Genomic DNA, 54,832 nt, shown 5'->3' with positions numbered 1-54,832 from the left:
TCGCCTCAAGTCACGATCGTACGACACCAAGGAGGGCGAGAAGCGCACCGTCATGGAGCTGGAGGTGGACGAGATCGGTCCATCCCTGCGCTACGCCTCGGCGAAGGTCACCCGTACCCAGCGCTCAGGCGGTGGCAACGGTGGCAACAGCGGTGGCTTCGGCGGAAACTCCAACTCGGGCGGCGGGTTCGGTGGAAACTCCGGCTCGCAGTCCGGATGGAACGGTGGCCAGCAGTCCCAGCAGCCGGCGGACGATCCCTGGGGTGCACCCTCGGGCGGTAACTCGCAGGGCTGGGGCAACGGCGGCGACTCCGAACCTCCCTTCTAGGCGCTGCGGTCCCGTTCCCGGGATCCACGCCGCAGTCATGCAGATGACTGGCAGTACCCATCCCGCAGAATCGTTCTGCGGGCTCCGACGAGAAAAGGAGCACCACGATGGCTAAGGCTGAACTCCGGAAGCCCAAACCAAAGTCCAACCCCCTGAAGGCCGCTGACGTCACCGTCATCGACTACAAGGACGTAGCCCTGCTGCGCAAGTTCATCTCCGATCGCGGAAAGATCCGTGCGCGTCGCGTCACCGGCGTGACCGTGCAGGAGCAGCGCAAGATCGCCCAGGCCATCAAGAACGCCCGCGAGGTCGCTCTGCTGCCGTACTCCGGCGCCGGTCGCGGCTAGGAAAGGGACCCATAATGTCGAAGCTCATTCTGACCCAGGAAGTCACCGGCCTCGGTGCCGCGGGCGACGTCGTCGAGGTGAAGAACGGTTACGCACGTAACTACCTTCTGCCCCGCGGTTTCGCCCTGATGTGGAGCAAGGGTGGCGAGAAGCAGGTGGAGTCCATCAAGGCCGCCCGTTCCGCCCGCGAGCACGCATCGCTCGAGGACGCCCAGCGTCAGGCCGCCGCACTGTCGGCCAAGCCCGTCACCCTGACCGTGAAGGCCGGTGGCTCCGGCCGCCTGTTCGGAACCGTCAAGGCCGACGACATCGCGAAGGCCGTCGAGGCCGCCGGGCTCGGGAAGATCGACAAGCGCAAGGTTGAACTGCCTGCTGCCATCAAGTCGATCGGTTCCTACCAGGCGAACGTCCGTCTCCACGAGGACGTAGCAGCCGTGATCGATCTGGATGTCGTCGCCAGCTAGCAACGAGGGGCCCCGGACCCGCGAAGCGGGTTCGGGGTAGTTGCGAAGCGCTAGCAACGATGGGCCCCGGACCCGCGAAGTGGGTTCGGGGTAGTTGCGAAGCGGTGATGTCCGCATCCAGCAGTTCGGATCCTCAGGAAGCCCCCGCGGAAGCGGGGGCTTCCTGCAGTTGGTCACGGTGCAGCCGACATGTGGTGGATCACCCCCCGAATTCTCACCGCGACGCATACTGCTGCGCGTATCCGTGCCCCCCCACGATCTCCGCGACCCGTACCCGGCAGGGCATATGGGGGTGACGTCCGCGCCAGGGCGCCGATCGTCCGGCCGTCCCGCCCGGGCGGTTCGATTCTGTGGATATCCCGAGGGCCGACGGCGGCGACCGCACTGTCCCCACCGTCCTGTCAACAGTGCGCCTGTGGAAGAACGGACGCCCGAAAATAACCTGAGTGCACAGGGCGGGGATAAAGTTATCGCAGGTCAGGGCGTGTATTGAGCTCCACCCACAGAGTTGTCCACAGCTTTCTCCCCATCCTGTGCACAAGATACGGTGAGTAATCCACAGCTTATTCACACTTACCCACACCCCCTGTTGGTCCAGCGCTTTGCGGAAGAGCCGGCGGGGGTTACGGTTGCCGGAAGCTCCCGACAGTGAGGTTCCGGGTACCGGAGCTGATCCGGGACATCCACGCGGGCGTCCGCCGTGCATCCCGGTGTGCAGCGCTTCCAGAAGCAGGAAAGAGGCCCTCACATGTCCCTGGCACATGCAGATTCATCATCGGACACCCGTAACCCGGAGTTCTCCCGTACACCCCCGCAGGACCTCGTCGCGGAGCAGTCCGTCCTCGGGGGCATGATGCTCTCCAAGGATGCGATCGCCGACTGCGTGGAGGTCCTCCGCGGGATCGACTTCTATCGGCCGGCCCACGAGAGCATCTACGAGGCCATCATCGACCTCTACGGGCGCGGCGAGCCGGCCGACGCCGTCACCGTGTCCGACGAGCTCACCAAGCGCGGTGAGATCTCCCGCATCGGGGGCCCGGCGTACCTGCACACACTCATCCAGTCGGTACCCACGGCGGCCAATGCCGGTTTCTACGCGGAGATCGTGCGCGAGCGCGCGGTGCTGAGGCGTCTCGTGGACGCCGGCACCAAGATCGTCCAGCTCGGGTACAGCAACGACGGCGAGGTGGACGACCTCGTCAATGCCGCCCAGGCGGAGGTCTACGCGGTGGCCGAGCGCCGTACCGCGGAGGACTACGTGGCCCTGAAGGACATCATCGAGGGCACGGTGGACGAGATCGAGTCCGCCGGGCACCGCGGGGAGGGGATGACCGGTGTACCCACCGGTTTCTACGAGCTCGACGAACTGACGCAGGGACTCCACGGTGGGCAGATGATCGTGGTCGCGGCCCGTCCCGCGATGGGTAAGTCCACCTTCGCGCTGGACTGGGCGCGGTCCGCGGCGATCAAGCACAACATGGCCACGGTGTTCTTCTCGCTCGAGATGGGCCGCAACGAGATCGCGATGCGCCTGCTGTCCGCCGAGGCCACCATCGGTCTGCAGGATCTGCGCAAGGGCACGATCAAGGACGAGCAGTGGGGGAAGATCGCCACCACGATGGGCCGGATGAACGACGCCCCGCTGTTCATCGACGACAGCCCCAACATGTCCCTGATGGAGATCCGGGCCAAGTGCCGGCGGCTCAAGCAGCGCCATGATCTGAAGCTGGTGGTCCTCGACTATCTGCAGCTGATGTCCTCGGGCAAGCGCGTCGAGTCACGGCAGCAGGAGGTGTCCGAGTTCTCGAGGGCCCTGAAGCTCCTGGCCAAGGAGCTGAACGTGCCGGTGGTCGCGCTCTCGCAGCTCAATCGTGGATCCGAGCAGCGTACGGACAAGCGGCCGCAGGTGTCCGACCTGCGTGAATCGGGGTCGATCGAGCAGGACGCCGACATGGTGATCCTGCTGCACCGTGACGACGTCTACGACAAGGAGTCGGCGCGTGCGGGGGAGGCCGACGTGATCGTCGCCAAGCACCGCAACGGCCCTACCAAGACCCTCGTGGTGGGCTTCCAGGGCCACTACTCACGCTTCAACAACATGGCGGCGGACGGCGGGGGCTACTAGTCCTTCTTGGGGCCCAGCTCGTTGATGACCGTCTTCAGGCGGTCCCGCAGGTCCTCGGACGCCAGGCCCTCCTCGGCCATCAGCTCGTTCTCGATGTTCTTGGCCCGCTCGAGCGCCTTCTGCCCGGCCGAGGTGATGGTGATCCGCTGGCTCCGTCGGTCCGCCGTGTTGCGCAGCCGGGTCACCAGACCACGCTTCTCGAGGCGGTCCAGCGTGCGTCCGACGGTCTGGGCCTGCACATGGACCAGCTGCGCCAACCGGACGCCGGTCAGGGTCCCCTCGCGTTCGAGCACACCGAGGGTGGTGAGACCTGCATGGGTGATGCCGATGCCCAGGAGTTTCTCGTTCCATGAGTGCTCCACGATCCGTGCGGCCGTGGTCAGCAGGCGGCTGGTCGACCAATCGTTCAACTCCGGCACGATGGCGTTTCCTTCCCCTTGGTGATGCATTGTGCTGCGTGGTGGATGTTCCTCTGCTGACCACTCTAGACACCTTCGGCCGGAATAGACAGCTTGCTTAGCATCTTTCCTGCACGGTGGGCAAGAAGTTGACTTCGAGGAGTAGCAGGTCGCGGACGGAGGGGTGAGGTGCCTCCTGCCGGGCTGCCAGGAGTTCCGTCCACGAACGACGACGGCGGGCCCGGAAGTAGCTTCCGGGCCCGCCGTCGGTGATGCTCTAGGAGTTCGTGCCTCGGCGCGTGTCGTCCACGCCCTCGACCTCGATCTCTTCCTTGCGCACATCCGCGCTGACCGTCTCCTGGTCGGTGACCGTCTCCTTGTCGAGGCGGACGCGCTCGACCGCGACGGCTTCCTTCTCGACCACGGGGCGCTCCTCGGTGAGGGTCACCTCGTGCTCCTCCTCGCTGATCGCGGGGCCGTCGTAGGCGTCGCCGCGGTTGGCGTCGGTGATGGGCTCGCGCTCCACCCGGACCTCCTCGTGGCTGACGGGAACCGTCTTGGTGACGTTCTCGGTGGTCACGTACTTGCGCATGCGCGCACGGCCCGCCTCGCGCTTCTCGGTGCCGACGCGGAGCTGCTCCTCGGAGCGGGTCATGGCATCGTCCGTGGTGGGACCGGAGGTGTCGTGGCCCACGGTGTGGCGGCTGGTGTCCGTGGAGGAGTCCACCCCGGCAGTGGTGCGACCCGCGGCTGCGGCGTCGAGGTCGACGTCGCGCTCACCCTGGCCGACGGTCCCGGTGGTGGTCCCCGTCGTCGTGGTGGTGTCGTAACCGGCGGTCCCGGTGGTGCCCGTGGTGGTCTCGGTGTAGCCGCTGGTGCCGCCACCGATCTCGTAGTGGCTGTACAGGCGGTCCTCCTCCTCGGGGCTGAGGTTGCCGTCGGACTCGATGCGCGGTGCGTCCTTCACGTGCTGCTTGGTGTAGGGGACGCGTACGTCGTCGCCCTCGACGTCCGCACCCTGCAGGGGTACGAAGGACTCCGAGGTACCGAACAGGCCGGTCTTGGCGGTGACCCAGCTCGGCTCGCCGGTCTGGTCGTCGAGGTAGACCTGGCCGATCGAACCGATCTTCTCGCCGTCGGTGCCGAGGACGTTGCCGCCGTTGCCGAGCAGGGTGTCGATGTTCTCCTGGGTGATCATTTCCTTCTCCTTCTGAGTACTCTCACGTCGAGGGTATGGAATTCTCGGTTGTTGGTCCCATCCGGATACCGGACGAACCACCGACCCCTAGAGTAAGCACACTTAGTACCAGATGGGAAGCAGGCTTACCGTCTCAGTGCGGATTGTCCCCCGGCGGCCGGCGTGAGAGCGTCGAAGCAGGGTGTGCGGATCCGCGGTCCCGCGGCGATCCCAGGCCACCGAGCCGCCCTCCCGACTGGAAAACTCGGCCGGCACCGTCCGATCGGAGTCCCATGTCACAGTCCCAGGCCCACGCCACCTTCGAGGGTGCGGAGGGGAGGACGGCGCTGCTGGTCATCGACATGCAGAACGCCTTCTTCGAGGACCAGATGCTCGCAGCGGCCCGGCAGGAGCTCGTGGTGGCCTGCAACGCGCTGGTCCGTGCTGCCCGGGCCGGTGGCGCTCCCGTCCTGGTGATCGGTACGGAGCACATGCCGGATCGCTCCACCTGGACCGTCTCCATGCGGGACGACGACCAGGGCTTCATCTTCGGCGGAACCGACCAGGCCCGGATCGTCGACGGCCTGGAGGTGGAGGGGGAGGAGCGCGTGCTCAAGACGCGTGACAGTGCGTTCTTCGGCACCGGACTCGCCGAACGGCTCCGGGACCTCGGTGTGGACCGGGTGGTCCTCGCCGGCGTCTCCACCCACAACTGTGTGGCCCACACGGGCGCGGACGCTTTCGCGTCGGATCTCCGGGCGGCCTATGCCCGCAGTGCGATCGGGAGCACGAACACGAAGTACGCAGCGGCGATGCTAGAGATGCTCTCGGCGGAGTACCGCCAGCCGATCCTCTCCCAGGTAGAGGCCGAGGCCGCACTGGGCCGATCGGCAGGAACACCGGGCTGACGGGCGGTCGACCCGGCCGTTAGTGCCGCCGGACCCGTGCCATCCCGTGCAGCGCCTCCGTGCCGGGTGGGGCCGGACACGGCGACAGGCCGCCGGACTGCTCCGGCGGCCTGTCGTGCCGAACGGGTCAGCTGTGCTGGACGTTCGACTTCGCGTCCTGCGCGCTGCCCTTCACGTCACTGGCGGCCTGCTGTCCCTCGTCCTTGACGGTGTTCACCGAGTCGGTCGCGCTCTCCTTGACCGCCTGCACCGCCTGCTGCGCCGGTTCGCGGACTTCCTCGACCACGTTCTTCGCGGCGTCGGTCACGGCCTCCGTCAACGGCGCGGCCTGCTCCTTGAGCTGGGCCGTGGCCTGCTGCTCCTTCTGGCTGGCCGGGATCAGGGATGCAACGAGGAGGCCGGCGCCGAAGGCGATCAGACCGGCGGCGAGGGGGTTGCCCGCCGTCCTGCTCGAGACCTTGCCCGGGGCGTCGTGCACCGCGTGCTGCGCCTGGTTCACCCGGTCACGAGCTGCCCCGGTGGCGGACTGCGCCGAGTCCATGCCGCTCCCGGCCCTGGAATGGAGGGAGTCCTTCACGTCGTCCGTCTTCCCCAGTACTGAGTCCTTGACGTCCTCGGCCTTGCCCATGACGGTCTCCTTCACGTTGCTGAAGCTGTGCTTGACCTTCTCGGTCTGGCGGTGTGCGATGTTCGCCGGGTTGACCTTGTCGGCGACGGCGTCGACATCGGAGCTGAGTTCACGGCGTGTGCGCTCGATATCTGCACGAATTTCTTCTGGTGTCTGGCTCATCGTGTGTGCTCACCTGGTTTCAGTGTCGGCGGAATCTCTTTGACGGTCTCCGCGGTGTTCGGGAGCCCCTTGACCTGCTGCATCTCCTTCTTGCCGAGGAGTGCCAGTACTGCGGCGATGATGCCCCAGACGACGGCCACGATTACCGCGGCCCATCCGGTGGGCATGACCGCCGCCAGGCCCCACATGAGGCCGAGGGAGAGGAACAGGAGCACGAAGTGCCCGCCGACCGCGGCGCCGGCGAACATGCCTGCACCCTTCCCGGCCTGCTTCGCCGACTCGGTGGCCTCGGCCTTCGCCAGCGCCACCTCCTGCCGCATCAGCTTGGAGAAGTTGGCGGTGAGGTCCCCCATGAGCTCCCCGATACTCTGGGAATCGGCTCGTTCATGTGCTTCGGAGGGAGGCGGGACCGACGCCTGGTGCGCGCCCCCGGTGTAGGGCTGGCTCATCGGCGCAGTCCTCCGTCATCCGGGCGGGTGCCTACCGGAGGCGTGCCCGGCGGGATCGTGGGGTAGTCGTCCGCGGGATCGATCAGGGCGGGGTTGGACCCGGTCTGGGTGTCGGTCGTGCCACCCAGGTCGACCGTGGCGGGCGTGCCGCTGTAGGCGTCGGCGTCCACCTCCGTGTACCCGGTGGGGGTGGAGGTCGGGTTTCCCGCAGGGAGTGCGTCGTGTCGGGCCGATGCATCGGAGGAGCTGTGGCTGTCCGAGCTGCGGTTGGCGGCGGCACTGCGGGTGAGGCGGCCGACCACGAGACCGGCACCTGCCGCGAGGGCCAGGAACGTGCCCGGCTTGCGACGGGCGAACGCCTTGACGTCCTCGAGCACCTCGGAGGCATCCCGACCGTCCAACCAGCTCGCGGCACTGTGCCCGCGCTCGGAGGCCTGCTGGACGAGGCTCGAGACCATGCCGTTGTCGGACTTCTCCGCCATCGACCTCAGTTCGTCGGAGATGCCGCGGAGGCCCTCCGTGACCTTATGCTGCTGGGACCCGGCCTGCGTCCTGACCTCGGAGCTGACCGTGCTGAAGAGGTCCTTGGCCTGCGAGCTCGCTTCCGCTGCCACGCTCTTGGCCTCACTCGCCGCTGTACCCGCGACGTTCTTCGCGGCCTCCTTGCCGTCCTCGCCCACCTGCTTCGCGGAGTCCTTGGCGGCCGAGGCCTTGGCATCGGAGGTGGACCTGGTGGAGTCGGAGGTGCCGAGTTCGGTGGTCCCGAGGTCCGAGGTCGAGGCCTCGTTCCCGGTGGTGGACGGCACCAGGGGGTCTTGCGGCCAGTTCTGCGTAGTCATCAGTGTTCCTCACGTTGATTCTGCCGTTCCATGGATGCGCCATCGTGTACTCACCGCTTCGGTCCGATGGTGCGATCCATGTCCCGTACTGGACATGTCGTGCAAGCTAAGCATGCTTAGCATCACTCCTGCAAGGTTTTCCGACGAATTCGCAAGTCGAGGATAAGTACCCTTAGTACCTTCCGGAATCATCGTCGCGGCGTTAGCGTCGTGTCGACGAGGATCTCCCGTGACCACTTCCATAAGAAGTGGATCCATGCGTGGGAGAACCGGATGCGGGAGGAGATACACGTGTTTTTCCACAAGCAGGAACTCCAGTACAAGGCCACTCCGGCCAAGCCGGACGCCGTCTACGCGCGCAAGCTGCAGGAGGTGCTCGGTGGTCAGTACGGCGAGATCACCGTCGCGCTGCAGTACAACTTCCAGGCGTGGAACACGCACATCCCGGGCAAGTACCGGGACCTGCTCTTCGGGATCGCCGCCGAGGAGATGGGCCACGTCGAGATGCTGGCCACCATGATCGCCCAGCTGCTCGAGAAGGCACCGCTCGGGATCACCGACGACGCCGTGCAGTCGGACCCCGCGATCGCGGCCGTGGTGGGCGGGACGGACATGCAGCAGGCGATCGTGGCCGGCGCCGGTGCGCGCGCCGTGGACAGCATGGGCAACCCCTGGCAGGGCAGCTACATCACGGCGAGCGGGAACCTGCTCGCCGACTTCACCGCGAATGCCAACGCGGAGATGCAAGGGCGGCTGCAGGTGGCCCGGCTCTACCACATGACCGACGACCACGGCGTCCGGGACATGCTCTCCTTCCTCCTGGCACGAGACACGATGCACCAGAACCAGTGGATCGCCGCCGCCAGGGAACTACAGGAGTCGAAGATGGAGCTGCTGCCCGTACCCAGCAACTTCCCCCAGAAGAAGGAGGCCACCGAGGTCTCCTACCAGTACCTGAACTTCTCGGACGGCAAGGCGGCGTCCGAGGGCAGCTGGGCCTCCGGCCCCACCCCGGACGGCAATGGCGAGTTCTCGTACCACGAGGGCCCCACCACGAGTGCGCCGATGCCCCCGCCCACCCACGTGGACTCCCGTTTCTACGGCACCACCGAACTGCCCAACACCCTGGAGAAGATCGCGGGAACGGTGCAGGATAAGCTCAACCGCGAATAACCGGTCTCAGACGAAGAAAAAGGAAGAACAAATGACGAACGCGAACAACCGCACCGTTGACAGCGGCAGGACGACCCTGCAGCGCACCGCCCAGGCAGTGGGCGTGGTGTTCCTGCTGGTGGGGATCCTCGGCTTCATCCCGGGCATCACCTCGGACTACGACACCATGATGTTCGCCGGGCACCAGTCCGAGGCCCTGCTGCTCGGGATCTTCCAGGTCTCGATCCTCCACAACATCGTGCACCTACTCTTCGGCGTCGCCGGTCTGGCGATGGCACGCACCATCTCCGGTGCCCGTACCTACCTCATCGGTGGTGGGGTCATCTACGCGGTGCTCTGGATCTACGGCCTGGTCATCGGGCAGGACTCCGCCGCGAACTTCGTGCCGCTGAACAACGCCGACAACTGGCTGCACTTCGTCCTGGCCGTGGGCATGATCGGCCTCGGCGTGATCCTCGGCCGCAGTGCCAGGAGCACGGCGAGCCGGGTCTGACACGGCCGGGGGTTCCGCGACCCGTGCGGGAACGGACTGCACGGACCGGCGCGCACAGCGCCTGAGGAGGAGGACGACGTCGGATCGGCGGCACCTGGGGTGGCCGTCGGTCCGGCGTCGTCCTGCGTCCGGCACCACCCCGCCGTCCGAGTGTCACCGACCACAAGTAGGCTTACCATCGACAGCCCCGCTACGGCGGAACCGCGGACAGAAGAGGTTCTCGATGAAACAGCCGACCCCCCGCGGGGAGATCAGCGCCCTCGTGCTGGCGACGATCGCCGCACCCGCGCCCACCCAGGAGGAGTCGCTCGTGCAGCTCGGCACGCTCGTCGCGGAGCGGGTCTCCGGGACGCCGGACATCCTGCGGGACGACGACCTGCAGCTCGCGCTCTTCTGCCTGTACGAACTGCACTACAGCGGGATCGACGACGCCGGTGACGACTGGGAGTGGCACCCGGGGCTCCTCGGGATCCGCCGCCTGATCGAGGGGGCGTTCGAGCAGGCCGTACGGAGCCGCGTCGTCCTCGGCGACCTGCCGGACTCCTCCAGCGAGGCGGTCTGCGCGGAGCTGTTCCGGATGACCGGCGAGGATGCGGGCCCCAGCATGTCCCGGTTCGTGGCGCGGTCCGCCACGGAGGACCAGTTGCGGGAGTTCCTGGTGCACAAGTCGATCTACCAGCTCAAGGAGGCCGATCCCCACACATGGGCGATCCCCCGGCTGACGGGACGGGCGAAGGCCGCCCTGGTGGAGATCCAGGCGGACGAGTACGGCAACGGGCTCCCGACACGCATGCACTCCGCCCTCTTCGCACGCACCATGCGGGATCTCGGCATGGACGACACCTACGGTGCGTACCTGGACGCGGTTCCCGCCATCACGCTGGCCTCCAACAACCTGATGTCCCTCTTCGGCCTGAACCGCCGTCTCCGGGGTGCGATCGTGGGTCACCTGGCGGCATACGAGATGACGTCGTCACAGCCGAACCGCCTGCACTCGCGAGGCTTCAAGCGCCATGGCCACGGCGAGGAGGCGAGGGAGTACTTCGACGAGCACGTCGAGGCCGATGCCGTGCACGAGCAGATCGCGGGCCGGGACATGGCCGGCGGGCTGGTGGAGCAGGACCCCCGGCTACTGCCCGACGTCCTGTTCGGGGCCGCGGCGGGCATCGCTCTCGACGTCCTGATGACGCAGCACATCCTGGAGGCGTGGGAGGCGGGCCGTTCGTCGCTGCACCACGTGGGAGCAGTGGCCGCATGAGCGCCGAGCACGCGTCCGGCGCCGACCATACCCAGGGCGGTGAACGGGATGGCGCGGACGTCCCGCAGCGGAGCCTCAACTCCGGATCGGCCACGCCCGTCTCCGTGGTGGCCTGCGCGAACGGCCCGCTCCTCGTCCGCGGGGACTTCGAGCTGGTGGGCACGGACGGCCAGGAGCTGCCGCGCACCCGCCGTACCGTGGCGCTGGGCCGGTGCGGAGCCTCGGTCCTGAAGCCCTACTGCGACGGTTCGCACAAACTGATCGGCTTCACCACCGATCCCTGACGCGGAGGCCCGGCGCTCGCCCATGACGGCCGGCCGGCTGGCGGCCGCCCGCGGGTGCCCGGGAGGCCGGGGGCGGCTCCCCCGCCGCGACGTCGTCCGGGGCCGGCGTGCCCGGCGGGACCGGCTCGGCCGCCGGCGCGGGCGAGGTCCCGGGCGGGGGGGGCTCGGGCAGCCGCTCGCGGCCGTACTGGAACGCCACCATCCCCACGGCGATGATCGGGGGGGCCAGGAACGCCCCGATGAGCCCGAAGATCGTCCCGCCGGCGGGGACGGCGGGCAGCGCCACGGCGGGATGGTGCTTGAGCGACTTCCCCCCGAGGCTCGGCTGCAGCACGTTGCTCTCCAGCTGCTGGACCAGCAGCACGAGGCCCAGCGCGATCAGGGCGGTCACCCACCCGTTGGCCAGCAGGGCCACGAGGGTCGCGAGGATCCCGGTGCCCACGGCTCCGATGATCGGCAGGAAGCCGGCGAAGAAGATCAGGACCGCGAGGGGCAGGGCCAGGGGGACGCCGAGGATCCACAGGCCGAGACCGATGAAGACGGCGTCCACCATCGCGACGGCCGCCTGCGCCAGGATGTAGGCGGAGAGGGTCCTCCAGGACCGTGCAGCCACCTCACCGGTGTGCACGAACACGGTGCCCGTGGTCCAGCGCAGCAGCCAGCCCGAGAACCGGTCCCCGTCCTTGAGGCAGAAGAAGGTGAGGACGAGCGCCAGGAGGGCGGTGATGGAGACGGATCCCAGGGTGCCGATGCCCGAGGTGACCCCCGCCAGGATCTGCCCGGAATGATCCTGCAACCAGGTGAGTGCGCTGGTCAGGATCTGGTCCACGTCGGGGAGTTCGAACGGCACGTCCAGGGACGCCGCGAACTCGCCGATGCTCTGGATGTTCTCGACGGCGCTCTCGGAGAGGTCGCGCACTCCCTCGACGGACACCGAGATGGTGAACCACCCCACGGCACCGATGGTCCCGAGCAGGCCGAGGACGGAGAGCGCGGCCGCCAGCGCTTTCGGCATGATCTTCCTGAGCAGTCCGTTGAGCGGCCACAGGACGGAGGCCAGGAGGAGGGCCAGGAGCAGCGGGAGGACGATCACCCAGAGGGTGGACAGCAGGTAGAGCAGTCCGAGCACGGCGACCGCGAGGACCAGCAGCCTTCCCACCACGGCGGTGGTGGGCTGCAGGGCGGAGATCATGGCGCCGCGGCGGACGCGCAGCCGGGTCTCCTCGGGGGGTGAGGTGTCCTGCTCCTCCTCGGGAGGCGGAGCCGCGGAGGCCCCGGAATGCTCGCTCATGTGTCCACTCCTCGTGGTGTGTGTGGGATCGCCCTGGGATGCGGGTGGATCCCGCCGACCATGCGGCGTCGGACCTCGTCCGTCGGCGACGCCGGATGACACCGGACGTGCGCGTACTCGCCGGGACGAGCCGCGACGGTATATTTTTCAGCCTACGTCATGCGTGCTGCCGTGGATCGGCGCCGCCCACCGGTGACCGTCCGAGATCGTTGAACATCCGGGGTGTTCCATGACGCTCGACCGGGAACCTGAGAGAGAGGTCACAGATGACGATCGACCTGAACAGCGACGTGGGCGAGTCCTTCGGGAACTGGACCTTCGGCGACGACGCCCGGATCATCGGATCGGTCTCCAGCGTGAATGTGGCCTGCGGCTTCCACGCCGGGGACCCGGTGGGCATCAGGGCCACCTGCGCCGCGGCGGCCGCCGCCGGCGTGACCGTGGGCGCCCACCCCGGGTACCGGGACCTCGCCGGGTTCGGCCGGCGGTTCCTCGATGTGGAGCCGAACGAGCTCACGGATGACGTCGTGTACCAGATCGGGGCGCTCCAGGCCCTCGCGGCCGTGGCGGGGACGCGCGTGCGCTACGTGAAACCCCACGGTGCCCTGTACAACACGATCGCCGTGCACGAGCAGCAGGCGAGGGCTGTGGTCCGGGCCGTCGGGGAGGTCGACGCCTCACTGCCCCTGCTGGTGCTGCCGGGCACGGTCGTGGAGGCCGAGGCGCGTGCGGCGGGGCTCCGGACGGTGACCGAGGTCTTCGCGGACCGCGCCTACACACCCGATGGTGCGCTCGTGGCCCGGCGGGAGCCCGGCGCCGTCCTGCACCGCGAGTCCGACGTCGTGGCGCACGTGCTGCGCATGGCGGGCGACGGCGAGGTGGTGGCGATCGACGGGTCGCGTCTCCGCGTGGAGGCCGAGAGCATCTGCCTGCACGGCGACACCCCGGGCGCCGTGACCATGGCGGCCGCGGTACGGCGGGCGCTCGAGGCCGCCGGTATCCCGGTACGCGCTTTTGCCTGAGGGAGGGGCGCCGGAGCCCCGGCTGCGGCCCGTGGGTGATCGCGGCCTGCTGCTGGAACTCCCCGGACTCCCCGAGGTGCTCAGCGTGCAGGCGCAGCTGCAGGCGGACCCCGTGGCCGGGCAGGTGGACGTGGTCGCGGCGGCCTGCACGGTGCTCGTCACCGTCGAGGACGCCGCACAGGTGCGGCCGCTCGCGGAGCGCCTGCGCACCATCGACCCGTCGCTCCCCGCCGAGCAGGAGGACGCCCTCGTCACCGTCGAGGTGCAGTACGACGGCGCCGACCTCGCCGAGGTGGCACGGTTCACGGGTCTCGGGCAGGACGCCGTGATCGCCGCCCACACGGCGGAACCGTGGGTCGCGGCCTTCGGGGGCTTCGCCCCGGGGTTCGCCTACCTCACCGGTGGCGACCCGCGGCTGGAGGTCCCGCGCCGGGAGTCCCCGCGCACGGCCGTTCCCGCCGGGTCCGTGGCGCTCGCGGGTACGTTCTCCGCGGTGTACCCGAGGGAGTCACCCGGGGGGTGGCAGCTGATCGGGCACACCGCCGTCGCCCTCTGGGACACGCGACGTGCCGAGCCCGCCCTGATCCGGCCGGGCCACCGCGTGCAGTTCACCGCGGTGCGGGAGGTGGCCGACCTGCCGCCCCGTGCGGCGTCGGACGTGGTCTCCCGCGTGGACGCGGGTCTCGAGGTGGTGCACCCCGGGCTGTACAGCACGCTGCAGGATCTCGGGAGGCCGGGACGGATGGCCCTGGGGGTCGCGGGGGCCGGAGCGCTGGATCGGGCATCGGTGCGCCGGGTGAACCGACTGGTGGGCAACGCGGCCACGGACGCGGTGATCGAGAGCCTCAACGGCGGCCTGGTGCTCCGTGCCGTCCAGGACCAGGTGCTCGCCGTCACCGGCGCCGCCGTCGGCCTGCGGGCCGTCCTGCCCGACGGCGGTGAACGGGAGGTGCCGCTGTGCACCCCGTTCCTGCTGCGGGAGGGGGAGGTGGTGCACCAGTCCGCGCCGGAGTCAGGTCTGCGCGCCTACACGGCGGTGCGGGGCGGGTTCGACGTCGAGGAGGTCCTCGGGAGCCGCTCCACGGACTCGATGTCCGGGGTGGGCCCACCGGCGCTGGTCTCGGGTACGCCCCTGCCGGTGGGCCGGCCGGAACCGGGATCCGTGGTCGGGGACCCTGAGCCCGTCCCGACGTGGGCTCCTGCTCCGACGCTGCGGATCGTCCCGGGCCCGCGGGACGACTGGTTCGAGGAGGGCGAACTCGCCCGGCTCTGCGCCGCGCAGTGGACGGTCCCCGCGCAGTCCAACCGGATCGGGCTCCGCCTGGACGGCCCGGCGTTGACGCGGAGCCGCCGGGGTGAGCTCCCGAGCGAGGGGACGGTCCGCGGAGCACTGCAGATCCCGCCCTCCGGCCTGCCTGTGCTGTTCCTGGCCGACCACCCCGTCACCGGCGGCTACCCCGTGATCGGCGTGGTGGTCTCCGCGGACCTCGATCGTGCGGCGCAGCTACCACCGGGCAGTGTGATCCGCTTCACCGTCTGAGTGTTGCGCAGGCGCGGGCGGCGTACCGGGGCGTCCGCTCGGGGCCCAGCCGATCTCGAGAAAGCCGTGCGTCATCCCCGTTCCCCGCCTCCTCCGTGCCACTACCGTCCCGGCCCTCGTGCTGCTCCTCACCCTGACGGGCTGCACCGGCACCCTGCCGAGCCCGGACCCCACGGACACGTCGGGTCAGGACGTGTCCGCCGTCGTGCTGGCCTCCCCCGATGCGACGCAGCGGCAGGTGGTGACCGGCACCCCCGTCCAGGCCTCCGTGCACATGAGCGCCGCCCTGTTCGAGGCCAGTCCCGTGGCGGTGGGGCTGGCCCCCCCCCCCGGGGCCCCGGCCGGCGGGCCGGACCCGGCCCGGGGGCCGGCCGCGGCCGCCGCCGCCGGGCTGGGCGTGCCCCGGGTGCTGGTGGGCCCGGACGGCGAGGGGTCGGCGGACGCCACGGCGGAACTCGACCGGCTGGGCGCGGGAACCGTGATCGCGGACGGGGACCCGGCAGCCGACTGGGAGGCGCTCGCCGGGTCCCGGGAACTGCCGGCCGGGCCCACGGAGGCGGCCGCGTTCCAGGACGCCCTCGGCTTCCCGGCGGAGGAGACCACGGGCGCGGCGGCGGGGTTCGTGGACGCGCTCGGGCGATCGGAGCGGGAGGCGCCGCAGGTGGTCCGGATCGAGGGCGACGCCGCCACGGTACCGGGCGGCACGCCGGAGGCGTCGGGTGAGCCGTCGGAGGGAACCGCGCTGGCGGACCGGGCCACCACCACCGACCTCCCGGACTTCCGGGCCGCCACTGATCCTTCGGACGCGCTGGTGCTCGCCACCGGGTCCTCCGCACCGGCGTCCGTGGCCACCGCACGCGCGGCGGGGGCCGACGTCGAACTCCTGCCGGAGGGTGATCCCCGGACGGGCTCCGCCGCCGTGCAGGCGGTGCACGAGCACACGGACACGGCCGTCCTCGCGCTCGGGGACGAGTTCGGCACCCAGGAGGAGTTCGCGGTGCGGGCCGCCGCGGCGGCCACCGGCGTGGAGCTGCCCGCCGGAGGGCAGACCGTGTTCCCCGGGAGGCGCATGGGGGCCCTCTACGGCCATCCGAGCGGCCCCTACCTCGGAGCGCTCGGCGAACAGGGGATCGACGAGACGATGGTCCGGGTGCAGGCGCTGGCGGAGCAGTACCGGCCCTTCAGCGACGAGCCCGTGATCCCGGCACTCGACCTGATCGCCACCGTGGCCGGCGCCGACCCGGGCGCCGACGGCAGCTACTCGAACCGGACGCCCGTCGACGAGCTGCGGCCCTGGGTGGATGCGGCGGAGGCCGCGGGGGTCTACGTGGTGCTGGACTTCCAGTCCGGCGGCTCCGACTTCCTCTCCCAGGTGCGGGAGTACGAGGAGCTCCTGGTACGGCCCTCCGTGGGCCTCGCCCTGGACCCCGAGTGGCGGCTGGCGCCGGGTCAGCGTCCCCTCCAGCAGATCGGAACCGTCAGCGCGGCGGAGATCAACGAGGCATCGGCCTGGCTCGCGGACCTCACCCGGGACAACGCCCTCCCGCAGAAGCTGCTGATGGTGCACCAGTTCCGGATCGACATGATCACCGACCGCGAGGACCTGGACGTGTCCCGGACCGAGCTCGCCGTCACCCTGCACGCCGACGGCCACGGTACGCCGGGCCAGAAGCTCGACACGTGGAACGTCCTGCAGTCCGTACCTCCCGCCGGGATCTGGCCCTCGTGGAAGAACTTCTACGACGAGGACCAGCCCATGCTCACCCCGGAGCAGACGTACTCCGTGGTGGAGCCGAAGCCCTGGCTGGTCACCTACCAGTAGCCCTGGCACTGCCCGCGGCTCCGGCAGAATGCACGGAAAATTTCGCAGCCGGAAATACGGGTGAAACCCCCGCTCCCTAGCGTTGGGTGGACACCACGTCGTCAGGAGACCACCGTGCAGACTCTGAGGGTTCGCCATGTGCCCTGGTCCAACCCCGTGGGCCTGGGCCTCCGCGACGCGTTCCGGGCCGAGGTGGCCCGCGACCGCGCACCGGGGGGTGAACAGGTCGGGGGGCCGGACGACGGCGCCACGATCGCCACCTTCCTCATCGCGTACGAGCTCGCCACCGGGCAACCCGTGGGATGCGGGGCCCTCCGCCGCCTCGGGGCCGACCAGGTGGCGGTCGACTACGTCTACGTGCTCCCCTACGCCCGGTGGTCGGGGATCGCCTCGACCATCGCCGGTGAACTCGTGGCCTGGGCCCGGGTGCGCGGGTTCGTCCTCCGGGGCCCGGGGGAGTCGGTGCGTCTCTCCGGTGCCCTGACCTCCTAGCGGGCACGTCCGGCTGATCCGGCCGGGGCGGTGAGGGTCACCGGGTTCCGGACGGGCGCACGGCACCGGGTCCCCCCGCTCAGCCCCCGGCGACGGACTGCATGATCATGATCGTCGCCCCGGCGCGGACGGGTGTGCCGAGGAGGTCCAGGCGCCGCACCTCCTCGCCGTCGACGTAGATGTTCACGAAGCGCCGCAGCGCACCGGTCTCGTCGCGGATCCGTCCCTCGAGCAGCGGATGCAGTACACCGAGGCGATCGAGTACCGCGGCGACGTCGTGGGCCTCGTCCGGGTGGAGGGTCACCTCCTTCCGCCCGGCGGTGCAGGGCCGGAGGAGTGTGGGGATGAGGACGGTGACCGAGGTCATGGTGTGCCGACCTCAGCCGGGCACCACGGCGGCACGGACCGAGAGCACGTCCGGCAGGTGCCCGATGACCTCCTGGAAAGAACGCCCCTCGTCGGCGCTCGCGTACACCGATCCACCACGCGTCCCGAAGTACACGCCCGCCACGTCCGCGGTGTCCGTGCACGCCGCGTCCCGGAGCACCGCGTTGTAGTCGGGGGCGGGAAGTCCCGTGTCACCTGCCTCCCAGGTGGCACCGCCGTCGTCCGTCCGGTGCACGGCGAGGTGCCCACCGGGCGGGATCCGCTCGCCGTCGGACTCGAGGGGGATCACCCAGGCCGTCCCGCCCCGGCGGGGATGGGTGAGCATCACGAAACCGAAGTCGGCGGGCAGGCGCTCCGCGATCGACTGCCAGGAGTCGCCGCCGTCCCGGGTCGCGTAGACCCCGCGGTGGTTCTGGGCGTACAGGCGGTCGGGGTCCACGGCGTCGCGCGCCACCTTGTGGACGCACTGCCCGAAGTCCGGAGCGGGTTCCGGGAGGAAGTACGCGCTGATCCCCCTGTTCCTGGGGTGCCAGGAGTTCCCGCCGTCGTCCGACCGGTACACACCACCCGTGCTCATCGCGACGTGCACCGTCGCGTCCCGGGGGCTCGGGAGCACCGTGTGCGCGGCGGCCCCGCCGAACCCCGCGCCCCAGTCCGGGCGGTGCGGGTGGTCCCACAGCCCCCGGTTCAGCTCGAAGGTCTCCCCGTGGTCCGTCGAGCGCCAGACCGAGATCGGCTGGCACCCCGCCCACACCACGCCCGGGCGGTCCTCGGAGTCGGGCTGGATCTGCCAGATCCGCTCGAGTGCGGCGCCGTCCGCGGGACCGAACCGGATGCTGCCCTCGCGCGGCTCGGTCCAGGAGGCACCGAGGTCGTCGGAGTGCACGAGGCAGGGGCCGAAGTGCCATGACATCCGGCCCGCGAACAGGCGCACCCTCCCGCCGCGGACGTCGATGGCCACGCTCGGGATCTCCTCCATGAGGAAGTGCGGCTCGGACACCGTCCAGGTCCTCCGGTCGCGGCTCGAGGCGAGCCACAATCCCTTCCTGGTGCCGATGGCAAGAAGTGTCGATCCTGCTGCTGACATGATCACCTCATCTGAACTACCCGTTCGAGAATCACGAAGTGACGTGCATCACACAGAGAATGCCATGCACCACTCCACTTGTCCAGGTCCGACTACCCGGATCGGCCCGATCCGCGGCCGGCGGGTGGGGCGCCGTGCCACAGTGGGAGAAGTCGATCGCTGGGGAGCGGATCCATCCGTCCATCCTGGAGGCACCCGTGGAACAGCGCGCTCCCGCGAGAACCTCCTGCAGGGCCTGCCCCGGCCACGGACACGCGCCGGGATGGCGCGGCAGGTGCACGGCGAGCTACTGCATCGAGGCACGGCACGGCCTGCTGCTGCACTGGTGGGCGCCGTCGTCGTTCCTCACGGCCCCCACCATCCTCTCCTCCCTGGAGGCCTACCGTGCGTTGTCGGACGGCTACGCGCTGCCGGTGGTGATCCACCTGCAGGAACCGCGGGGCATCTCACCCGCGGGGCGCGCCGCCATGCTGGAGGCCACCCAGAACTCCCGCGTGGCCCTCGTGGGGAACGGGCCGGTGGACCGGGTGCTCACCGCGTTCTCCGAGGGAGGCCTCTCGGACACGCGCTACTTCGAGTCGGTGGTCCACGCCGAGCTCTGGGCGCGAGGTGCCGGAGTGCTGAGCTGAGTATCGCGTGGGGGATCAGTGGCTCTCGTTGTAGGCGTCGACGATGGACCTCGTGATCCGTCCGCGTGCGCTGGGGTTGTAGCCGTTGTCCTGCGCCCACCGCCGGATCTGCCGGGTCTGCTCACGCGACGCCTTGTCCGTGGAGGGCGACGACGTGGCGGGCCGTCCGCCGGATCCCGCCTTCCGGCCCCTGTCCACGTAGCCGGCGAGGGCGGACCGCAGGGCCTGCGCGTTCTGCCCCGTGAGATCGATCTCGTACTCCGTGCCGTCGAGGGAGAACCGGACGGTCTCCTGGGCGCCCTCGCCGCTGACGTCGTCGACCAGGTGCACCTGTGCACGTCGTGCCATGATTCGCTCCTCGTTGCCCGCTGATGATCGCTGTCTCCTGCTCCGACTCTAGCCGGGAGGAGGGGCGGGCGGACCGTCCGGATTCGCCCGGACGGGAAGGTCTGACCAGGGTCGGGTCACCTTCACGAGCCGTTCGGGGGGACGCATGGCCGCATCGACGTCCGGAAGACCGAGGATCCTGCGCGTACTCGAGGTCCTCTCCTGCATCTACGTCCTCCTGACGGTGCTCGGCGTGCTCGTAGTCCTCGCCAGGATCCTGCTGTCCGAGGCGGCCGTCACGGTGCAGCTGCCGGTGCAGCCCCACAGGCCGCTGCCGGTGCCCGGTATCGAGATCACTTCCCCGCCGCCCGCGGAGATCACCGGCGGTGGATTCCGTCAGGGGAGTTCGACGTCGTGGGGCTGAGTCTCGCCACGCGCCTCTGGTTGGCGGCAGGTGCCCTCGCGCATGCTGCCGTGGGAGTGCTGCTCGGGATCACCGTCCTCCGCATCTGCCGGGGCGGCACCACCACCTCCTTCCCGCTCCGGTTGGCCGGTTCGCTCAGGATGGCCGGGATCACCGTGCTGGTGGGCGGCGTGGCGTGGCAGGTACTGAGCGGGATCGGCCAGGCCCAGGCCGCCCGCGAAAGCCTCTTCGTCTCCGGGTTCACGATGGTCCATGCCGATGCGGATGCCGATGCCGATGCGGCCGCTGATCCCGACCGGACCCCCTCGAACGCGGGGCTACCGCTGCCGGGTGTCATGCCCTCCGTCGAGTTCACCCCCGCCCTCATCGGACTGGCCCTGCTGGGGACCTCCGCCGCGGTGGTGCACCACGGACGGAGGGACGAGCCGGTTCCGCCGTCGCCCTAGACTGCTGGTCATGGCCGTCCTGATCGACCCACCCTCCTGGCCCGCGCACGGCACCACGTTCTCCCACCTCGTCTCGACGTCGTCCCTCGCGGAGCTCCACGCCTTCGCTGCCGCGGCCGGGATCTCCCGGCGGGCGTTCGACGAGGACCACTACGACGTCCCGGAGCACCGCTACGGGGATCTCGTGGACCGCGGGGCGCTCGCCGTCGGCGGGGCGGAGCTGGTGCGCGCGCTGGTGGCCAGCGGTCTCCGGGTCCCCGCACGACGACGCCGCCCCAAGCTCCGCGCGGCACTCACCGCGCGCTGGGCGGCCCTCCTGCCGGGTGCCTCCGACGTCGGCGCCGAACTCCTCGACCGCTGGAGCGAACCGCACCGCGAGTACCACACGCCCACCCACCTGCTGGCGGTGCTCGAGGGTGCGGAGGCACTGCTGACACCTGCGGACGCAGCGCTGCGGCGGCCGGTGCTGCTGGCGGCGTGGTTCCACGACGCCGTGTACGAGGGCGTGGCGGGGGAGGACGAGCGGGCCTCGGCCGAGCTCGCCGGAGCCCGGCTGCGCGGTCACCTCGACGCCGGTGAGGTGACCGAGGTGCAGCGCCTGGTCCTGCTGACGGCGGACCACGCACCGGCGCCGGAGGACCGTGCCGGAGCGCTCCTCTCGGACGCGGACCTCGCCGTGCTGGGCGGCACCCCGGAGGAGTACTCCCGGTACGCCGCCGCCGTCCGCGCCGAGTACGCACGGCTTCCCGACGAGGTGTTCACGGCCGGCCGCCGTGCGGTGCTGCGCACCCTGGTGGACCTCGACCCGCTGTACCGTACGGCGGAGGGGCGCGCTCTCTGGGCCGCACCGGCTCGCCGCAACCTGCTCCGCGAGCTGGAGCTGCTCCAGCAGGTCTGACGCCGCAGGGCCGCCACCCGCCGGAACGGGGGCCGGGCCTGCAGAAGGATCAGCCGGTGACGACGGCGACCTCGGTCGGGGTACCCGGCAACTCCTCGGAGGAGATGATTTCCTCGGTGGAGAGGTCCACCGCGTGGATCCGGTCGGTGGCGGGATCGGTGATGTACGCCGTGCCGCCGAGGACCTTCAGGGCGGGGTGCGGATCCTGCCACTCGACGGGCCCTTCCCAGGCGTCGATGACGGGCAGCGAGTTCGTCACCTCGCCGGTCTCCGGGTCGATGGTGTGTAGTGCGCCGTCGGTCCCGATCAGGAGGATCTCCCCGGCCGGACCGCGGGCCACGTCGCGGAAGGTGTACTCGACGCCCTCGGGCAGCTCCACGACCTCCATGGACGTCGCCCCGGTGTCGATCAGGACGAGCTCCGAGAGCAGGTAGCCCTCGGAGTCGGGGTCCGAGTTGTAGTCCCCGGCCACGATCGCGCTCTCGTCGCTCACGTAGGCATTGCCCATGCGCCCGTACTCGTCCGGGGCGGGAAGCTTCGTGATCTCGCCGTCGTCGTACACCAGCACGCCGTCGCTGCAGCCGAACACCACCACCTCGTCCGCAGTGGTGCCCTCCCCGTGCACGGACGGGCACTCGTCGCTGGAGGCGATCTCCTCGCGGTCCGCGTCCAGGGCCTTGATGCCGGTCCGCCCCTCGGAGGTGCCCACCGTGGTCAGCAGGGTGCCGTCGTCCAGGAGCACCGAGACGCCGTGGTGGGCCTTGGTCCCCTCGACGGTCTCCGTCTCGGGCAGATTGCCGCCGGGGAGGAGGTCCGCCGTGGTGAAGATGGTGGTGTCACTCGTGCCGTCGGCGTAGAGCACCGTGTGGTCGTGGTGCTGCACCACGTGGCCGGCAGTGTCGGCCTCGAAGACCAGGTCGGTCAGCTCGGGGTCGGCCAGCTGCGAGCCGGAGTCGTCCGTCCAGGTGCCGAGGTCCAGGACCTGGAAGCCTGTCGGCACGGTCACCAGCGCGTGGCGTCCGTCGCCGGCGGGGTTGAGGCGGGTAAAGCCCTCGATCGGGAGGTCGCCCTCCACGGCCAGGGTGGTGCCGTCCACCACGACGATGCCACCGTCGTAGGTCAGCGCGACGCGCGGGGTCCGGATGTCCGAAGCGGCAGCCGGTGTCGAGGTGCTCGGTTCCGGGGCCGAGCCCGAGCCGGACTCGGCGGTACTGCAGCCGGAGAGCAGCAACGCGGAGGAGGCGACGGTCGCCGCCAGGGCCAGATGCCTCCGTCTGGTGAACGGGTTCGCTGTCATGATTTTCCTTCTGTCTCTGGCTCTCAGGGTGAGAGGCCGGCGGAGATACGCTCGGTGTTCGTGCGCATCATGGTGAGGTACGTCTCTGCGCCCCCACCGGGGTTCGTGAGGGATTCGGTGAAGAGTTCCACCACGTCGACGTCGATGTCCGCGCCGTCCGCGAGGACCTGGACCAGCCGGTCCGGCGAGGAGGACTCGGCGAAGACGGTAGTGACCTGCGCGTCCTCGATCGCGCTGACGAGATCCCGGAGATCGGAGGCGCTCGGTGAGGCGAGGGTGGTTCCCCCGGGGATCACCGCGCCGATGACCCGGAAGTCGTACCGCTCGGCGAGGTACCCGAACACGTGGTGGTTGGTGACGAGATTCCGCCGGTCCTCCGGTATCGCCGCGAAGGCCTCCACCATGGCGGTGTCCAGGTCTGTGAGCTCCGCGCGGTAGGCGTCGGCGGAGGCCGTGACGATGTCCGCGTCCATGCCGTCGATCCCGAGGACGCGCTCCTCGAGGGCGTCCACCACCGCCACCATGAGTCCGGGATCGGTCCAGAAGTGCGGATCGGGTGAGCCCTCGGCATCCCCCTCGGTGTACGCGAGGGGCTCGAAGGCATCGCCGGCCACGAGGACGGGCACCTCCTCCGCGTCGGCGCTGTCGATGTGCTGCTGCAGGCCCTCCTCCAGACCCAGGCCGTTGGTCACGATGAGATCGGCGGCCCGCATCATCGCCCCCTCCTGCGCCGAGATCTCGAAGGAATGCGGATCGGCGTCGGGCTGCATGAGCACGCGGACGTCCGCCTCCCCGCCCACCACGTTCTGCACCACGTCCCCGAGGATGTTGGTGGTGACCACGATGACCGGTTCCTCCGAGCCCTCGGAGGAACACGCGGTGACCCCCAGGACCACCACCGAGGCCAGGGCCAGGCCGAGGGTGTGCCGCATCCGTCTCATCGCCCTGTCTCCGTGAAGAAGACCGGGGCGTCATCGGTCGGGAAGGTGCGCGCGATCCGTGCATCGTCGGCGAAGTCGATCTCGTACAGCTGCTGCTCCGCCGGGGCATTGAGGTAACTGCGCTGCTGGTCGGTCACCAGTTCCACGCCGTCCAGCAGTGTGGGATCGGCGATGGTCTCCTCCAGCAGGGGTTCCGTCTCGCCGATGGTCTCGCCGGTCCCGGACGAGAGGACGAGCACAGTACCGGCGTCGGTCAGCGCCACCACATGGCCTTCGCGGTCGTCCACGGCGGTCACCCGGCGGAGCGGCTGCTCGGTGGCGAGGAACTGCCACTCGCGCTGCCGGGTGTCCAGCAGCCACAGGCCCTGGTCCCCGGCGACGGCGGCCACGGTGGGGCGCCCCTTCCGGGCGCTGAACCCGGTGGCCCTGTCCACGGCGATCCCCGCCGGATAGGCGATCCGCTCGAACTCCACGTCGCCGTTCGACACCGTGGCGAGGAGAGCGCCGTCGTCGCAGCCGATCACGGTACCCACCCGGGTGGTGATGGTTCCCTGGGCGTCCACGCACTCCGCGCTCGCATCCGGGACGGCCCGGCCGTCCGCGTCATAGGCCTGCACGGTGTCCCCGGTGCCGTCGGGGCCCGCTCCGGTGAGTAGTTGCAGGGATCCGGGGAGCGGTACGAACATGCCGGTGTGCGGGTCCGTGCTCACCTGCGTGACCGTGGAGATCTCGCCCTTGCCGAGCGCGTCCTTGTCGAGGATCATTCCCTCGCCGCTGTCCGGGAAGAACACCCCCGTGCCGGAGTCACCGGGGGTCACCACGGCTTCTCCGTCTCCCTCGACCGTCCCGACGATCCGCGGTTCCGCCCGGTAGTAGTGGAAGTGGTCCTCGTGGTCCCAGGTCCACACCCCGCTGTCGATGACGGTCAGTGTGCCCTCCGCGGACGAGGCGAAGAGGTAGCGCCCGTCGGTGGAGGTGGCAGTGGTTCCCGGGACCTCGCCGAGGGTGGTGCGGGTCTCGTCGGCGAGATCGAGCAACTCGACCGAACCCGCGGGGTCGAGGGTGATGAGGTGCAGCTGTGGCTCGGCCACCTCGGCGGCACCATCGATGGCGCCGTGGCCGTCACCGAGAGGAGGCTCGGCGGAGCCGCCGGCGGGATCCTCGGCCGCGGTTGCCGTGGACGGTGCGGGATCCGCAGGATCCGGCGCCGAGCAGGACGTCAGGGTGAGGGTGATGAGCAGGGTGAGCGGGACGAGCAGTCTGTCAGGCGTCGGCACGGAGGTCTTCCTGTGATGCGGCGGAGGGACGGGAGGTGGTGCGGGGAACGGACGCCGGCGAGGGCCGGCGGCGCGTGAGGCCGCGGAGCAGGGTGGAGAGTGCGGCGGAGGCGATGGCGGACAGGGCGATCGAGGCACCCGCCGCGGTACCGAGGTACCAGGAGAGGAGGAGACCGCAGAACACCGCCAGCGCGCCGATCCCGGCTGCCAGCACCATGGTGCCGGGGATGCGGGTGGTCCAGGCCGCCGCGGCGACGGCGGGGGCCAGGAGCAGTCCGATCACGAGCAGCGCACCCACCGCCTGGTAGGAGGCGACGACGGCGAGGGTGACCAGGCCCACCAGGAGCAGCTGGGCCGTGCGTGGCCTCAGCCCCATCACGTGTGCCACCCGGCGGTCGAAGACGAGGGCCACGAAGGCCCGGTGGAAGCCGGCGGCGACGGTGATCGTGACGAGGAGGGCTGCGCCCAGCAACCACAGGTCGTTGCCGCTGATGGCCAGCACGTCCCCGAAGAGGATCGCCGTGGCATCGGTGGCGAAGCTGCGTGAGTGGGAGATGATGATCACCCCCGCGGCCAGCATGCCGACGAAGAAGAGGCCGATGCTGGTGTCGTGCGAGAGCCGCCCACGCCGGGTGAGGATGCTCACCCCCAGACTCATGACGATCGCGCTCGCGGCGGCACCCAGGACCACGGGGAGGCCGGACAGGGTGGCCAGGGCCACACCGGGGAGCATGCCGTGGGCCATGGCCTCGCCCAGGAAGGCCATCCCCCGTATCACCACCCAGGTACCCACCACGGCACAGACGGCCGCACAGAGGGACCCACCGATCAGCGCGCGCAGCATGAAGTCGGCGCTGAAGGGATCGAGGAGAACGAGCATGCGCCACACTAGGCACAAATAAGACTCATTCTCAACCGTGATAGGTTCTGGTGATGCTCACCACCGGACCCGGCCCGCAGCTCTCCCTGCCTCCCGCGGGAGGCGGCATCGTCCTCGACGACGTCTGGGTGGACCACGACGGCGTCGATGCACTCCGCGGGGTGTCCGCCAGAATCCATCCCCACTGCATCACCGCGGTGGCCGGACCCAACGGATCGGGCAAGTCCACGCTGCTCGGAGTCCTCGCCGGGATCCTCCCGCCACGCAGCGGTGGAGTCTCCCTGCCTCATCGGAGGAGCACCGCCCTCGTGGTGCAGCGCAGCGAGGTCCCGGACCGCATACCGCTGACCGTCCGGGACGTGGTCGCCATGGGCAGATGGGCCGACGTCGGACTGTGGCGACGCCTCCGGCGCACGGACCAGGTCATCATCGACGACTGCATCGGCCTGGTGGGGTTGGACGGGTACCGGGGCCGACCGCTGCACGCGCTGTCGGGCGGGCAGCGGCAGCGGGCCTTCCTCGCGCAGGGTCTGGCCCGACAGGCGGATCTGGTGCTCCTGGACGAACCCACCACGGGGCTGGACTCGTCATCGCGCGCCGTCGTGACCGAGGTGCTGGCGGCCGAGAAGTCCCGGGGAGCCACCGTCGTCTGTGTCTCCCACGACGACGTCGCCCTCCGGGCCGCCGATCATCTCCTCCGACTGGACGCCGGCTGTGTGGTCACCGGTCCGGGGACTGCCGGTTCCTGACACCCGGGTGCCGCGTCCTCGGCTACTGCTGCGGGGTGCGGTTCCCGATCGTGGTCCGGAGATCGTCGATGAGGGCGTCGACGTCCTCCGTCCCGGACGGGTGCGTTCCTGCGGAGGTGCTCGAGGACGCGACGCGGGAGCCGTGGGCGCCCACCCAGGAGGCCAGGGCCTCCGGGGCCAGGGGCCGGCTGTAGTGGAAGCCCTGCGCCAGGTCGCAGCCGAGGTCCAGCAGCGCGGACTGCTGACCCGGTGTCTCCACGCCCTCGGCCACCGCGCGGATCCCGACGGCATGGGCCAGCTGGAGACGATCGCGCTGTCGCCGTCGTCCCCACCGAGTCCCTGGACGAACGAGCGGTCGATCTTCAGCTCGTCGATGGGGAAGTCCTTCAGGTAGGTCAGGCTGGCGTACCCCGTCCCGAAGTCGTCGATCGCCAGGCCGACACCGAGGTCCTTGAGTGCCGTCAGGATCTCCAGTGCCATCACGGGATTCTCCATGAGCGCGGTCTCCGTGATCTCGAGGGTCAGCTGACCGGGATCCACCGCGTGGCGGCTCAACGCACCGGAGACCAGTTCGAGCAGTTCCGGGTCGAGGAGCTGGCGGGTGGAGAGGTTGACCGCCATGTCCACCGGTTGCTGCTCGGGGGAGAGATTGCGCCAGCGAGCGCTCTGCGCCACCGCTTCCTCGAGCACCCACGCCCCGAGGTGACGGATGAGACCGGACTCCTCGGCGAGGTCGATGAAGTCCACGGGTTGCAGGAGGCCCCGGGTGGGGTGCTGCCAGCGTACGAGCGCCTCGACACTGTTGATCCTCCCCGTCGCCAGATCCATGCGGGGCTGGTAGTGCAGACGGAGCTGGTCGGCGCTGATCGCGGTCCGCAGCTCACCGAGCAGCTGCAGCCGGTTGACCGCCGGATCCGCCTCCGTGGGATCGTGGGCCGTCCACGTGTTCCGGCCGTCGGCCTTCGCCTGGTACATCGCGATGTCCGCGCCACGCAGCAACCGGTCCAGGGTGGTGTGCTCCCGGTCCGCGAGGGCGACGCCGATGCTCGCGGAGCACACCACCTCGAGACCCTCGATCACCATGGGGGCGCTCAGCGTGTCGAGGATGCGATCGGCGAGGTGCCCTGCCTCCTCGAGCCCGGCCACGTGTTCGAGCACCACGAACTCGTCCCCCGCGAACCGGGCCACGGTACTGGAGGTCCGCACCGTGGCCGCCAGCCGTTCGGCGACGATTCCGAGAAGTTCGTCCCCGGCGCCGTGCCCCAGGCTGTCGTTGACCGCCTTGAAGCGGTCGAGGTCCAGGAGGAGGACCGCCAGTTCCGATTCCAGGGTCCCGCGCTCGGCCAGTGCGGCCTCGAGCGTGGAGGCCAGGCCCGCCCGGTTCCGGAGGCCGGTGAGGGTGTCGTGGAGGGCGAGGTGCTGCAGGCCGGCTTCCGCCTTGGCGCTTCGCGCCTCGGAGTCCTCGGCACTGCGCCGGGCCTCGACGAGCTCGAGCTCGTACTTGCGCCGCTCATGGGCGCTGAAGACGATCACCTTGGTGCTTCCCGGCCCGCCCGTCCCGCCGGTCCGGACCGCGGTCAGCAGGGCGGCCCTGCGCTTGCCCTCGACGTCGAGCACCTCCAGTGACACCTCCGACACCGCACCGGAGAGTTTCAGCTGGGGCACGCAGTGCGTGGAGAAGAGGAGACGGTCACCCACGGGGAGGAGCCGTTCGAGCTTGCTGCCCACCAGGTCCTCACGCCGATGACCGGTCCAGTGCAGGAAGGTGTCGTTGACCATCCCGATGGATCCGTCGTCGTCGAGCAGGAGGTAGCCGCAGGGTGCCTGCTGGAAGAACTGCTCGTAGTCGGGATCCGTCACGGCTGCCGCTCCAGGTACCCCAGGATGGCGGTGGCCGTCTCCTCCGGGGCACTGGCCTGGGGCACGTGGCCCGATGCCCGCAGCTGCACGAGCTCGCTCCCGGCGAGGTGCTCCTGCAGGTACCGGCCCACCTCGAGCGGGGCCAGCATGTCGTCGGAGCACTGCAGGATCAGCGCGGGTGTCCGGACCGAGGCGAGACTGTCCCTGATGTCGGAGAGGAACGAGACCCGGGCGAAGTTCCGTGCGGTGTCGGGATTCGTGCGGCAGAAGCTCGCGGTGAGCTCCTCGCCGAGCTCCGGCGTCCCGGGGTTGCCCATGACCATGGGCGCAACGGCGGCGGACCATGCGAAGTAGTTGCTGTCCAGCGAGTTCAGGAGGTCGTCGATGTCCGTCCGCGTGAAGCCGCCCACGTAGCCGGCGGCGGGGTCGTCGATGTAGGAGGGGGACGGCGCCACGAGCACCAGCCGGGAGAACCGCTCCGGCTCCGCCCCGGCGGCCACCATCGCCATCATGGTGGCCACGCTGTGTGCCACGAGCGTCACGTCGCGGAGGTCCAGGGCCGCGCAGAGCTCCAGGATGTCCGAGACGTACCCGTCGAGATCCGAGTACTTCCCGGCGTCGTACCCGGCCTGGTCCGAGTTGCCCGAGCCCATGTGGTCGAAGAGCACCACCTGGTACCGGTCGGTGAAGTGGGGGAGCAGGCGCTGCCACATGTTCTGGTCGCACCCGAACCCGTGGGCGAACAGCAGCACGGGGCCTGCGGGCTGTCCGGTGACCGTTACGTGGTGGCGACGCATCGCCTCCATGTGCGCAGGGGACAGGACGGAGTCGACGGTCATGGAGTTCCTCGGGGCTGACGGCAAAGATGTTCCCTGGGCACTATCGGCCGGTGGACAGGAAGCGTCACCCTTCGGCGCCGGGTGTGAGCGGGAACATCCGAGGAGGGCCGCAGGGCCCGGTGTCCTGCCACCCCGGGCCCTCAGGAGGCGGCGGACCGGCCGATCACCGGGACACCGCCTCCCGAGGGTGGATCAGACGTCCTGCATCTGCCGGGCGCGGATCTTCCGCGTGATGCCGTAGACCATCACCAGGGCCAGGATGCCGTAGAGGGTGATGGAGATCCCGCTGGAGATCAGCACGGTGGCGTCCCCGCCGCTGGAGGCGAGGGCGTTGCGCAGACTCGTCTCGGCCAGCGGGCCGAGGACCACGCCGATCATCACGGGTGCCAGGGGGAAGCCGTAGCGGCGCAGCAGGAAACCCACGAAGCCGATCCCGAACACCAGGAGCAGATCGGACACGGCGGCCGAGGTGGCGTAGACGCCCAGGGCGCAGAACACCGAGATCCCCGCGTACAGGTAGGGCTTCGGCACCAGGATCAGCTTGGCCCAGATCGGCGCGAACGGCAGGTTCAGGATGAGCAGCATCACGAGCCCCACGAAGAGGCTCGCCAGCAGCGCCCACACCAGGTCGGGGCTGCGTTCGAACAGCAGCGGCCCGGGCTGCAGGCCGTACTGCTGGAACGCCGCGAGCATGATCGCCGCCGTCGCGGAGGTGGGCAGGCCGAGGGCCAGGAGCGCACCCATCGCCGTACCGGAGGTGGCGTTGCCCGCGGCCTCCGGGGCGGCCACACCGCGGATGGCGCCGCTACCGAACTTCGGGGTCCTGCGCTTGCGGTCCAGGGTGCGTTCCGTGCCGTACGCCATGAAGGTGGGAACCTCGGCCCCGCCCACCGGGATCACACCGAAGGGGACACCGAAGGCGGTTCCCCGGAGCCACGCCGGGAGTGCCTCGCGGAACTCGGCCTTCGAGAGGTACGGGCGGGCCGAGATGGCGATCGAGGTGAGCACGGGGTCGCGGTGGATGCGGGAGGCCACGTGGAACACCTCGCCCAGGGCCAGGATGCCCACGGTGATCACGATGATGCTCACGCCGTCGAACAGTTCCGGGACACCGAGGGTGAAGCGGGCGGCACCGGAGATGCCGTCGATGCCGATGACGGCCAGGGTCAGCCCGATCACCAGGGCGGACAGTCCCTTGGTCACGGAGTCGGAGACCACCGACGCCGTGGCCACGAAGGCGAAGATGGCCAGGGCGAAGTACTCGCCCGGTCCGAAGAGGACTGCCAGCTCGGCCAGGCGCGGGGCGAAGAACACCACGAGGGTGGTGGCGATGATGCCACCGATGAACGCGCCGATGGCCGAGGTGGCCAGGGCCTGGGGCGCGCGGCCGTCCTTGGCCATCCGATGGCCCTCGAAGGTGGTGGCGATCGCGGTGCTGCCACCCGGGGTGTTCATCAGGATGCCCATGGTGGAGTCGCCGAACAACCCGCCGAAGTACACGCCGGCGAACATGATGAACGCGCCCACCGGGTCGAGGCTGAAGGTCACGGGCAGCAGCAGGGCCACCGCCATGGCCGATCCGAGGCCGGGGAGCACCCCGACGGCGGTGCCCAGGAACGCCCCGATGAACACCCAGAGCAGGTTCATGGGGGTGAGGGCCTGCGCGAAACCGCCGAGCAGGAGATCGAGGGAGTCCATCAGAACATTCCTTCCAGGATGCCGGAGGGCAGGGCGAGTCCCAGTCCGGCGGAGAACGCCACCTGGATGAAGGAGGAGAACACGAGGGCCAGCGCGGGGTCGAAGTAGCGTCGGCGACTACCGAGGGCGTAGGAGATCGCCCAGAACATCAGCGCCGCCGAGAGGATCCAGCCCACGGGTTCGAGGAGGAGGCAGAACGCCAGGAAGGCGACGAGAACCATGCTGAGGGACTTCCAGTCACTGTGCGTCCTGTACCGGGGGGCGGACCCGGCCGGGGCGGCAGCGGGAGCGCTCGCCGGCTCGGGATGCCGGAAGGTCTGCACGGCGAGGAGCGCGGCCAGCACGAAGGAGGCGATGGCGATCAGCACGGGGAAGAACTGCGGGCCCGGGGGCCGGGCACCCGGGGGGACGTCCATCGTGACGACACCGATGGTGAGGTAGGCCCCCACCCCGGCGACGAGGAGGGCCAGGACCAGCTCGCTCCGCCCGGCGAAGAAACCGCGCGGGGGCTCCTGGCGTGCGGCGTCGGGCGCGTGCTGCGTGGTGTCAGAACTCATCGTGCGCGGCCTTCACGGCGATCACGGGGACGCGTGCGCCGAGCAGGATGCGCTGGGCGTTCGAGCCGAGGAGGAACTTGCCCACACGCGAGCGGCTGCGGAGGCCGATCACGATCGTGGTGGCATCGAGGGCCTGCGCGGCGTCCAGCAGCTCGTCCGGGGCGTCGTCGCTGCGGTCACTGCGTGCCAGCCAGCGGTGATCCACACCGCTCTGCCGGACGCGTGCCACGGCGGGGGAGTCCGCATGTGGTGTGTAGACGCGGTCGGCGTCGGACGTCTTCTCGTCGAGGTCGAAGACGATCAGCTCCACGCCGTCCTTCAGGGCGAGCCCCACGGCATGGTCCAGGGCTGCTTCGCCCTCGGGTGTGTGGGCGTAGCCCGCGAAAATGCTCATGATGGTGTTCCTCGGCTTGCTGGGTGAGTGGGAAGGGTGGGTGATCAGTAGCCGAGTTCGGCCCAGATGCCGTTGACGAACTCGGTCTCCGCCTCGAGGCTCCGGCTGAACTCGTCCCCGACCAGGAACGTGTCCGTCCACTGGTTGCGTTCGACGGCGCTCTGCCACTCCGGCGTCTCGACGGCCTCGGAGACGATCGTCTCCAGTTCCGTCCGCTGCTCGTCAGTGATGCCCGGAGGCGCGACGATGCCCCGCCAGTTGGTGAGGGAGACGTCGTACCCCAGCTCCACCAGGGTGGGGAGATCGATGCTCTCCACCGGTTCCGGAGCCGAGACGGCGAGGGCACGCAACGAGCCGGACTCGACCTGCGGGGCGAAGTCGGTGTTGCCGCTGACCGAGGCCTTGATGGTCCCCGAGAGCAGTGACGTGGCCAGTTCGGCACCGCCCGAGTAGGCGATGTAGTTCACGTCGCTCGGGCTGATCCCGCTCTCGCGTGCCAGCTGGCTGATGATCATCTGGTCCACGCTCCCGAGGGATCCACCACCGAAGGCGAAGGTCGCCGGGTTCGCCGTCCAGGCCTCGATGAGGTCCTCCATGTCCTGGATGGGGGAGTCCGCGGGGACGACGACGACGTCGTAGTCGTCCGCGAGACGCGCGATCGGCGTGACGTCCTGGAGGGTCGAGTCGGAGCTGTTGATGGCGATGGCACCGAGCATGGTGATGCCCGTGACCATCATCGTGGATGCCTCGCCCTCCATCCCGGCGACCTGACTCAGGCCGATCGTGCCACCTGCACCCGGGATGTTGACCACCTGCGGGTTGTTCACGATCCCGGAGGAGCGCATGGAGGTCTGGAGTTCCCTCGCCGCGGTGTCCCATCCGCCGCCTGCCCCTGCGGGGGCGATCAGGTTGAGCCTGGCCCGGGCGTCGTTACCGGTACCACTGGTCGCCGCGTCGGTGACCGCGGCACCCACGACGGTCGCCCCGACGAGGATTCCGAGGATGGCGAGGACGCCGGCCCGGCCGGTACGGTGGACGGTGGTTCGTGGAGCATGTGCCAATGTGGTGGATCCCCTACGGCGTCGGAAGGTGAAGCCGTCTCCCGGTGGAGCCGGGAAGCAGCAAGGGACTATAAGTTATAACCGAAGTCCTGTGATGTCCAGCACGTTACGACCCTCATGCACCACGTGTCGCCCGGTCCGGCGTCGATCCGTCCTCCAGCGCCGTGATCGCATGGCGTCCGAAACTGTGCCTGACGTGCAGTCGCATGGCGTCGTGTGCCCTCGCGGAGTCGCCCGCCGTCACCGCCGCGAGGATCTCCTCGTGCTCCCCCTCGATCCTGGTGCTGTCGTCGGGGGAGTCGGCTCTCGCCCGCAGGCCGATCAGGCGGTACCGGTCGGACTTGTCCCACAGGTGCTCGAGGATGTCCACGAGGATCGCATTGCCCGAGGCGCGGTACACCGCCCGGTGGAACTCGCGGTGCGCCATCAGGGCATCCAGGGTGGTGGTGCTCCGCAGCGGGGTCAGCTGACGCAGCGCCTGCCCCATCAGCTCCAGCTGCTCCTCCGTCCGGCGCTCGGCGGCGAGTCCGGCTGCCAGCGGATCGACGCTCTCCCTCACCTCGTGGAGGTGCTTGGCCTCGTGGGCCGAGACGGCGCTCACCCGTGCATCCCGATGAGCCTCGAGCAGGATCATGCCCTCCGCCGCGAGGCGGCGGATGGCCTCACGCAACGGTGTGGTGCTCACGCCCAGCTCCTGGGCCAGTCGGGCCTGGCTGATCACCGAGCCGGGTTCCAGTTCTCCCGTGAGGATGCGGGAACGTACTTCGGCGTAGGCGTAGTCGTTCTTCGTGAAGATCCCTGTCGTCAACGACATCGCCCCTGCTCCTACGTCCGATGGTGTGTACCCCTCGGTATTGTAGCCAGGACTTACAGGTTATAACCTATAACTCAGTCATATGCCGTTCTGTAATGGAGGAGGACCAGTGGGAGAGCCCGGACCGAGTTCCGCGCACACCGTGCTGCATCGGCCGGGGGCCGATCTCCGGGTGACCGATCTCGCCGCCCTGGCCGGTGGTGACCTGCAGCGCATGCCGGTCGTCCTGCGTCTGCTGCTCGAGAACATCGGCCGGACGATGCGGGGGAGCGAGCGGGAGCAGGCGCTGTCCGCGCTGCGGGGCTGGGTGGGGAGACGCAGCAGCGCGGCGGAGATCGACGTCCTGCCTGGAAGGGTCCTGATGCACGACACGACGAGTACGCCGGCCCTGGTGGACATCGCGGCGATGCGCGACGCGGTCGCGGAGGCCGGCGGTGATCCGGGAGTCCTCAGTCCCCTGCTCCCGGTGCAGATCTCGGTGGACCACTCCCTCGCGGTCGAGGAGTTCGGGCGCGCCGATGCCCCGGGACGCAACCTCCATCACGAGATCCGGCGCAACAGGGAGAGGTACCGGTTCCTGAAGTGGGCCGCCGCATCGATGGACGGTGTGCACATCAATCCCCCCGGCACGGGCATCATGCACACCATCAATCTCGAGCAGCTCGCGACCGTCGTGACCACCGAGGAGCGCGACGGTGTGCTCTGGGCGGTCCCGGACGTCATGATCGGCACCGACAGCCACACGCCCATGATCAACGGGCTCGGCGTCCTCGGCTGGGGCGTCGGCGGGCTGGAGGCACAGACGGTCATGTTCGGCATGCCCACCACCATGCGGATCCCCGACGTCGTCGGCGTCCGGCTCACCGGCTCCCTGCCGGCCGGGGTGCTCGCCACGGACCTGGCCCTGGCCGTCACCCATGAGCTGCGCGCCATGGGCGTCGCGGGGGAGTTCGTCGAGTTCCACGGGCCTGGCGTGAGCACCCTCACCGTCGGGCAGCGTGCCGTCGTCGCGAACATGGCCCCCGAGTACGGGGCGACGACCGGCTACTTCCCGATCGACGACCACACCCTCGCCTACCTACGATCCACCGGACGCGATGCCGCCCACGTCGATCTCGTCGAGGCCTACGCCAGGCAGATGGGCCTCTGGTTCGATCCTGCCGCGACCCCGGCCTACACGCGCACCCTCGAGATCGATCTGGCCGGGCTCACCACGTTCGCCGCCGGCCCCCGCCGTCCCCAGGACCTCCTGCCCCTCGGCCAGGTCCCGCACGCCCTCGCACAGGAACCGGCTCCCCGGCTCGCGACCGGGTCCGCGCTCCCGGACTTCCCCGTGGCCATCGCCTCGATCACCAGCTGCACCAACACCTCCGACCCCGCCCTGCTCGTCGCCGCAGGTCTGCTCGCCCGCAGGGCACGTGAGCTCGGGCTCGTCGTCCCCGACTGGGTGAAAACCTCCCTGGCCCCCGGTTCGCCCGCCGCCGCCAGCTACCTGTCACGTGCGGGTCTCGTCGAGGACCTCTCCTTCGTCGGGTTCGACATCGTGGGCTTCGGATGTGCCACCTGCATCGGCAACTCCGGGCCGCTGACCCGCACCATGGACGACGCCCTCACCGGCGGGTACGCCGCACCCGTCGCCGTCCTCTCCGGCAACAGGAACTTCCCCGGCCGGGTCCACCCCGACCTCGACCTCGGATTCCTGCTGTCCCCACCCATGGTCATCGCCTACGCCCTCGCCGGAGATGCCCGGCGCGACCTCACCACCGAGCCCGTCCAGGTGACGGCCGGCGGTGTCCCGGTCCACCTGGATGACCTGTGGCCCGATGCCGCCGACGTCGAACGGGTCCTCGCCTCGGCGACCGATCCGGCCGACTATGCACGGGATTTCCGCGCCGCCACCCAGAACAAGCTGTGGGCGGAGATCGAGGCGCCCACGAGCGACCTCTACCCCTGGGAGGAGACCTCCACGATCCTGCGCCGGCCCCCGTTCGCTGCCCCGTCGCAGGGGAGCCTGCTGGGCAGCTACCGTGCGCACCCGCTGCTGGTCCTCGGCGACGACATCACCACCGACCACATCTCCCCGGCCGGCGCCATACCGGCTGACAGCGCCGTGGCCGATCACCTCGTCGAACGGGGGGAGCAGCGCGATGACCTCAACGTCTTCGCCTCCCGCAGGGGCAACTGGGAGGTCATGGTCCGCGGGGCCTTCCACAACAGGTCCCTTCACAACTACCTCGCCCCCGACGCCCCCACCGCACACACCGTGCACGCGGGCACCGGGAGGATCCTTCCGATCTGGAAGGCGGCGCAGCAGTACGCGGCGGCAGCGGACTCCGTCGTCATCATCGCCGGCGACCGCTACGGCATGGGGTCCTCCCGCGACTGGGCGGCCAAGGCCCAGCGGCTCCTCGGTGTCCGTGCGGTCCTCGCCACCGGGTTCGAGCGGATCCACCGGTCCAATCTCATCGGGATGGGCATCCTTCCCCTGGTCATCTCCCACGAGGACTACGCCGTCCTGCGGAACATCGCCCCCGGCGACCAGCTGGGCATCGACGCCGAGCCCTCCGCCCTCACCCCGCGATCGACCATCACCGTCGATCTGCGGACACCCCATGGGACGGCCGGCACGTTCAGCGCGCAGGCCGCGATCGACACCGATCTCGAGGTCCGGCTCCTGCGGGACGGCGGCGTCATCCCCACGATCCTCAACCGCGTGCTACCCGACCGGCCCGACCTGTCTTCGAGACTCCCAGCAGCACCTCCATCCCCCTTCACGTGACGAGGACCCAGATGACCATCCACACGGCAGACATCTACGACCAGTACGGGGAGACCCTCCAATCCGTCAGCACGCCCTTCGAATCCCTCGGAGGCGAGCATCACTTCCACGGGCCCGTCCGGACCGTCCGCTGCTTCGAGGACAACACCGTCCTCAAGCACCTCATCACCATGCCGGGGGACGGAGCCGTCATCGTCGTCGACGGAGGGGGATCGCTCGCGTGCGAGCTCATGGGCGGCATGATGGCCCGCACCGCGGCGGAGAACAACTGGACCGGCGTCATCGTGAACGGTGCCGTTCGTGACCGCCACGAACTCGCCACCACCCCGCTCGGCATCAAGGCCCTCGGCAGCAACCCCCGGAAGAGCAGCAAGAACGGGTCGGGGGAACAGGACGTCGAGGTGGTCTTCGGAGGCGTCACCTTCCGCCCCGGCGCGATCGTCTACTGCGACGACGACGGCATACTCGTCCGGGACTGACAGTAGGCCGAGAAGGGTGATCCCCGCCGTCCGCCGTGGCGCTCGTCCCGGGCGAGTGCTGCGGCGCCGGGGGAGCGGGCGATCGAGCCCTCAGGCGTCGTCCACCGGGACGAGCTCGCCGTCGACGACGTGGAACCAGGCGGCCCGGATGTGGGTACGCCGGTGGGCGATGGACGGTCCCACGGTGTCGAGCTCCGATCCGGACCACTCCGGGTGGGTGAAGTGGACCACCGCGGCACGGGACCCCTGCACCACGACGTCGGCGTGCCGGGCGACCACGGGATGCCCGCCGAACGTCTCGGGGGCGGTGAGGACGAGACCCTCGTCGCGGCCCTGACGCGCCCACCCACCGGTGCCGTCCGCCGATCTGTGCACCGCCAGCCCGCGCCACTCGTCGGTGATCATCCAGTACCAGCACCCCAGCCGGAACACCTTCGGGCCCTCGTGGGCGCGGCCGTCGATCACGAGTCCTTCGAGGCGCCAGCTCCCGGGCAGCCACGGGGTGGCCGAGGTGGCTGCGAAGGTGCGGGAACCGCGCGTCTCGTCCTTGAACCACAACCGGTACAGGCCGTCCTCGCAGCGGGCCACGGCGGCGTCGATCACGCGTTCGGAACCGAGGTCCAGGTAGGCCTGGAACTCCCAGGAGGAGAGGTCGTCGCTCCTGTACTGGGCGATGACCGCCCGCCCGGTCCACTCCTCGTGGTGACCGCCCAGGAGCGTGAGGAACATGTACCAGCGGTCCCCGATCCGCACGACGTCGGGAGCCCACCGGGTGATCGGGTGCTCCAGTCCCGGGGCGTCCAGGTCAGCGGTACCGGCGTAGGACCACGTCTCGCCGCCGTCATGTGATCCGGCCACCCCGATCTCCGAACCGTGGACCCACTCGACACCGCCGAGGTCCTCCTCGGAGGCCCTGCGCTGGGTGTAGAACATGAGCCACCGCCCGTTCTCCCGGTCCTGGACCAGCACGGGATCCGTGGCGCCGTCGAACCGGGGGTCGCGGTACGGCTCGGTGAGCAGCTGATCGGAGAGGGCGGGTTCCCGGCCGGGCCCGGTGCTGTGCATGATTCGTTCCTCCGCGTCGTAGATGGTCCCCTGCATCATCTCCCATCGCGATCCCGTCCTGCCCGATGGTGGGGACAGGAGTACCGTACTGGTCGCTCACCTAGCACATGCCGGCAGTGGCCACCACTTCACCCGTTCTCGTAGCGGGCACGGTACGGCGGGACGGCGGGTGTCAGAATGGATCGGACCGAGGCCCCCGGAACCTGGTGGCGCCGTCCGACGTCCATGAAGCCGGCCGTCGGAGGGGGCCCCCCATGCTGCTCCGGAGCAGGAGCTCCGGCCCGGCTGCGCACGTACGTCGTCCGAAGGGTCCACCCGATGCAGAGCCTCCACACCCGCACGGCCATGGGGCACGCCGAGCTGTCCATCGCCTCCGTCTGGGACCACTTCGTGAACATGGGCGGGATCGTGGGCGAGATGGAGGTGGAGGCCTACCTCCACGGCCTCATGGTCCTGTCGATGCAGGAGCGCGACTGCGTGGCGCAGGCCGTCAACGAGCTGCTCGACGACCGGGCGATGACGGGAAGCGCGCCGTGCTGCCGTGCACCCTACAGCTACAGTGCGTCGTTCGACGCGCACGGCCGGACCTCCCCGGCGTCCGGTGCCCCGGGCGGGAGGCAGCCGGGGCGCCGCGAGTCGTCCCCGATCGCCCGCCCGGACGATCCGGTCCCCCTCCGACCACGCTCCCACCGGACCCGGTAGCCGGCCCGCCGCCTCCTGCCGGTGGGCGGACCGGGTGCAGGATTGGGTAGTATCACTGTGGTCGTTTAGCAGCAGGCGACCCATCACCTTCCCCCCGCCCCCGCATCGCGCGTGACGGCGGGTCGAGTCAAAGGTTTGCCGGTTGGTTGATCGTGGGAAAGACGGGGGTCCCGCGGCCCCTCGCCTGTTGCAGGACATGGTGCTCGAGAGCGAGGACGTCGAGGAGTTCCTGACCAAGCTGGTCACCATGGCAGGGCACAGCCTGTCCAGCGGCGACGACGAAGTACTGTGCGGGGTCACCCTCGTCAGGGCGCGCACCAAGGTGACCATGGCGAGCAACAGCCCCACCGCCCAGCGCATGGACGAACTGCAGTACGAGTACAACGACGGCCCGTGCCTCCGCGCCGCCCGGGAGGACGCCGTCTACCACGTCCGGGACTTCGCCGCCGAGGAGCGGTTCGTCGAGTACAGCAACGCCATCAGCGGACAGGGCATCCGATCCGCCCTCGGGGTACCGATCCCCCTCGAGGGTGACGCCGCCGCGGCCCTCAACTTCTACTCCCCGAACGTCGACGCCTTCAGCGACGAGTTGATCTCCGAGGCGGAGAAGGTCGCGGAGGAGGTGTCCGCCTCCCTCCGTCTGGCCGTCCGGATCGCGAAGCTGACGGAATCGCGCGCGGACATGCGCGCCGCCATGGAGAGCAGAACCACGATCGACCTGGCCGTGGGCGTGATCATGGGACAGAACAGGTGCTCTCAGGAGGCTGCGATGACCATCCTGAAGACGGCGTCCAGCGCCAGGAACGTGAAGCTGCGCGACGTCGCGGCGTCCGTGCTGCAGTCACTGGGTCAGGGACCCACGACCACGCACTTCGAATGAGTGGCCCGCCACGACGGCACCGGACTACTCAGGATCCCGCGTGCTCCTGCGCAGCGGGTGCTCACGCCAGGTCTCGGACTGCGAGGACGCCGGCCCGTACCCGGGCCGCAGGAGCGGTTCGTCCGGATCGTCCTCGGGGTGGGTACGCGGCGTCCCGTTGCGGTGCGCCAGCCAGTACCCGCGCCCGATGATGGCGACGGCGGCGAGGATGATCAGCAGGCCGATCACCAGGAGGAACGGCGACCGGTCGGGGACCGGGGCGCCGGTCGAGGCCGAATGCGCGAAATCGGCGACTGCCTGCGGCACGAAGAGCGTGCTGAGGAACAGCAGGGCCAATCCGGTGAGGTAGTGCTTGACGTGGAGTTTCATGGCTTCCCTGGCTGGGCGGATGATCCTTCCCCAGGTTAAACCCTGGTGCCGTCGCGCCTACTCTGGTCAGGTGTCCGAGACCCTGCCCACCAATCGTCAGCTGAGCCGGAGTATCCTCCGGCTCGCCGTCCCGGCACTGGGTGCTCTCATCGCCGAACCACTCTTCCTGCTGGCAGACTCGGCGATCGTGGGGCACCTCGGCGTCGACGAGCTCGCCGGGGTGGGCCTCGCGAGCACGGTGTTGCAGACCGCCGTCGGGCTCATGATCTTCCTCGCCTACTCCACCACCCCCGCCGTGGCCCGCCTGCTCGGCGCAGGGCGGCTGCCAGATGCGCTCGCCGCGGGGCGCGACGGCGTGGGCCTCGCCGTCGTGCTCGGGGTCCTGCTGTCCGTCGCGGGGTGGATCGGTGCGCCCACCGTGGCCTCGCTGCTCGGTGCCGAGGGCGCCGTGCACGCCTTCGCCGTCGACTACCTGCGGTGGTCCATGCCCGGCCTCACCGCGATGCTGGTGGTGCTGGCCGCCACCGGCGTGCTGCGCGGGCTGCAGGACACGAGGACGCCGCTGATCGTGGCCGGCGCGGGATTCGGGGCCAACATCGTGCTCAACTACGTGCTGGTGTACGGGGCGGGGATGTCCGTGGCCGGTGCGGCGCTCGGCACGAGTCTCGCCCAGTGGGGCATGGCCGCGGTGTACGTGGTGATGATCGTGCGCGCCTCGCGCCGGGAGCGGGTTCCGCTCCTGCCGACCCTCCGGGGTGTCCGCGCCACGGCCCGGGTGGGGTCGTGGCTCATGCTCCGCACCCTGTCCCTGCGGGTGGCGATCCTGGCCACGGTGGTCGTGGCGACGGCGCAGGGGCCCCTGAACCTGGCGTCCCACCAGCTGGTCATGACGGTGTTCTCCTTCCTCGCCTTCGCGCTCGACGCCCTGGCCATCGCCGCGCAGGCCCTGATCGGGAAGGAACTCGGCTCCGGGAACAAGAACCTCGCACATGCGCTGACCCGGCGCATGATCGGCTGGGGTGTGGGTTTCGGTGTCCTCACGGGTGCCTGCCTTGCTGCCGTGGCCCCCTTCATCGGCTGGATCTTCACCACCGATCCCGCCGTGCAGGCCGCGTTCGCCGCGGGGCTCTGGGTACTGGCCGCCTCCCAGCCGGTCGCCGGGCTCGTCTTCGTGCTCGACGGCGTCCTCATCGGCGCGGGCGATGCCCGCTACCTGGCGATCGCCGGCCTGGTGACCCTGGTGGTGTACCTGCCGCTGCTCCATCTGGTCCGGGTCGCAGGGCTGACGGGGAACAGCGGGATCGTCTGGCTGTGGCTCGCCTTCGGCGTGGGGTACATGCTGGCCCGGGCGGCGACACTGGGCTGGCGGGGCCGGGGCGATCGCTGGGTGGGCACGGGCGCCACCCGGGGGGGGGGAACGGGGCGTCGGGGCCGGCCGGCGGGCAACGGCGGTGCGGGGTGAAGGACTAAACTGAGGACGCCGGTCACCACCCGGAACCCGCACCCCACTCCCGGAAGGTCCTCGATGGCCGACGCATCGCCCGCCCAGGGTGCCCGCCCCGCCGCCGAGTTCTCGGTGTGGCGGCCGTTCCTCGCGCGTGCGGTGATCAGCGGCGTGTTCGGGCTGGTGACCATCTTCTGGCGTGAGCCGACCACCGCCGTGCTGGCCGTGGCGGGAGGTCTGTACCTCCTGTTCCTCGGCGCCGCGCATCTCTGGACCCACCGCGTGGTGCGCATGCGTCCCGGTGCGCTGCAGTTCGTGGGCGGGACGTTCCTCGGCATCGCCGGCGTGGCCACCCTGATCCTGGTCGAGGACGGCGTGTTCGCCTACGCGGGCGCCGCAGCCCTCGTGGTGGCAGGGTGCGCCGACCTGGTGCGGGGTCTGGCGGTGCGGGGGCATGCCGCGGCACGGGATCTCGTCACCGCGGGTGTGGTCACGGCGGCGACCGGCGTGCTCCTGCCCTTCTTCGAACGGCTGGGCGCGCACGCGCTGCTGGGCGTGACCGGCGGGGGGGCGCTGATCACCGCCGTCCTGCTCGGTATCGCCGCCCTCAGCCTCCGACACGATTCAGCGCTCAGCGCACCGGTATCCCCCGGTGCCGCTCAGCGGGAGAACCCCGTAAACTAGCACCTCTACGCCCTGTAGAAGACACGTACCACCGGAAGGAGCCCCGTGGCCAGGAGTCAACCCGGGAAGCCCAGGCAGGGACGGTTGCGTCACGGTATCAAGGCACCACTCGTATTCTCCGCAGTGCTCGCCGTGGTGGCCGGGGTGGCCACCTCGATCTTCGCCACCGGCGGTGGGAGCCAGGTCCTGCGCGTGGACCTCGGTCTGACCGCCGCGGGTATCGCGTTCATCGTCTCCCTGGTCATCCTCGCGATGCTCATGATGGCGGAGACACCCAACGCCGAACACCTCAGCAGGGGGTCGGGGGTCAACCGGTCCTCGGCCAGACCGGACCGCCCTGCTCCGACCGAACCGACCGACGGGCACGACGACGAGGAACCCCGCTACGGCGAGCGCTCCCCCAGGCAGGACACCTAGGACCTCCGCCGGGCGGGTGGTGCGAGGGCTCGGAGGATCCTCGGGAGCACAGGGACCAGGGTGATCATGCCGAGGAGTTCCACGAGCGTCTGCGTCACCACCACCAGGGGCACCAGGGCCAGAGGTTCGGGTAGTGCCAGGGCCAGCGGGAGGACCACGAGGGAGTTCCTGGTGGCGCCGCTGAACACCACGGCGGTGGTGCTCCCGGCATCCAGGCGTGCGATGCGCGCGGCGAGCAGTCCCACGGGGACCATGACGAGCAGGAACGCCACGTACACCGGCACCACCGCGAGCAGTGAGCCCAGCTCGATCCCCACACCCACGATCTGGGATCCCACCACCACGGCGAGGGTGAGCATCATCAGCGGGACCATGAGGTCCTGCATCAGCGAGGTGAGCTGTCGTCCAGCCGGTGCGCGGCGGGCCCATCGCTGGGTCAGGGCCGCCGCCGTGAGCGGCAGGATGATCAGCACCACGAGGGCCTCGACGAACGGCCCGGGTTCCACCGCCGAGACGAGACCGGGGCCGATCAGCACCAGCAGGTAGAGCGGCAGCAACAGCATCTGGGTGAGCATCAGCAGGGGTGCCGCGGCCAGGAGGCGGTCGCTCGAACCACCGGCGAGCCCGGAGAACACGATGACGTAGTCGATGCACGGTGTGAGCAGGACCATCGCGACCCCGACCAGCAGGGCCCGGTCGTGGGCGACGAAGCGGGAGAGGCCGAGGACGACGGCGGGTACCACCAGGAAGTTCAGCACCATCACCGTGCTCATGAACCTCGCATCGCGGAGGGCCTGCCCGATCCTCGAGAACGGGACGCCGAGGAAGGTGGCGAACAGCAGCAGCCCCAGGACCGGGGTGATCGCGCTCCCCAGCGGTCCGCCGGCCGCCGGGATCCACCACCCGATCAGGCCGCCGACGAGGATCGCGCCGAGGTACAGGAGGACCTGGTGCCGCTCCATGCCCTCGACCACCCGCTGTCCTCCCACGCTGCAAGCCTAAGCGTGCGTCGGGAGTATTCCCGGTCCGACCCCGGCCGGTCACCGGGCGCTGTTAGACTGCCGCCGACCGTGCGGTCCGAGGGAGAGCAGAGGGTGATGGTGGACGCGAGCAGCGCCTGGGACTCCGACGACCAGGGGTGGGTGCGGGACAATCTCCGTGAGGCGATCGACCACCTGGTGAGCGAGGGGTACACGATCCGCGGGGGCGAGGGCCAGGATCCGGAGCTGGTGGACCCCGGGGGATCCGCCGTGGAGACGTGGCGGGAGGACTACCCCTACGCGGAGCGGGTCACCCGGCAGGCGTACGAGCTGGAGAAGTACCTGCTGCAGATCGAGCTGCTGAAGTTCCAGTACTGGGCGCAGGACAACGACCTGCGGCACGTGATCGTGTTCGAGGGCCGGGACGCCGCCGGCAAGGGCGGCACGATCAAGCGGTTCACCGAGCACCTCAACCCCCGTGCCGCTCGCGCGGTGGCGCTGGGCAAGCCCTCCGACCGTGAGCAGGGGCAGTGGTACTTCCAGCGCTACGTGCAGCACCTGCCCACCACGGGGGAGATCGTCATGTTCGACCGCTCCTGGTACAACCGGGCCAATGTGGAGAAGGTGATGGGGTTCTGCACGCAGGAGGAGTACGAGACCTTCATGCGGCAGGCACCGGACTTCGAGAAGATGCTCGTGGAATCGGGGATCCACCTCACCAAGTTCTGGTTCTCCGTGACGCGTCGTGAGCAGCGGACCCGCTTCGCGATCCGGCAGATCGACCCGGTGCGCCGGTGGAAGCTCTCCCCGATGGACCTCGCGTCCCTCGACCGCTGGGACGACTACACGGAGGCCAAGGAGGCGATGTTCCTCCGGACGGACACCGACCACGCACCCTGGATCACCGTGCGGTCCAACGACAAGAAGCGCGCGCGCATCAATGCCATGCGGTTCTTCCTCGACCAGTTCGACTACGAGGGCAAGGACACCTCGGTGATCCACGCCGTCGATCCGCTGATCGTGCGCCGTGGGCGCGACGCCGTGGGGGACTGACGCCGGGCTCCCTCGCACTGCGCGGGAGCCGATCTTCCTGGCCGGGACGTCCATGATGCCGCGGACGTCCCGGCCTCTGGTACCGCTGGCGTGACGAGGTGCTCCTCCCGCTGTCAGCGGCCTCCCCGACGCTTGCTGTAGACGTCGAAGGCCACGGCCAGCAGGAGCACGAGTCCCTTGATGACCTGTTGCCAGGCCGCGTCCACCGAGAGGATGGACAACCCCTGGTTGAGGACACCCATCACGAGGCCACCGATCACCGCACCGACCACGGTGCCCACACCACCCTGGACCGCTGCGCCACCGATGAAGACGGCGGCGATGGCATCGAGTTCGAAGCTCTGCCCGGCCGAGGCCACAGCACTGCCCGCGCGGGCGGTACTGACGACTCCGGCGAGACCGGCGAGGAACCCCATGTTCACGAAGATGAAGAAGTTCACCCACTTCGTCTTCACACCGGACATCATCGCCGCATAGAGGTTCCCTCCCATGGCGTACACGTGGCGACCGAAGACCGTCCGCGAGAGCAGGAACGAGTAGAGCAGGACGAGCGTCGCGAGGATGACGAGGATGATCGGCGTACCGCGGTTGTAGGCGAGCAGGTAGCACAGGTACATGATGGCGACGACGGCGATGACGATCTTCAGGACGAAGGACACCGTGCGCTCACGGGGAAGATTCAGGCGGCGCAGGTCGGTGCGTCCCTTGAGCTGTTGGACCACCAGGGCCAGGGACGCCAGGGCCCCGATACCCAAGGTGATGAGATCAGGTGTACCGGTGGCGGGAAGCGTGCCGGAACCGATGGAGTTGAAGGCCCGCGGCAGACCGCTGATCGTCCCCCCGGTCAGCAGCACGAGCGCCACACCGCGGAAGACGAGCATGCCGGCCAACGTCACGATGAATGCCGGTATGCCCACGAAGGCGACCCAGAACCCCTGCCAAGCCCCGATCAGTGCCCCTACGAGGAGCGACAGTGCGACGGCGGCACCCCAGGGAAGCCCCCAATTGTTCATCGACAGCGCGGCGACCGCTCCGACGGTGGCGACGATCGATCCCACCGACAGGTCGATGTGGCCCGCGATGATCACGATCACCATCCCGATGGCAAGGATGAGGACGTAGGCATTCTGCTGGATGAGGTTGCTCACGTTGCCGGGGTACAGCAGGCGGCCGCCGGTGAGGACCTGGAACAGCAGGATGATGACGGCCAGGGCGGCGAGGATGCCGTACTGGCGCATGTCGACCCGGCGTCGCTTCTTCCGTGCGGGTTCCGGCCGTGGCGGCACGGGGCTGGTGGCTTGCTGTGGGGTGGCGGTGGTCATGAGGCCTGAACTCCTGTGTTCCGGGCGGCGGTCATGTGGCGCATGAGTTCCTCCTGGCTGGCATGGGCGCGATCCAGCTCGCCGGTGAGCTTGCCTTCCGCGATGGTGTAGATGCGGTCCGAGAGCCCGATCAGTTCGGGCAGCTCGCTCGAGATGACGATCACGGCCTTGCCCTGGGCTGCCATCTCGTTGATGATCCCGTAGATCTCGTACTTGGCACCCACGTCGATGCCCCGCGTCGGCTCATCGAGGATCAGCACGTCCGGCCCCGAGTAGATCCACTTGCTGAGCACGACCTTCTGCTGGTTCCCGCCGGACAGGGTGCCCACCACGGACGAGACACTCGGCGTCTTGATGTTCATCTGCTTGCGGTAGTCGTCGGCGACTGCGTACTCCCTGTTGCGGTCGATGATCCCGAGCCGCGCGAGTCTCCCGAGAGCGGCCGCCGAGACGTTGACGGTGATGCTGCCGATCAGGTTCAAGCCGTAGCGCTTGCGGTCCTCCGTGACGTAGGCGATCCCGCTCCGGATCGCCTCACCGACGGTCCGTGTCTGGATCTCCTTGCCGTCCTTGTAGACCCGTCCGGAGATCCCGCTCCCGTAGGAACGTCCGAAGATGCTCATCGCCAGTTCCGTCCGACCCGCTCCCATGAGTCCGGCGAAGCCGACGATCTCGCCTGCGCGGACGGAGAAGGATGCACGATCGACGACGACACGGTCGACGTCGATCGGGTGGTGGACGGTCCAGTCCTCGACCCGGAACTTCTCCTCGCCGATGTCAGGTTCCCGCGGTGGGAACTGGTGGTCGAGGGGCCGCCCCACCATGGCGCGGATGATGCGTGTCTCGATGTCGTCACTGTCCGTGACCCGGAAGGACTCGATGGTCCGCCCGTCGCGGATCACGGTGACCGTGTCTGCGATGGCGCGGATCTCCTTGAGCTTGTGGGAGATGATGATCGACGTGATGCCCTGGGTGCGCAGCTGCTCGATCAGTCCCAGCAGGTGCGCTGAGTCGTCGTCGTTCAGGGCTGCCGTCGGCTCGTCGAGGATGAGGAGCTTGACATCCTTCGACAGCGCCTTCGCGATCTCGACGAGCTGCTGCTTGCCCACGCCCAGTTCGAGGACCTTCGTCGCCGGGTTCTCCTGCAGTCCCACGCGTGTGAGGAGCTCGGTGGCCAGGAGATTCGTCCTGTTCCAGTCGATCACCCCGCCGCGCTGGACCTCATTGCCCAGGAAGATGTTCTCGGCAATGGACAGGTACGGGCTGAGCGCCAGTTCCTGGTGGATGATGACCACGCCGTCGCGCTCGCTGTCATTGATCGAGCCGTAGGCGACGGGCTTCCCGTCGAGCGTGATCGTCCCGTCGAAGCTGCCGTGCGGGTAGACACCGCTGAGCACCTTCATCAGAGTGGACTTGCCTGCCCCGTTCTCGCCGCAGATGGCGTGTACCTCGCCGCGCTCCACGCCTACGGAGACGCCGTCGAGCGCCCTGATGCCGTTGAACTCCTTGACGATCTCGTCCATCCGGAGGATGACGTCACTCATGCTGTTCTCGCTTCGCTGGAGGGGAGGAACGGGGTGCGGCCCTGGCCGTACCCCGTTCCGGGAGGTCAGAGACCGACGTCTGCCGCCTTGACGAAGCCGGACTCCACAAGGGTCGACTCGACGTCGTCCTTCGTCACCACCACGGGATCAAGGAGGTACGAGGGGACGACCTTGGTGCCGTTGTCGTACGTCTCGGTGTCGTTGACCTCGACCTCGTCACCCGCGACGATCGACGTGATCATCGACTCGACCTGACTGCCCAGTTCACGGGTGTCCTTCCAGACGGTCATCGACTGCTGGTCCGCCAGGATGGCCTTGACATTGGCGACGTCAGCATCCTGCCCGGTGATGATGGGCCAGTCGCTACCCGGTTCGTAGCCCGCGGCGTCGAGGGATGCCTCGATGCCGAGCGCGAGGCTGTCGTTGGGCGAGAGCACGACATCGACCTTGTCGCCGCCGGTGTAGAAGGACTGCAGGCGGTTGTCCATCTCGGCCTGGGCGTCGTCGGAGCCCCAGCCGAGGATGCCGATGGCCTTCCAACCGTCGTTGTCCGTGGGTGACTTGCCGGAGGGGACGACCAGCTTGCCGGACTCGACGTAGGGCAGCAGGACGTCCCAGGCCCCGGCGAAGAAGAACGCGGCATTGTTGTCGTCCGGGCTGCCGGCGAAGGGCTCGAGATTGAAGGGACCCTCACCGTCGGCGAGTCCGAGCTGCTCCTCGATGAACTGGCCCTGGAGCTGGCCCACCTTGTAGTTGTCGAAGGTGGCGTAGTAGTCCACGGCCTCGGTGCCGTTGATCAGGCGGTCGTAGGCGATGATCTGGACGTCCTGCGACGCGGCGTCCTCGAGTGCGGGGCCGAGGGTCTGGCCGTCGATGGCTGCGACGACGAGGATCTTCGCCCCACCGGCCACCTGGTTCTGGATCTGGCTGATCTGCTGGTCGGTCTTGTTGTCCGCGTACTGCAGGTCGACGGTGCAGTCGGCTGCTTCGAGCTTCTCCTTCAGCCCCTCACCGTCGTTGATCCAGCGTTCGAGGCTTCGTGTGGGCATGGAGATCCCCACGTTGCAGGTGGCGGCCTCTCCCTCGGCAGCGGGGCTGCTCGATCCTGCAGGAGCGCAGGCGGACAGTCCGGCGACGAGGCCGGCGGCGAGGAGGACGGCCGGGAGTTTCTTGGTCATGGTCATGGGTTGAACCTTTGAGAAGGATCCGACCGATGGGTGGAGCCGTGGCATGGTGCCGGCAGGAGCGGCGAGATGCGTATGGTTCGCCTTGTGGCTGGATCGAGCTGATACAGACTCTGTAGCACCCGGCCGATGTCACCATCGACAATATGTAGGCGAAGACAACTTATCCATCACACAAGCAATCATCAAGCATCGGGAAAATCGTTATATATCCGAGATGTCCTGCCTGACATCGACGGAGAAAGATCCTTTGGAGCAGTGCTGAGCTCCCTACGCCCCGAAGTTCCGCAGGCGCAGGGAGTTCAGCACCACGAGCACCGAACTGGCTGCCATGGCACCACCGGCGAGCATCGGGTTCAGCAGCCCGAGCGCGGCCACGGGGATGCCCACGGCGTTGTAGAGGAAGGCCCAGAACAGGTTCGCCCTGATGGTGCCGAGGGTGCGGCGGGAGAGCTCGATCGCCCGGGCCACCTGCTCCAGGCTGTTGCCCATCACCGTGAGGTCCGCCGCCTCGATGGCCACGTCGGTGCCGGAACCCATCGCGATGCCGAGATCGGCCCGGGCGAGTGCCGCGGCGTCGTTCACGCCGTCGCCCGCCATGGCCACCGTGGACCCGGCGTCCTGCAGTGCGCGGATCACCTCCACCTTGCCCTCGGGGCTCACCCCCGCATGCACGTCCTGGGCGTCGATGCCGACGGCGGCGGCCACCTGCCGTGCCACCGCGGCGTTGTCCCCGGTCAGCAGGACGGGCCGCAGCCCGAGCCCGCGCAGGCGCCCGATCGCCTCCCGGGAGTCGTCCTTCAGCGTGTCGGCGAGGGTGATGACGCCGGCCACCGCATCGTCGAGGGCCACCCACACCGCCGTCCGGCCGCTGTTCTCGGCGGCGTCGAAGGCGTCCGCCTGGTCGGAAGTGGGACGGATGCCGTGCTGCTCCAGCCACCCGGTCCGGCCGGCGGTCACCACGGCGCCGTCCACCCGTGCCCGGACGCCGCCGCCCGGTGCGCTGGTGAAGTCCGCTGCGGTGGGGATCCTGCCGTCGCGGACCGCACGGCGGGTGACGGCCTGGGCGATCGGGTGCTCGCTCGCCGCCTCGACCGCACCCGCAAGGCGCAGCACCTCGGCCGCGGAGGTGCCGGAGAGCGGCACGACGTCGTCCACGGCCATGACGCCCGTGGTGACGGTCCCGGTCTTGTCCAGCACGATCGTGTCCACGGTCCGGGTGTCCTCGAGGACCTGGGGTCCGCGGATGAGGATGCCGAGCTGTGCGCCGCGGCCCGTGCCGGTGAGCAGGGCCGTGGGCGTGGCCAGGCCCAGGGCGCAGGGGCACGCGATCACCAGGACCGTGACGGAGGCGGTGAAGGCGGCGTCGAGATCCCCGCTCAGCAGCATCCAGAGGAGGAAGGTGACCACCGCGATCCCGAGGACCACCGGCACGAACACGGCGCTGATGCGGTCCGCGAGGCGGGCGATCCGCGCCTTCCCGCTCTGCGCGTCACTGACCAGTCGGCCCATCGAGGAGAGCACGGTGTCCGAGCCCACCCGCGTGGCACGCACCACGAGCCGGCCCGAGGTGTTGATCGTGGCGCCGGTGACGGCGTCGCCGACGCCCACCTCCACGGGGACGCTCTCACCGGTGAGCAGCGCGGTGTCCACCGCGCTGTGCCCGTCCACCACCACGCCGTCGGTGGCGATCTTCTCCCCGGGACGCACCAGGAACTCGTCGCCGGGGATCAGGGTGCCCACCGGGAGGGTGACCTCCGTGCGCTCGCCGTCCACGGTGCGCAGCACGCGTGCCTCCTTGGCGCCGAGGCCGAGGAGCGAGGTCAGGGCGTTACCCGCCCGCTGCTTGGCGGACGCCTCGAGGGAACGGCCGAGCAGGAGGAAGGTGACCACCACGGCGGCCACCTCGAAGTAGAGCGAGTGCTCGGTCATGGACATGCCCACGTGCTGGGTCATGGACGGATCCGCGAGGAGCTGCCAGGCGGAGAAGAGGAACGCGGCGCTCACGCCGATCGAGACGAGCGTGTCCATGGTGGAGGAGAGATGACGCGCGTTGAGGGCGGCGGCGCGGTGGAACGGCCACGCGGACCAGGTGACCACCGGGAGGGAGAGCACCAGCACCACCCAGCCCCAGCCGGGGAACTGGAGCGCGGGCACCATCGAGATCAGCAGCACCGGGAGGGACAGGACGGCGGCGACGTCCAGCCGTGCAGCGAGCCGGGGTGCCGCACCGGCGTCGTCCGCGGGGGCGTCCTCCGGGTGCACCACGGAGGCGCCGTAACCGGTCCGCACCACGGTGTCCACCAGGTCGGCGTCGCTGACGGAGGCCGGGACGCGCACCACGGCGCGCTCCAGCGGCAGATTCACGCTGGCCTCGACCCCGGGAAGCTTGCCGAGCTTGCGCTCCACCCGGCCCACGCAGGAGGCGCAGGTCATGCCCTGGATGGAGAGCTCCACCACGCGCTGCTCCTGCATCGATAAGTCCTGCGCCCGTGGCTGCTCGGTGGTGCGCCCGGCGGTCATCTCAGCCGTCGATCCGCTGGACGGAGTACCCGGCCTCGTCCACGGCCGCCTCGAGGGCCGCTGCGTCCAGGGGCCCGGAGGAGGACACCGTGGCGACGGACTCGCCGCCGTTCACGAGCTCGACGTCGACGCCTTCCACTCCGGGGAGCTCGGAGACCTCGCTCGTCACCGCGCGGACGCAGTGCTCGCAGGTCATGCCGGTGATCGTGATCGTGGTGGTGTTCATGGTTCTTCTCCTCGGTGGCTGAACTCGGTGTGTCTAGCGGAGCAGGCGGCCGATCGCCGCCGTCGCCTCCTGGACCTTCTCCTGCACGGCGTCGGTGCTCCCGGTGACCTGCGACTCGCGGGCGGCGCCCACCACGCAGTGCGAGATGTGCTCCTCGAGCAGGCCCATGGAGACCGCGTGCAGTGCCTTGTTGACGGCGGCCACCTGGGTGAGGACGTCGATGCAGTACTTGTCCTCCTCCACCATCCGCGCGATCCCGCGCACCTGGCCCTCGATACGCCTCAGGCGCTTCAGGTAGGCATCCTTGTCCGCGGTGTACCCGGGCGCTGCCGCAGCGCTTCCCGGATCGTCCGCCGTCGTCGTCACTGTCGTCCTCGCATGTGTCCAAGGTACCCCTGGGGGGTATGCAGGACAAGTCGGCGGCGCGGTGTCCGCTCCTAGGGAACATCCAGCGCTCTGCCGTAGCATCACCCACTGGTACATCACCGATCCAAGGACATCCATGACACTCTCGCTGCCGCTCTGGCAGAGGCGGATCCTCCTGATCCTCGCCGGGATCGCCGTCGTCGCCCTCTTCGCGCTCGCGTTCACCGCAGGCCGGGTCTCCGCCGGTCCGGACCACCCGAACACCACCAGTGCCGACGCCGGGTTCGCCCGCGACATGCAGGTGCACCACCACCAGGCCGTCGAGATGTCCCTGATCGTCCGGGACAAGGTCGACGACGAGGTCCTCCGCACCGTGGCCTACGACATCGCGACCACGCAGCAGGGCCAGGCCGGCCAGATGTACGCGTGGCTCGAGGAGTGGAACCTCCCGCAGAGCACCTCCCAGCCCCGGATGGAATGGATGGCGGGAGCCTCGGGGGGCCACGCGGGCATGGGGATGGACATGGGCTCGGCCGGGGAGTCGATGCTGCTACCGGACGGTCGCATGCCGGGGATGGCCTCGAACGAACAGCTCGACGAGTTGCGCGCCGCGACCGGGGACGACGCCGCGCGGTTGTTCCTGGAGCTCATGATCACCCACCACCGGGCCGGTGTGCAGATGGCCGCGGCAGGTGCCGAGCTCGCGGAGACCGATCAGGTACGGGATCTGGCGGAGAAGATACAGGTGGGTCAGCAGTCGGAGATCAACCTGATGGAGGGCCTGCTGGCAGACCTGTAGCCACGTCCGCGGTGAGGCGCCTGCACGGGGTCCCGCCGCCGCCCCGGTAGATTTGTCCGTGGAAACACCCCGTTCGCGACGCACGCCGCCGTCGTCCCAGCACCGAAGGACACCCCTTGAACAAGAAGAGGTCTCAGGAGAACCAGGACCGCCAGGCGCGACTGGCCGCCGTCCAAGCCCAGCAGCGCGCGGGTGAGCGTAAACGCAACGCCGCCATCTTCGGCGGGATCGGTGCGGTCATCGTCGCGGTCATCGTCGCGGTGGTCCTCGTGATCGTGTCCCAGGTGAACGAGAACCGCGGGCGCGACGAAGCGGCGGCACAGGACATCGAGGGTGTGCAGGAGTACCCGGACGTGACCTTCGAGCACGTCGCCGGACCCGTGGAGTACGAGCAGTCACCGCCGGTGGGAGGCAATCACAACTCGATCTGGACCAACTGCGGTGTGTACACGGAGCCGGTCCCCAACGAGAACTCGGTGCACTCCATGGAGCACGGGGCCGTCTGGATCACGTACGACCCGGAGATCGGACAGGATCAGATCGACACCCTCACCGAGCTCGTGGGAACCCGCTCCTACGTGCTGCTCAGCCCCTACCCCGCCCTCGACGTCCCCGTGGCCGCCAGTGCCTGGGGCCTGCAGCTGAAGGTCGACTCCGCGGACGACCCCCGGCTCCAGACCTTCCTCGACAAGTACGTGCGGGGCGAGCAGACCCGCGAGCCGGGCGCTGCGTGCTCGGGTGGCCTCACCCCTCCGGGGCTGGCCTCCTAGGGTCCGTGTCCGCGTCCGGTGGGTCCGGTGCGTCCGGGGCGGACGCCTCTCGAGGAGTGTCCGTGAAGATGACCGTTCCCACGGCCGTCGCCACCCCTGCGGTGGTGATCGACGCCATGGTCCTCGAACGCAACATCGCCTCCATGGCGCAGTCCGTCCGTGAGCGCGGGCTCGCCCTCAGGCCGCACGCCAAGACGCACAAGATCCCGGAGATCGCCCGCCTGCAGGTGGAGGCCGGCGCCACGGGGATCACCGTGGCCACCATCGGGGAGGCGGAGGTGTTCGCCGACGCGGGGATCGACGACGTCTTCATCGCCTACCCGCTGTGGGTGGACGCTCCCGCGGCAGCGCGTCTCCTGGCGCTGGCGGACCGCATCCGGATCTCGGTGGGCGTGGACTCCGCGGACGGTGCACGGCAGCTGGCCTCGAACCTCGGAGCCGGCGTCCGGCGGATACCGGTACGTGTGGAACTGGACAGCGGCCACCACCGCAGCGGCGTGCTCCCCGACGGCGCCGTCGCGGCGGCGAGTGCCGCGCGGTCCGCGGGCCTGACGGTCGCGGGGGTGTTCACCTTCCCGGGTCACAGCTACGGCCCGGGTGCCGCCGCCCCGGCCGTGGCCGACGAGCAGGATGCCCTGTCCGCGGCCGTCACATCCCTGCAGGACGCCGGTTTCACGAGCCTCGACGTCAGCGGTGGGTCCACCCCGTCCGCGCACCTCACCGCAGGGGGCGCCGTCACCGAGCTCCGGCCCGGCGTCTACGTGTTCGGTGACGCGCAGCAGTGGGAACTGGGGCACTGCCGGCCCCAAGACATCGCGCTGACCGTGCTGACCACGGTGGTCAGTCTCCGGCCCGGTGCGGACGGTGCGCCGGACCGGTTCGTCGTCGACGCCGGCAGCAAGGTGCTCGGCAGCGACCGCGCGGCGTGGGCCACCGGGCACGGGCGGCTGCTCGGGAATCCGCCCCACCGCGTGGCGTTGTCCGAGCCCCACCCCCCCGTCGGGGTGCCGCACGGTGAGGCCCCCCCGCCCCTCGGCTCCCGCCTGCGCGCGGTACCCAACCGCGTCTGCCTGACCGTCAACCGCGCGGACGAGGTGCTCGTGGTCCGGAACGGTGCCGTCGAGGCCGTCTGGACGGTGGCGGCGAGGGGCCGGAACAGCTGACAATGGACGCGACGAGGGGAGCGCGGCCATGATCGGACCGAGAACCAGGGGGCTGTGGGCGGGGGTCCTGCTGACCCTCGCGCTGGCGGGGTGCGGCGGGGGGGACCCCGCAGGGGGCCCCGGCCCCCCCCCCGGGGGGGAAGGGGGCGACGCCCCCGGGGGCCCGACCCCGCAGGGGGGGGCCGCGCTCTCGGCGGGGAACGACCCCGCGGACAAGGGGGGCGGCGCCCCGCGGGGGGGCGGCCTGGCCCCCGCCGGCGCCGTGGGGGAGACCCGCGTCCCATCCCGGGCTGGGGGGCTGGGGTCGTTCGTCCTCTC

General features: G+C 69.7%; 57 protein-coding genes and 2 pseudogenes (1 of these 59 cut by a window edge). 30 read left to right on the top strand and 29 right to left on the bottom strand.

What is annotated here, in order from left to right; translation table 11 throughout:
- From AC792_RS15045 to dnaB, 4 genes are all read left to right on the top strand, one after another.
- A protein-coding gene (locus AC792_RS15045; protein WP_049831300.1) for a single-stranded DNA-binding protein crosses the window boundary here: on the top strand, window positions 1-328 show its 3' portion. It extends 242 nt beyond the left edge of the window; only the last 328 of its 570 coding nucleotides appear in the window; the start codon falls outside the window, past its left edge; its stop codon occupies window positions 326-328.
- A gap of 107 nt (window positions 329-435) precedes the next feature.
- Window positions 436-675 carry a 30S ribosomal protein S18 gene (gene rpsR / locus AC792_RS15040; RefSeq protein WP_005273147.1) on the top strand — a complete coding sequence of 80 codons (240 nt, stop codon included), beginning with the start codon at window positions 436-438 and terminating at the stop codon, window positions 673-675.
- Window positions 676-689: 14 nt separating this feature from the next.
- Entirely contained in the window at window positions 690-1,139 is a 450-nt protein-coding gene (rplI, locus tag AC792_RS15035) for a 50S ribosomal protein L9 (protein ID WP_049831299.1), read from the top strand.
- Window positions 1,140-1,887: 748 nt separating this feature from the next.
- Window positions 1,888-3,264: a replicative DNA helicase gene (gene dnaB, locus AC792_RS15030; protein WP_049831298.1), complete on the top strand. Its 1,377-nt coding sequence runs from the start codon at window positions 1,888-1,890 to the stop codon at window positions 3,262-3,264.
- Here the strand turns inward: dnaB and AC792_RS17135 are convergent.
- Both AC792_RS17135 and AC792_RS15020 read right to left on the bottom strand, forming a co-directional pair.
- Window positions 3,261-3,683, bottom strand: coding sequence for a MarR family winged helix-turn-helix transcriptional regulator (locus AC792_RS17135; protein ID WP_235436831.1), 423 nt, complete (start codon window positions 3,681-3,683; stop codon window positions 3,261-3,263). The two genes, dnaB and AC792_RS17135, sit on opposite strands and share 4 nt — an antisense overlap.
- Window positions 3,684-3,939: 256 nt before the next feature.
- The gene (locus AC792_RS15020; protein ID WP_049831297.1) at window positions 3,940-4,860 is read right to left on the bottom strand and encodes a DUF2382 domain-containing protein; all 921 of its coding nucleotides are present in this window, start codon (window positions 4,858-4,860) and stop codon (window positions 3,940-3,942) included.
- A 272-nt stretch (window positions 4,861-5,132) separates the two neighbouring features.
- Between AC792_RS15020 and AC792_RS15015 the strand changes: the two genes are divergently transcribed.
- Complete coding sequence (locus AC792_RS15015; RefSeq protein ID WP_049831296.1) at window positions 5,133-5,747, top strand: cysteine hydrolase family protein; 615 nt, start codon at window positions 5,133-5,135, stop codon at window positions 5,745-5,747.
- Window positions 5,748-5,874: 127 nt separating this feature from the next.
- On the opposite strand, the gene AC792_RS15010 is transcribed toward AC792_RS15015, so the two are convergent.
- The 3 genes from AC792_RS15010 to AC792_RS15000 are packed head-to-tail and all read right to left on the bottom strand — an operon-like array spanning window position 5,875 to window position 7,825.
- Window positions 5,875-6,537, bottom strand: a complete 663-nt coding sequence (locus tag AC792_RS15010; RefSeq protein ID WP_049831295.1) for a DUF3618 domain-containing protein — start codon at window positions 6,535-6,537, stop codon at window positions 5,875-5,877.
- The gene (locus tag AC792_RS15005) at window positions 6,534-6,986 is read right to left on the bottom strand and encodes a phage holin family protein (RefSeq protein WP_049831294.1); all 453 of its coding nucleotides are present in this window, start codon (window positions 6,984-6,986) and stop codon (window positions 6,534-6,536) included. Before AC792_RS15005 ends, AC792_RS15010 begins: the two co-directional genes overlap by 4 nt.
- Complete coding sequence (locus AC792_RS15000) at window positions 6,983-7,825, bottom strand: hypothetical protein (protein WP_049831293.1); 843 nt, start codon at window positions 7,823-7,825, stop codon at window positions 6,983-6,985. The genes AC792_RS15005 and AC792_RS15000 overlap by 4 nt, the downstream gene beginning before the upstream one ends.
- Before the next feature lie 291 nt (window positions 7,826-8,116).
- Here AC792_RS15000 and AC792_RS14995 point away from each other — a divergent pair, with 291 nt between their 5' ends.
- The 4 genes from AC792_RS14995 to AC792_RS18065 all read left to right on the top strand — a co-directional run bounded on the left by AC792_RS14995 (window position 8,117) and on the right by AC792_RS18065 (window position 11,033).
- Window positions 8,117-8,998 (top strand): manganese catalase family protein, encoded by an 882-nt coding sequence (locus tag AC792_RS14995; RefSeq protein ID WP_049831292.1) that lies wholly within the window; start codon window positions 8,117-8,119, stop codon window positions 8,996-8,998.
- 31 nt (window positions 8,999-9,029) lie between these two features.
- Window positions 9,030-9,491: a DUF4383 domain-containing protein gene (locus tag AC792_RS14990; protein ID WP_049831291.1), complete on the top strand. Its 462-nt coding sequence runs from the start codon at window positions 9,030-9,032 to the stop codon at window positions 9,489-9,491.
- Between the two features lie 223 nt (window positions 9,492-9,714).
- The gene (locus tag AC792_RS14985; RefSeq protein WP_049831290.1) at window positions 9,715-10,749 is read left to right on the top strand and encodes an iron-containing redox enzyme family protein; all 1,035 of its coding nucleotides are present in this window, start codon (window positions 9,715-9,717) and stop codon (window positions 10,747-10,749) included.
- The gene (locus tag AC792_RS18065; protein ID WP_082177797.1) at window positions 10,746-11,033 is read left to right on the top strand and encodes a CDGSH iron-sulfur domain-containing protein; all 288 of its coding nucleotides are present in this window, start codon (window positions 10,746-10,748) and stop codon (window positions 11,031-11,033) included. The genes AC792_RS14985 and AC792_RS18065 overlap by 4 nt, the downstream gene beginning before the upstream one ends.
- Here AC792_RS18065 and AC792_RS14975 read toward each other — a convergent pair.
- The gene (locus tag AC792_RS14975; RefSeq protein ID WP_049831289.1) at window positions 11,017-12,324 is read right to left on the bottom strand and encodes an AI-2E family transporter; all 1,308 of its coding nucleotides are present in this window, start codon (window positions 12,322-12,324) and stop codon (window positions 11,017-11,019) included. The genes AC792_RS18065 and AC792_RS14975 overlap by 17 nt on opposite strands.
- A 266-nt stretch (window positions 12,325-12,590) precedes the next feature.
- On the opposite strand from AC792_RS14975, the gene AC792_RS14970 reads away from it, so the two are divergent.
- The 4 genes from AC792_RS14970 to AC792_RS14955 all read left to right on the top strand — a co-directional run bounded on the left by AC792_RS14970 (window position 12,591) and on the right by AC792_RS14955 (window position 17,200).
- Complete coding sequence (locus AC792_RS14970) at window positions 12,591-13,346, top strand: LamB/YcsF family protein (protein WP_049831288.1); 756 nt, start codon at window positions 12,591-12,593, stop codon at window positions 13,344-13,346.
- 31 nt (window positions 13,347-13,377) lie between these two features.
- On the top strand, window positions 13,378-14,886 hold the full coding sequence (locus AC792_RS14965) for a carboxyltransferase domain-containing protein (protein WP_082177796.1): 1,509 nt from the start codon (window positions 13,378-13,380) through the stop codon (window positions 14,884-14,886).
- A gap of 118 nt (window positions 14,887-15,004) precedes the next feature.
- Window positions 15,005-16,708 carry a hypothetical protein gene (locus AC792_RS17960; protein WP_049831286.1) on the top strand — a complete coding sequence of 568 codons (1,704 nt, stop codon included), beginning with the start codon at window positions 15,005-15,007 and terminating at the stop codon, window positions 16,706-16,708.
- 114 nt (window positions 16,709-16,822) lie between these two features.
- Window positions 16,823-17,200, top strand: a complete 378-nt coding sequence (locus tag AC792_RS14955; protein WP_152916270.1) for a GNAT family N-acetyltransferase — start codon at window positions 16,823-16,825, stop codon at window positions 17,198-17,200.
- 79 nt (window positions 17,201-17,279) lie between these two features.
- On the opposite strand, the gene AC792_RS14950 is transcribed toward AC792_RS14955, so the two are convergent.
- Both AC792_RS14950 and AC792_RS14945 read right to left on the bottom strand, forming a co-directional pair.
- Entirely contained in the window at window positions 17,280-17,567 is a 288-nt protein-coding gene (locus AC792_RS14950; protein WP_049831284.1) for a MoaD/ThiS family protein, read from the bottom strand.
- A gap of 12 nt (window positions 17,568-17,579) precedes the next feature.
- A complete protein-coding gene (locus AC792_RS14945) occupies window positions 17,580-18,674 on the bottom strand; it encodes a WD40/YVTN/BNR-like repeat-containing protein (RefSeq protein WP_049831283.1) in 1,095 nt (364 codons plus the stop codon).
- Between the two features lie 197 nt (window positions 18,675-18,871).
- Between AC792_RS14945 and AC792_RS14940 the strand changes: the two genes are divergently transcribed.
- Window positions 18,872-19,303, top strand: a complete 432-nt coding sequence (locus AC792_RS14940; protein WP_152916268.1) for a hypothetical protein — start codon at window positions 18,872-18,874, stop codon at window positions 19,301-19,303.
- A gap of 15 nt (window positions 19,304-19,318) precedes the next feature.
- Here the strand turns inward: AC792_RS14940 and AC792_RS14935 are convergent, their stop codons facing one another.
- Window positions 19,319-19,651 carry a histone-like nucleoid-structuring protein Lsr2 gene (locus tag AC792_RS14935; protein WP_049831281.1) on the bottom strand — a complete coding sequence of 111 codons (333 nt, stop codon included), beginning with the start codon at window positions 19,649-19,651 and terminating at the stop codon, window positions 19,319-19,321.
- Window positions 19,652-19,796: 145 nt separating this feature from the next.
- Between AC792_RS14935 and AC792_RS14930 the strand changes: the two genes are divergently transcribed.
- Genes AC792_RS14930 through AC792_RS14920 form a run of 3 tightly spaced genes read left to right on the top strand, consistent with a single transcriptional unit; the run spans window position 19,797 to window position 21,398 of the window.
- A complete protein-coding gene (locus tag AC792_RS14930) occupies window positions 19,797-20,054 on the top strand; it encodes a hypothetical protein (protein ID WP_049831280.1) in 258 nt (85 codons plus the stop codon).
- The gene (locus tag AC792_RS14925; protein WP_049831279.1) at window positions 20,045-20,500 is read left to right on the top strand and encodes a hypothetical protein; all 456 of its coding nucleotides are present in this window, start codon (window positions 20,045-20,047) and stop codon (window positions 20,498-20,500) included. Before AC792_RS14930 ends, AC792_RS14925 begins: the two co-directional genes overlap by 10 nt.
- Before the next feature lie 10 nt (window positions 20,501-20,510).
- Complete coding sequence (locus AC792_RS14920; RefSeq protein WP_049831278.1) at window positions 20,511-21,398, top strand: DUF4031 domain-containing protein; 888 nt, start codon at window positions 20,511-20,513, stop codon at window positions 21,396-21,398.
- Window positions 21,399-21,447: 49 nt separating this feature from the next.
- Here the strand turns inward: AC792_RS14920 and aztD are convergent, their stop codons facing one another.
- Genes aztD through aztB form a run of 4 tightly spaced genes read right to left on the bottom strand, consistent with a single transcriptional unit; the run spans window position 21,448 to window position 25,793 of the window.
- Window positions 21,448-22,695 (bottom strand): zinc metallochaperone AztD, encoded by a 1,248-nt coding sequence (gene aztD / locus AC792_RS14915; RefSeq protein WP_049831277.1) that lies wholly within the window; start codon window positions 22,693-22,695, stop codon window positions 21,448-21,450.
- A 23-nt stretch (window positions 22,696-22,718) separates the two neighbouring features.
- Window positions 22,719-23,627 (bottom strand): zinc ABC transporter substrate-binding protein AztC, encoded by a 909-nt coding sequence (aztC, locus tag AC792_RS14910; protein ID WP_049831276.1) that lies wholly within the window; start codon window positions 23,625-23,627, stop codon window positions 22,719-22,721.
- 5 nt (window positions 23,628-23,632) lie between these two features.
- Window positions 23,633-24,913, bottom strand: a complete 1,281-nt coding sequence (locus tag AC792_RS14905; RefSeq protein ID WP_152916266.1) for an ABC transporter — start codon at window positions 24,911-24,913, stop codon at window positions 23,633-23,635.
- Complete coding sequence (aztB, locus tag AC792_RS14900) at window positions 24,900-25,793, bottom strand: zinc ABC transporter permease AztB (RefSeq protein ID WP_049831275.1); 894 nt, start codon at window positions 25,791-25,793, stop codon at window positions 24,900-24,902. Before aztB ends, AC792_RS14905 begins: the two co-directional genes overlap by 14 nt.
- Before the next feature lie 53 nt (window positions 25,794-25,846).
- Here aztB and aztA point away from each other — a divergent pair, with 53 nt between their 5' ends.
- Window positions 25,847-26,542, top strand: coding sequence for a zinc ABC transporter ATP-binding protein AztA (gene aztA, locus AC792_RS14895; protein ID WP_049831274.1), 696 nt, complete (start codon window positions 25,847-25,849; stop codon window positions 26,540-26,542).
- A gap of 22 nt (window positions 26,543-26,564) precedes the next feature.
- Here aztA and AC792_RS14890 read toward each other — a convergent pair.
- The 7 genes and pseudogenes from AC792_RS14890 to AC792_RS14860 form a co-directional block, all read right to left on the bottom strand.
- Window positions 26,565-28,402: pseudogene (locus AC792_RS14890) on the bottom strand (sensor domain-containing protein).
- Window positions 28,399-29,241: an alpha/beta fold hydrolase gene (locus tag AC792_RS14885; RefSeq protein ID WP_235436830.1), complete on the bottom strand. Its 843-nt coding sequence runs from the start codon at window positions 29,239-29,241 to the stop codon at window positions 28,399-28,401. The pseudogene AC792_RS14890 and the gene AC792_RS14885 overlap by 4 nt, the downstream one beginning before the upstream one ends.
- Before the next feature lie 192 nt (window positions 29,242-29,433).
- Window positions 29,434-30,939, bottom strand: a complete 1,506-nt coding sequence (locus tag AC792_RS14880; protein ID WP_049831273.1) for a tripartite tricarboxylate transporter permease — start codon at window positions 30,937-30,939, stop codon at window positions 29,434-29,436.
- The gene (locus tag AC792_RS14875) at window positions 30,939-31,496 is read right to left on the bottom strand and encodes a tripartite tricarboxylate transporter TctB family protein (RefSeq protein WP_049831272.1); all 558 of its coding nucleotides are present in this window, start codon (window positions 31,494-31,496) and stop codon (window positions 30,939-30,941) included. The genes AC792_RS14880 and AC792_RS14875 overlap by 1 nt, the downstream gene beginning before the upstream one ends.
- Window positions 31,486-31,890 (bottom strand): universal stress protein, encoded by a 405-nt coding sequence (locus tag AC792_RS14870; RefSeq protein ID WP_049831271.1) that lies wholly within the window; start codon window positions 31,888-31,890, stop codon window positions 31,486-31,488. Before AC792_RS14870 ends, AC792_RS14875 begins: the two co-directional genes overlap by 11 nt.
- Before the next feature lie 44 nt (window positions 31,891-31,934).
- Entirely contained in the window at window positions 31,935-32,951 is a 1,017-nt protein-coding gene (locus AC792_RS14865) for a Bug family tripartite tricarboxylate transporter substrate binding protein (protein ID WP_049831270.1), read from the bottom strand.
- Window positions 32,952-33,066: 115 nt separating this feature from the next.
- A complete protein-coding gene (locus AC792_RS14860) occupies window positions 33,067-33,765 on the bottom strand; it encodes a GntR family transcriptional regulator (RefSeq protein WP_049831269.1) in 699 nt (232 codons plus the stop codon).
- A 109-nt stretch (window positions 33,766-33,874) separates the two neighbouring features.
- On the opposite strand from AC792_RS14860, the gene acnA reads away from it, so the two are divergent.
- Window positions 33,875-36,544 (top strand): aconitate hydratase AcnA, encoded by a 2,670-nt coding sequence (gene acnA, locus AC792_RS14855; RefSeq protein ID WP_235436829.1) that lies wholly within the window; start codon window positions 33,875-33,877, stop codon window positions 36,542-36,544.
- 11 nt (window positions 36,545-36,555) lie between these two features.
- Entirely contained in the window at window positions 36,556-37,023 is a 468-nt protein-coding gene (rraA, locus tag AC792_RS14850) for a ribonuclease E activity regulator RraA (protein ID WP_049831268.1), read from the top strand.
- Between the two features lie 90 nt (window positions 37,024-37,113).
- Here rraA and AC792_RS14845 read toward each other — a convergent pair whose 3' ends face one another.
- Window positions 37,114-38,127 (bottom strand): family 43 glycosylhydrolase, encoded by a 1,014-nt coding sequence (locus AC792_RS14845; RefSeq protein ID WP_235436827.1) that lies wholly within the window; start codon window positions 38,125-38,127, stop codon window positions 37,114-37,116.
- A 279-nt stretch (window positions 38,128-38,406) separates the two neighbouring features.
- On the opposite strand from AC792_RS14845, the gene AC792_RS14840 reads away from it, so the two are divergent.
- Both AC792_RS14840 and AC792_RS14835 read left to right on the top strand, forming a co-directional pair.
- Complete coding sequence (locus tag AC792_RS14840) at window positions 38,407-38,790, top strand: hypothetical protein (protein ID WP_049831267.1); 384 nt, start codon at window positions 38,407-38,409, stop codon at window positions 38,788-38,790.
- Window positions 38,791-38,986: 196 nt separating this feature from the next.
- Window positions 38,987-39,670, top strand: coding sequence for a GAF and ANTAR domain-containing protein (locus AC792_RS14835; protein WP_049831266.1), 684 nt, complete (start codon window positions 38,987-38,989; stop codon window positions 39,668-39,670).
- Window positions 39,671-39,694: 24 nt separating this feature from the next.
- Here the strand turns inward: AC792_RS14835 and AC792_RS14830 are convergent, their stop codons facing one another.
- On the bottom strand, window positions 39,695-40,039 hold the full coding sequence (locus AC792_RS14830; RefSeq protein ID WP_049831265.1) for a hypothetical protein: 345 nt from the start codon (window positions 40,037-40,039) through the stop codon (window positions 39,695-39,697).
- Window positions 40,040-40,058: 19 nt separating this feature from the next.
- On the opposite strand from AC792_RS14830, the gene AC792_RS14825 reads away from it, so the two are divergent.
- The 3 genes from AC792_RS14825 to AC792_RS14815 all read left to right on the top strand — a co-directional run bounded on the left by AC792_RS14825 (window position 40,059) and on the right by AC792_RS14815 (window position 42,584).
- Window positions 40,059-41,501: an MATE family efflux transporter gene (locus AC792_RS14825; protein WP_082177794.1), complete on the top strand. Its 1,443-nt coding sequence runs from the start codon at window positions 40,059-40,061 to the stop codon at window positions 41,499-41,501.
- A 63-nt stretch (window positions 41,502-41,564) separates the two neighbouring features.
- On the top strand, window positions 41,565-42,167 hold the full coding sequence (locus tag AC792_RS14820; protein WP_049831263.1) for a hypothetical protein: 603 nt from the start codon (window positions 41,565-41,567) through the stop codon (window positions 42,165-42,167).
- 45 nt (window positions 42,168-42,212) lie between these two features.
- Window positions 42,213-42,584 carry a hypothetical protein gene (locus tag AC792_RS14815; protein ID WP_235436825.1) on the top strand — a complete coding sequence of 124 codons (372 nt, stop codon included), beginning with the start codon at window positions 42,213-42,215 and terminating at the stop codon, window positions 42,582-42,584.
- On the opposite strand, the gene AC792_RS14810 is transcribed toward AC792_RS14815, so the two are convergent.
- Window positions 42,581-43,546: an arsenic resistance protein gene (locus tag AC792_RS14810; RefSeq protein ID WP_049831312.1), complete on the bottom strand. Its 966-nt coding sequence runs from the start codon at window positions 43,544-43,546 to the stop codon at window positions 42,581-42,583. The two genes, AC792_RS14815 and AC792_RS14810, sit on opposite strands and share 4 nt — an antisense overlap.
- A gap of 135 nt (window positions 43,547-43,681) precedes the next feature.
- On the opposite strand from AC792_RS14810, the gene ppk2 reads away from it, so the two are divergent.
- Entirely contained in the window at window positions 43,682-44,617 is a 936-nt protein-coding gene (ppk2, locus tag AC792_RS14805) for a polyphosphate kinase 2 (protein WP_049831262.1), read from the top strand.
- 113 nt (window positions 44,618-44,730) lie between these two features.
- Here ppk2 and mmsB read toward each other — a convergent pair whose 3' ends face one another.
- From mmsB to AC792_RS17845, 6 genes are all read right to left on the bottom strand, one after another.
- A complete protein-coding gene (mmsB, locus tag AC792_RS14800; protein ID WP_049831261.1) occupies window positions 44,731-45,939 on the bottom strand; it encodes a multiple monosaccharide ABC transporter permease in 1,209 nt (402 codons plus the stop codon).
- On the bottom strand, window positions 45,936-47,483 hold the full coding sequence (gene mmsA, locus AC792_RS14795) for a multiple monosaccharide ABC transporter ATP-binding protein (protein WP_049831260.1): 1,548 nt from the start codon (window positions 47,481-47,483) through the stop codon (window positions 45,936-45,938). The genes mmsB and mmsA overlap by 4 nt, the downstream gene beginning before the upstream one ends.
- Window positions 47,484-47,548: 65 nt before the next feature.
- Entirely contained in the window at window positions 47,549-48,667 is a 1,119-nt protein-coding gene (chvE, locus tag AC792_RS14790; protein WP_049831259.1) for a multiple monosaccharide ABC transporter substrate-binding protein, read from the bottom strand.
- Between the two features lie 270 nt (window positions 48,668-48,937).
- Window positions 48,938-51,190, bottom strand: a complete 2,253-nt coding sequence (locus tag AC792_RS14785; RefSeq protein ID WP_082177792.1) for a heavy metal translocating P-type ATPase — start codon at window positions 51,188-51,190, stop codon at window positions 48,938-48,940.
- A gap of 1 nt (window position 51,191) precedes the next feature.
- The gene (locus AC792_RS14780; protein ID WP_049831257.1) at window positions 51,192-51,416 is read right to left on the bottom strand and encodes a heavy-metal-associated domain-containing protein; all 225 of its coding nucleotides are present in this window, start codon (window positions 51,414-51,416) and stop codon (window positions 51,192-51,194) included.
- Between the two features lie 33 nt (window positions 51,417-51,449).
- The gene (locus tag AC792_RS17845; RefSeq protein ID WP_049831256.1) at window positions 51,450-51,782 is read right to left on the bottom strand and encodes a metal-sensitive transcriptional regulator; all 333 of its coding nucleotides are present in this window, start codon (window positions 51,780-51,782) and stop codon (window positions 51,450-51,452) included.
- 136 nt (window positions 51,783-51,918) lie between these two features.
- On the opposite strand from AC792_RS17845, the gene AC792_RS14770 reads away from it, so the two are divergent.
- The 4 genes and pseudogenes from AC792_RS14770 to AC792_RS17840 all read left to right on the top strand — a co-directional run.
- Window positions 51,919-52,581: a DUF305 domain-containing protein gene (locus tag AC792_RS14770; RefSeq protein WP_049831255.1), complete on the top strand. Its 663-nt coding sequence runs from the start codon at window positions 51,919-51,921 to the stop codon at window positions 52,579-52,581.
- 116 nt (window positions 52,582-52,697) lie between these two features.
- Window positions 52,698-53,351 carry a DUF3105 domain-containing protein gene (locus AC792_RS14765; RefSeq protein WP_049831254.1) on the top strand — a complete coding sequence of 218 codons (654 nt, stop codon included), beginning with the start codon at window positions 52,698-52,700 and terminating at the stop codon, window positions 53,349-53,351.
- Between the two features lie 68 nt (window positions 53,352-53,419).
- A complete protein-coding gene (locus AC792_RS14760; RefSeq protein WP_049831311.1) occupies window positions 53,420-54,514 on the top strand; it encodes an alanine racemase in 1,095 nt (364 codons plus the stop codon).
- Between the two features lie 28 nt (window positions 54,515-54,542).
- Window positions 54,543-54,832, top strand: a pseudogene (locus AC792_RS17840) (hypothetical protein); the annotation flags it as partial.

This window comes from Arthrobacter sp. RIT-PI-e (genome assembly GCF_001187915.1).
Lineage (GTDB): Bacteria > Actinomycetota > Actinomycetes > Actinomycetales > Micrococcaceae > Arthrobacter_D.
The sequence above is the reverse complement of the archived record's forward strand: the minus strand, read 5'-3'. Positions and strand labels throughout refer to the sequence as shown.

Excerpts from the sequence above, each read along its gene's own strand:
- aztD (WP_049831277.1), bottom strand. The coding sequence starts at position 22,695 with ATGACAGCGAACCCGTTCACCAGACGGAGGCATCTGGCCCTGGCGGCG.
- AC792_RS15015 (WP_049831296.1), top strand. The coding sequence starts at position 5,133 with ATGTCACAGTCCCAGGCCCACGCCACCTTCGAGGGTGCGGAGGGGAGG.
- AC792_RS14880 (WP_049831273.1), bottom strand. The coding sequence starts at position 30,939 with ATGGACTCCCTCGATCTCCTGCTCGGCGGTTTCGCGCAGGCCCTCACC.
- AC792_RS14870 (WP_049831271.1), bottom strand. The coding sequence starts at position 31,890 with ATGAGCATTTTCGCGGGCTACGCCCACACACCCGAGGGCGAAGCAGCC.
- AC792_RS14830 (WP_049831265.1), bottom strand. The coding sequence starts at position 40,039 with ATGAAACTCCACGTCAAGCACTACCTCACCGGATTGGCCCTGCTGTTC.
- AC792_RS14760 (WP_049831311.1), top strand. The coding sequence starts at position 53,420 with ATGACCGTTCCCACGGCCGTCGCCACCCCTGCGGTGGTGATCGACGCC.
- AC792_RS15020 (WP_049831297.1), bottom strand. The coding sequence starts at position 4,860 with ATGATCACCCAGGAGAACATCGACACCCTGCTCGGCAACGGCGGCAAC.
- AC792_RS14785 (WP_082177792.1), bottom strand. The coding sequence starts at position 51,190 with ATGACCGCCGGGCGCACCACCGAGCAGCCACGGGCGCAGGACTTATCG.
- AC792_RS14930 (WP_049831280.1), top strand. The coding sequence starts at position 19,797 with ATGGCCGCATCGACGTCCGGAAGACCGAGGATCCTGCGCGTACTCGAG.
- AC792_RS14810 (WP_049831312.1), bottom strand. The coding sequence starts at position 43,546 with ATGGAGCGGCACCAGGTCCTCCTGTACCTCGGCGCGATCCTCGTCGGC.
- AC792_RS14990 (WP_049831291.1), top strand. The coding sequence starts at position 9,030 with ATGACGAACGCGAACAACCGCACCGTTGACAGCGGCAGGACGACCCTG.
- rraA (WP_049831268.1), top strand. The coding sequence starts at position 36,556 with ATGACCATCCACACGGCAGACATCTACGACCAGTACGGGGAGACCCTC.
- rplI (WP_049831299.1), top strand. The coding sequence starts at position 690 with ATGTCGAAGCTCATTCTGACCCAGGAAGTCACCGGCCTCGGTGCCGCG.
- AC792_RS14920 (WP_049831278.1), top strand. The coding sequence starts at position 20,511 with ATGGCCGTCCTGATCGACCCACCCTCCTGGCCCGCGCACGGCACCACG.
- AC792_RS14885 (WP_235436830.1), bottom strand. The coding sequence starts at position 29,241 with ATGACCGTCGACTCCGTCCTGTCCCCTGCGCACATGGAGGCGATGCGT.
- AC792_RS14950 (WP_049831284.1), bottom strand. The coding sequence starts at position 17,567 with ATGACCTCGGTCACCGTCCTCATCCCCACACTCCTCCGGCCCTGCACC.
- AC792_RS14975 (WP_049831289.1), bottom strand. The coding sequence starts at position 12,324 with ATGAGCGAGCATTCCGGGGCCTCCGCGGCTCCGCCTCCCGAGGAGGAG.
- AC792_RS15000 (WP_049831293.1), bottom strand. The coding sequence starts at position 7,825 with ATGACTACGCAGAACTGGCCGCAAGACCCCCTGGTGCCGTCCACCACC.
- AC792_RS14825 (WP_082177794.1), top strand. The coding sequence starts at position 40,059 with ATGATCCTTCCCCAGGTTAAACCCTGGTGCCGTCGCGCCTACTCTGGT.
- chvE (WP_049831259.1), bottom strand. The coding sequence starts at position 48,667 with ATGACCATGACCAAGAAACTCCCGGCCGTCCTCCTCGCCGCCGGCCTC.
- mmsA (WP_049831260.1), bottom strand. The coding sequence starts at position 47,483 with ATGAGTGACGTCATCCTCCGGATGGACGAGATCGTCAAGGAGTTCAAC.
- aztC (WP_049831276.1), bottom strand. The coding sequence starts at position 23,627 with ATGCGGCACACCCTCGGCCTGGCCCTGGCCTCGGTGGTGGTCCTGGGG.
- AC792_RS14820 (WP_049831263.1), top strand. The coding sequence starts at position 41,565 with ATGGCCGACGCATCGCCCGCCCAGGGTGCCCGCCCCGCCGCCGAGTTC.
- rpsR (WP_005273147.1), top strand. The coding sequence starts at position 436 with ATGGCTAAGGCTGAACTCCGGAAGCCCAAACCAAAGTCCAACCCCCTG.
- AC792_RS15010 (WP_049831295.1), bottom strand. The coding sequence starts at position 6,537 with ATGAGCCAGACACCAGAAGAAATTCGTGCAGATATCGAGCGCACACGC.
- AC792_RS14970 (WP_049831288.1), top strand. The coding sequence starts at position 12,591 with ATGACGATCGACCTGAACAGCGACGTGGGCGAGTCCTTCGGGAACTGG.
- AC792_RS14770 (WP_049831255.1), top strand. The coding sequence starts at position 51,919 with ATGACACTCTCGCTGCCGCTCTGGCAGAGGCGGATCCTCCTGATCCTC.
- AC792_RS14835 (WP_049831266.1), top strand. The coding sequence starts at position 38,987 with ATGGTGCTCGAGAGCGAGGACGTCGAGGAGTTCCTGACCAAGCTGGTC.
- AC792_RS14780 (WP_049831257.1), bottom strand. The coding sequence starts at position 51,416 with ATGAACACCACCACGATCACGATCACCGGCATGACCTGCGAGCACTGC.
- AC792_RS14935 (WP_049831281.1), bottom strand. The coding sequence starts at position 19,651 with ATGGCACGACGTGCACAGGTGCACCTGGTCGACGACGTCAGCGGCGAG.
- AC792_RS14945 (WP_049831283.1), bottom strand. The coding sequence starts at position 18,674 with ATGTCAGCAGCAGGATCGACACTTCTTGCCATCGGCACCAGGAAGGGA.
- AC792_RS14845 (WP_235436827.1), bottom strand. The coding sequence starts at position 38,127 with ATGATGCAGGGGACCATCTACGACGCGGAGGAACGAATCATGCACAGC.
- aztB (WP_049831275.1), bottom strand. The coding sequence starts at position 25,793 with ATGCTCGTTCTCCTCGATCCCTTCAGCGCCGACTTCATGCTGCGCGCG.
- AC792_RS18065 (WP_082177797.1), top strand. The coding sequence starts at position 10,746 with ATGAGCGCCGAGCACGCGTCCGGCGCCGACCATACCCAGGGCGGTGAA.
- AC792_RS14860 (WP_049831269.1), bottom strand. The coding sequence starts at position 33,765 with ATGTCGTTGACGACAGGGATCTTCACGAAGAACGACTACGCCTACGCC.
- AC792_RS15005 (WP_049831294.1), bottom strand. The coding sequence starts at position 6,986 with ATGAGCCAGCCCTACACCGGGGGCGCGCACCAGGCGTCGGTCCCGCCT.
- AC792_RS14840 (WP_049831267.1), top strand. The coding sequence starts at position 38,407 with ATGCAGAGCCTCCACACCCGCACGGCCATGGGGCACGCCGAGCTGTCC.
- AC792_RS14875 (WP_049831272.1), bottom strand. The coding sequence starts at position 31,496 with ATGAGTTCTGACACCACGCAGCACGCGCCCGACGCCGCACGCCAGGAG.
- aztA (WP_049831274.1), top strand. The coding sequence starts at position 25,847 with ATGCTCACCACCGGACCCGGCCCGCAGCTCTCCCTGCCTCCCGCGGGA.
- AC792_RS14985 (WP_049831290.1), top strand. The coding sequence starts at position 9,715 with ATGAAACAGCCGACCCCCCGCGGGGAGATCAGCGCCCTCGTGCTGGCG.
- mmsB (WP_049831261.1), bottom strand. The coding sequence starts at position 45,939 with ATGACCACCGCCACCCCACAGCAAGCCACCAGCCCCGTGCCGCCACGG.
- ppk2 (WP_049831262.1), top strand. The coding sequence starts at position 43,682 with ATGGTGGACGCGAGCAGCGCCTGGGACTCCGACGACCAGGGGTGGGTG.
- dnaB (WP_049831298.1), top strand. The coding sequence starts at position 1,888 with ATGTCCCTGGCACATGCAGATTCATCATCGGACACCCGTAACCCGGAG.